52 protein-coding genes, 3 pseudogenes and 1 riboswitch (2 of these 56 only partly in view) are annotated in these 57,025 nt (G+C 67.9%); of the genes and pseudogenes, 28 read left to right on the top strand and 27 right to left on the bottom strand.

Going from position 1 to position 57,025, the window contains the following annotated elements; translation table 11 throughout:
- The 3 genes from NFL01S_RS14805 to NFL01S_RS14795 all read left to right on the top strand — a co-directional run.
- Positions 1-802: the 3' portion of a thiolase family protein gene (locus NFL01S_RS14805; protein ID WP_062975511.1), read on the top strand. Its footprint begins 362 nt before the window's first position; 802 of the gene's 1,164 nt are visible here — the last part of the coding sequence; its start codon lies off the left edge, out of view; it ends in the stop codon at positions 800-802.
- 8 nt (positions 803-810) lie between these two features.
- A complete protein-coding gene (locus tag NFL01S_RS14800; protein ID WP_062975509.1) occupies positions 811-1,959 on the top strand; it encodes an acyl-CoA dehydrogenase family protein in 1,149 nt (382 codons plus the stop codon).
- A gap of 94 nt (positions 1,960-2,053) precedes the next feature.
- Positions 2,054-2,677, top strand: coding sequence for a hypothetical protein (locus NFL01S_RS14795; protein WP_084492684.1), 624 nt, complete (start codon positions 2,054-2,056; stop codon positions 2,675-2,677).
- A 182-nt stretch (positions 2,678-2,859) separates the two neighbouring features.
- On the opposite strand, the gene NFL01S_RS37600 is transcribed toward NFL01S_RS14795, so the two are convergent.
- Both NFL01S_RS37600 and poxB read right to left on the bottom strand, forming a co-directional pair.
- Positions 2,860-3,183: an LLM class flavin-dependent oxidoreductase gene (locus NFL01S_RS37600; RefSeq protein ID WP_210744788.1), complete on the bottom strand. Its 324-nt coding sequence runs from the start codon at positions 3,181-3,183 to the stop codon at positions 2,860-2,862.
- 103 nt (positions 3,184-3,286) lie between these two features.
- A complete protein-coding gene (gene poxB / locus NFL01S_RS14785) occupies positions 3,287-5,026 on the bottom strand; it encodes a ubiquinone-dependent pyruvate dehydrogenase (protein WP_062975505.1) in 1,740 nt (579 codons plus the stop codon).
- A 321-nt stretch (positions 5,027-5,347) separates the two neighbouring features.
- Between poxB and NFL01S_RS14780 the strand changes: the two genes are divergently transcribed.
- Complete coding sequence (locus tag NFL01S_RS14780; RefSeq protein WP_062975503.1) at positions 5,348-6,922, top strand: adenylate/guanylate cyclase domain-containing protein; 1,575 nt, start codon at positions 5,348-5,350, stop codon at positions 6,920-6,922.
- Here NFL01S_RS14780 and NFL01S_RS14775 read toward each other — a convergent pair.
- Positions 6,895-7,344 (bottom strand): 6,7-dimethyl-8-ribityllumazine synthase, encoded by a 450-nt coding sequence (locus NFL01S_RS14775; RefSeq protein WP_062975498.1) that lies wholly within the window; start codon positions 7,342-7,344, stop codon positions 6,895-6,897. The genes NFL01S_RS14780 and NFL01S_RS14775 overlap by 28 nt on opposite strands.
- A 75-nt stretch (positions 7,345-7,419) precedes the next feature.
- A riboswitch (FMN riboswitch) is annotated at positions 7,420-7,578 on the bottom strand.
- Positions 7,579-7,798: 220 nt separating this feature from the next.
- Here NFL01S_RS14775 and NFL01S_RS14770 point away from each other — a divergent pair.
- Both NFL01S_RS14770 and NFL01S_RS14765 read left to right on the top strand, forming a co-directional pair.
- Complete coding sequence (locus tag NFL01S_RS14770; RefSeq protein ID WP_062975496.1) at positions 7,799-8,695, top strand: bile acid:sodium symporter family protein; 897 nt, start codon at positions 7,799-7,801, stop codon at positions 8,693-8,695.
- A 107-nt stretch (positions 8,696-8,802) separates the two neighbouring features.
- Complete coding sequence (locus tag NFL01S_RS14765) at positions 8,803-9,621, top strand: LLM class F420-dependent oxidoreductase (protein ID WP_062975911.1); 819 nt, start codon at positions 8,803-8,805, stop codon at positions 9,619-9,621.
- A 115-nt stretch (positions 9,622-9,736) separates the two neighbouring features.
- On the opposite strand, the gene NFL01S_RS14760 is transcribed toward NFL01S_RS14765, so the two are convergent.
- The 5 genes from NFL01S_RS14760 to NFL01S_RS14740 form a co-directional block, all read right to left on the bottom strand.
- The gene (locus NFL01S_RS14760) at positions 9,737-10,300 is read right to left on the bottom strand and encodes a dihydrofolate reductase family protein (protein WP_062975494.1); all 564 of its coding nucleotides are present in this window, start codon (positions 10,298-10,300) and stop codon (positions 9,737-9,739) included.
- Positions 10,301-10,556: 256 nt separating this feature from the next.
- Entirely contained in the window at positions 10,557-11,543 is a 987-nt protein-coding gene (locus tag NFL01S_RS14755) for an NADPH:quinone oxidoreductase family protein (RefSeq protein ID WP_245670696.1), read from the bottom strand.
- Entirely contained in the window at positions 11,528-12,304 is a 777-nt protein-coding gene (locus NFL01S_RS14750; RefSeq protein WP_062975490.1) for an enoyl-CoA hydratase-related protein, read from the bottom strand. Before NFL01S_RS14750 ends, NFL01S_RS14755 begins: the two co-directional genes overlap by 16 nt.
- Entirely contained in the window at positions 12,301-13,287 is a 987-nt protein-coding gene (locus NFL01S_RS14745) for a phosphotransferase family protein (protein WP_062975488.1), read from the bottom strand. The genes NFL01S_RS14750 and NFL01S_RS14745 overlap by 4 nt, the downstream gene beginning before the upstream one ends.
- Positions 13,288-13,313: 26 nt before the next feature.
- Entirely contained in the window at positions 13,314-14,615 is a 1,302-nt protein-coding gene (locus tag NFL01S_RS14740; protein ID WP_062975486.1) for an acyl-CoA dehydrogenase family protein, read from the bottom strand.
- Between the two features lie 36 nt (positions 14,616-14,651).
- Here NFL01S_RS14740 and NFL01S_RS14735 point away from each other — a divergent pair, with 36 nt between their 5' ends.
- The 6 genes from NFL01S_RS14735 (at position 14,652) to NFL01S_RS14710 (ending at position 21,137) form a co-directional block, all read left to right on the top strand.
- The gene (locus NFL01S_RS14735; RefSeq protein ID WP_245670695.1) at positions 14,652-15,299 is read left to right on the top strand and encodes a TetR/AcrR family transcriptional regulator; all 648 of its coding nucleotides are present in this window, start codon (positions 14,652-14,654) and stop codon (positions 15,297-15,299) included.
- 70 nt (positions 15,300-15,369) lie between these two features.
- A complete protein-coding gene (locus NFL01S_RS14730) occupies positions 15,370-16,590 on the top strand; it encodes an acyl-CoA dehydrogenase family protein (protein ID WP_062975484.1) in 1,221 nt (406 codons plus the stop codon).
- A gap of 501 nt (positions 16,591-17,091) precedes the next feature.
- The gene (locus tag NFL01S_RS14725; protein WP_062975909.1) at positions 17,092-18,036 is read left to right on the top strand and encodes an acyl-CoA dehydrogenase family protein; all 945 of its coding nucleotides are present in this window, start codon (positions 17,092-17,094) and stop codon (positions 18,034-18,036) included.
- Positions 18,037-18,041: 5 nt separating this feature from the next.
- Positions 18,042-18,821 carry an enoyl-CoA hydratase/isomerase family protein gene (locus tag NFL01S_RS14720; protein WP_062975482.1) on the top strand — a complete coding sequence of 260 codons (780 nt, stop codon included), beginning with the start codon at positions 18,042-18,044 and terminating at the stop codon, positions 18,819-18,821.
- 1 nt (position 18,822) lies between these two features.
- Complete coding sequence (locus NFL01S_RS14715; RefSeq protein ID WP_062975480.1) at positions 18,823-20,028, top strand: acyl-CoA dehydrogenase family protein; 1,206 nt, start codon at positions 18,823-18,825, stop codon at positions 20,026-20,028.
- On the top strand, positions 20,028-21,137 hold the full coding sequence (locus NFL01S_RS14710; protein WP_063915944.1) for an acyl-CoA dehydrogenase family protein: 1,110 nt from the start codon (positions 20,028-20,030) through the stop codon (positions 21,135-21,137). Before NFL01S_RS14715 ends, NFL01S_RS14710 begins: the two co-directional genes overlap by 1 nt.
- A gap of 140 nt (positions 21,138-21,277) precedes the next feature.
- On the opposite strand, the gene NFL01S_RS14705 is transcribed toward NFL01S_RS14710, so the two are convergent.
- The 6 genes from NFL01S_RS14705 to NFL01S_RS14680 all read right to left on the bottom strand — a co-directional run bounded on the left by NFL01S_RS14705 (position 21,278) and on the right by NFL01S_RS14680 (position 29,021).
- The gene (locus NFL01S_RS14705; RefSeq protein ID WP_157116540.1) at positions 21,278-21,994 is read right to left on the bottom strand and encodes a histidine phosphatase family protein; all 717 of its coding nucleotides are present in this window, start codon (positions 21,992-21,994) and stop codon (positions 21,278-21,280) included.
- A gap of 200 nt (positions 21,995-22,194) precedes the next feature.
- A complete protein-coding gene (locus NFL01S_RS14700; RefSeq protein WP_062975474.1) occupies positions 22,195-23,892 on the bottom strand; it encodes a class I adenylate-forming enzyme family protein in 1,698 nt (565 codons plus the stop codon).
- 272 nt (positions 23,893-24,164) lie between these two features.
- On the bottom strand, positions 24,165-25,358 hold the full coding sequence (locus NFL01S_RS14695; protein WP_062975471.1) for a MaoC family dehydratase: 1,194 nt from the start codon (positions 25,356-25,358) through the stop codon (positions 24,165-24,167).
- A gap of 13 nt (positions 25,359-25,371) precedes the next feature.
- Positions 25,372-26,355, bottom strand: coding sequence for an acrylyl-CoA reductase (NADPH) (gene acuI, locus NFL01S_RS14690; RefSeq protein WP_062975469.1), 984 nt, complete (start codon positions 26,353-26,355; stop codon positions 25,372-25,374).
- Between the two features lie 60 nt (positions 26,356-26,415).
- Positions 26,416-27,168 carry an SDR family NAD(P)-dependent oxidoreductase gene (locus NFL01S_RS14685; protein ID WP_062975467.1) on the bottom strand — a complete coding sequence of 251 codons (753 nt, stop codon included), beginning with the start codon at positions 27,166-27,168 and terminating at the stop codon, positions 26,416-26,418.
- Between the two features lie 302 nt (positions 27,169-27,470).
- On the bottom strand, positions 27,471-29,021 hold the full coding sequence (locus NFL01S_RS14680; RefSeq protein ID WP_245670694.1) for a class I adenylate-forming enzyme family protein: 1,551 nt from the start codon (positions 29,019-29,021) through the stop codon (positions 27,471-27,473).
- An 81-nt stretch (positions 29,022-29,102) separates the two neighbouring features.
- On the opposite strand from NFL01S_RS14680, the pseudogene NFL01S_RS14675 reads away from it, so the two are divergent.
- The 4 genes and pseudogenes from NFL01S_RS14675 to NFL01S_RS14660 form a co-directional block, all read left to right on the top strand.
- Positions 29,103-30,245: pseudogene (locus tag NFL01S_RS14675) on the top strand (CaiB/BaiF CoA transferase family protein); the annotation flags it as partial.
- A gap of 491 nt (positions 30,246-30,736) precedes the next feature.
- Positions 30,737-32,005: an acetyl-CoA hydrolase/transferase family protein gene (locus NFL01S_RS14670; protein WP_174555687.1), complete on the top strand. Its 1,269-nt coding sequence runs from the start codon at positions 30,737-30,739 to the stop codon at positions 32,003-32,005.
- Positions 32,006-32,770 (top strand): enoyl-CoA hydratase/isomerase family protein, encoded by a 765-nt coding sequence (locus tag NFL01S_RS14665; protein ID WP_062975463.1) that lies wholly within the window; start codon positions 32,006-32,008, stop codon positions 32,768-32,770.
- Between the two features lie 148 nt (positions 32,771-32,918).
- Positions 32,919-33,353, top strand: a complete 435-nt coding sequence (locus tag NFL01S_RS14660) for a VOC family protein (protein ID WP_062975461.1) — start codon at positions 32,919-32,921, stop codon at positions 33,351-33,353.
- A 3-nt stretch (positions 33,354-33,356) separates the two neighbouring features.
- Here NFL01S_RS14660 and NFL01S_RS14655 read toward each other — a convergent pair whose 3' ends face one another.
- Together NFL01S_RS14655 and NFL01S_RS14650 are read right to left on the bottom strand one after the other, a co-directional pair.
- Positions 33,357-33,764, bottom strand: coding sequence for a hypothetical protein (locus tag NFL01S_RS14655; protein WP_062975459.1), 408 nt, complete (start codon positions 33,762-33,764; stop codon positions 33,357-33,359).
- A gap of 43 nt (positions 33,765-33,807) precedes the next feature.
- Positions 33,808-34,722 carry a LysR family transcriptional regulator gene (locus tag NFL01S_RS14650; RefSeq protein WP_281181529.1) on the bottom strand — a complete coding sequence of 305 codons (915 nt, stop codon included), beginning with the start codon at positions 34,720-34,722 and terminating at the stop codon, positions 33,808-33,810.
- Positions 34,723-34,916: 194 nt separating this feature from the next.
- Between NFL01S_RS14650 and NFL01S_RS14645 the strand changes: the two genes are divergently transcribed.
- The 5 genes from NFL01S_RS14645 to NFL01S_RS14625 all read left to right on the top strand — a co-directional run bounded on the left by NFL01S_RS14645 (position 34,917) and on the right by NFL01S_RS14625 (position 39,579).
- Positions 34,917-35,987 (top strand): LLM class flavin-dependent oxidoreductase, encoded by a 1,071-nt coding sequence (locus tag NFL01S_RS14645; protein ID WP_062975455.1) that lies wholly within the window; start codon positions 34,917-34,919, stop codon positions 35,985-35,987.
- A gap of 85 nt (positions 35,988-36,072) precedes the next feature.
- A complete protein-coding gene (locus tag NFL01S_RS14640) occupies positions 36,073-36,465 on the top strand; it encodes a GNAT family N-acetyltransferase (protein WP_062975453.1) in 393 nt (130 codons plus the stop codon).
- A gap of 126 nt (positions 36,466-36,591) precedes the next feature.
- The gene (locus NFL01S_RS14635; protein WP_062975451.1) at positions 36,592-37,875 is read left to right on the top strand and encodes a glutaminase; all 1,284 of its coding nucleotides are present in this window, start codon (positions 36,592-36,594) and stop codon (positions 37,873-37,875) included.
- Positions 37,876-38,113: 238 nt separating this feature from the next.
- A complete protein-coding gene (locus NFL01S_RS14630; RefSeq protein WP_062975449.1) occupies positions 38,114-38,587 on the top strand; it encodes a carboxymuconolactone decarboxylase family protein in 474 nt (157 codons plus the stop codon).
- Positions 38,584-39,579: a pirin family protein gene (locus NFL01S_RS14625; protein WP_062975447.1), complete on the top strand. Its 996-nt coding sequence runs from the start codon at positions 38,584-38,586 to the stop codon at positions 39,577-39,579. Before NFL01S_RS14630 ends, NFL01S_RS14625 begins: the two co-directional genes overlap by 4 nt.
- Before the next feature lie 1,562 nt (positions 39,580-41,141).
- On the opposite strand, the pseudogene NFL01S_RS36950 reads toward NFL01S_RS14625, so the two are convergent.
- From NFL01S_RS36950 to NFL01S_RS14605, 5 genes and pseudogenes are all read right to left on the bottom strand, one after another.
- Positions 41,142-42,020, bottom strand: a pseudogene (locus NFL01S_RS36950) (Hsp70 family protein); the annotation flags it as partial.
- A 266-nt stretch (positions 42,021-42,286) separates the two neighbouring features.
- Positions 42,287-42,712, bottom strand: coding sequence for a hypothetical protein (locus NFL01S_RS14620; protein WP_062975445.1), 426 nt, complete (start codon positions 42,710-42,712; stop codon positions 42,287-42,289).
- Between the two features lie 18 nt (positions 42,713-42,730).
- Positions 42,731-45,163: a hypothetical protein gene (locus NFL01S_RS14615; RefSeq protein WP_062975443.1), complete on the bottom strand. Its 2,433-nt coding sequence runs from the start codon at positions 45,161-45,163 to the stop codon at positions 42,731-42,733.
- 147 nt (positions 45,164-45,310) lie between these two features.
- Positions 45,311-45,508: a ferredoxin gene (locus NFL01S_RS14610; protein WP_062975441.1), complete on the bottom strand. Its 198-nt coding sequence runs from the start codon at positions 45,506-45,508 to the stop codon at positions 45,311-45,313.
- A gap of 4 nt (positions 45,509-45,512) precedes the next feature.
- Positions 45,513-46,802, bottom strand: a complete 1,290-nt coding sequence (locus NFL01S_RS14605; protein WP_062975439.1) for a cytochrome P450 — start codon at positions 46,800-46,802, stop codon at positions 45,513-45,515.
- Between the two features lie 142 nt (positions 46,803-46,944).
- On the opposite strand from NFL01S_RS14605, the gene NFL01S_RS14600 reads away from it, so the two are divergent.
- From NFL01S_RS14600 to NFL01S_RS14585, 4 genes are read left to right on the top strand one after another with little or no spacing between them, the layout of a single operon-like run.
- Complete coding sequence (locus tag NFL01S_RS14600) at positions 46,945-48,093, top strand: acyl-CoA dehydrogenase family protein (RefSeq protein WP_062975437.1); 1,149 nt, start codon at positions 46,945-46,947, stop codon at positions 48,091-48,093.
- A gap of 30 nt (positions 48,094-48,123) precedes the next feature.
- On the top strand, positions 48,124-49,353 hold the full coding sequence (locus NFL01S_RS14595) for an acyl-CoA dehydrogenase family protein (protein ID WP_062975435.1): 1,230 nt from the start codon (positions 48,124-48,126) through the stop codon (positions 49,351-49,353).
- 32 nt (positions 49,354-49,385) lie between these two features.
- Positions 49,386-50,306: an LLM class F420-dependent oxidoreductase gene (locus NFL01S_RS14590; protein WP_062975433.1), complete on the top strand. Its 921-nt coding sequence runs from the start codon at positions 49,386-49,388 to the stop codon at positions 50,304-50,306.
- Between the two features lie 9 nt (positions 50,307-50,315).
- A complete protein-coding gene (locus NFL01S_RS14585) occupies positions 50,316-51,221 on the top strand; it encodes an SDR family NAD(P)-dependent oxidoreductase (RefSeq protein WP_062975431.1) in 906 nt (301 codons plus the stop codon).
- A gap of 168 nt (positions 51,222-51,389) precedes the next feature.
- On the opposite strand, the gene NFL01S_RS14580 is transcribed toward NFL01S_RS14585, so the two are convergent.
- Positions 51,390-51,848, bottom strand: coding sequence for a MarR family winged helix-turn-helix transcriptional regulator (locus tag NFL01S_RS14580; RefSeq protein ID WP_062975429.1), 459 nt, complete (start codon positions 51,846-51,848; stop codon positions 51,390-51,392).
- A 130-nt stretch (positions 51,849-51,978) separates the two neighbouring features.
- On the opposite strand from NFL01S_RS14580, the gene NFL01S_RS14575 reads away from it, so the two are divergent.
- On the top strand, positions 51,979-52,584 hold the full coding sequence (locus NFL01S_RS14575; RefSeq protein ID WP_062975427.1) for a TIGR03086 family metal-binding protein: 606 nt from the start codon (positions 51,979-51,981) through the stop codon (positions 52,582-52,584).
- 93 nt (positions 52,585-52,677) lie between these two features.
- Here NFL01S_RS14575 and NFL01S_RS36945 read toward each other — a convergent pair.
- Positions 52,678-52,842 (bottom strand): annotated as a pseudogene (locus NFL01S_RS36945) (helix-turn-helix domain-containing protein); the annotation flags it as partial.
- Here NFL01S_RS36945 and NFL01S_RS36940 point away from each other — a divergent pair.
- Positions 52,831-53,175, top strand: a complete 345-nt coding sequence (locus tag NFL01S_RS36940; RefSeq protein WP_210744834.1) for an MFS transporter — start codon at positions 52,831-52,833, stop codon at positions 53,173-53,175. The pseudogene NFL01S_RS36945 and the gene NFL01S_RS36940 overlap by 12 nt on opposite strands.
- A gap of 27 nt (positions 53,176-53,202) precedes the next feature.
- Here the strand turns inward: NFL01S_RS36940 and NFL01S_RS14565 are convergent, their stop codons facing one another.
- Positions 53,203-54,051, bottom strand: coding sequence for a helix-turn-helix transcriptional regulator (locus tag NFL01S_RS14565; RefSeq protein ID WP_062975423.1), 849 nt, complete (start codon positions 54,049-54,051; stop codon positions 53,203-53,205).
- Between the two features lie 138 nt (positions 54,052-54,189).
- Between NFL01S_RS14565 and NFL01S_RS14560 the strand changes: the two genes are divergently transcribed.
- Complete coding sequence (locus tag NFL01S_RS14560) at positions 54,190-54,969, top strand: NAD(P)H-dependent oxidoreductase (protein WP_062975421.1); 780 nt, start codon at positions 54,190-54,192, stop codon at positions 54,967-54,969.
- 113 nt (positions 54,970-55,082) lie between these two features.
- Here NFL01S_RS14560 and NFL01S_RS14555 read toward each other — a convergent pair whose 3' ends face one another.
- From NFL01S_RS14555 to NFL01S_RS14545, 3 genes are all read right to left on the bottom strand, one after another.
- Positions 55,083-55,877, bottom strand: a complete 795-nt coding sequence (locus NFL01S_RS14555) for an NAD(P)-dependent oxidoreductase (protein ID WP_062975419.1) — start codon at positions 55,875-55,877, stop codon at positions 55,083-55,085.
- A 179-nt stretch (positions 55,878-56,056) separates the two neighbouring features.
- Entirely contained in the window at positions 56,057-56,896 is an 840-nt protein-coding gene (locus NFL01S_RS14550) for an NAD(P)-dependent oxidoreductase (protein ID WP_062975417.1), read from the bottom strand.
- Between the two features lie 20 nt (positions 56,897-56,916).
- Positions 56,917-57,025, bottom strand: partial view of a DoxX family protein gene (locus tag NFL01S_RS14545; protein ID WP_062975415.1) — the 3' end only. The gene runs 413 nt beyond the window's last position; the window shows 109 of its 522 coding nt (coding positions 414-522); its start codon lies beyond the right edge, outside the window; the stop codon is at positions 56,917-56,919.

Here is a 57,025-nt window from a genome sequence, read left to right as displayed (position 1 = left end):
GGTGCCGCTGGGTGCCGCGCGGGCCACCGGACAGCCGTACGGCCCGGCCGTGCTGGCGCGGTACGACGATTTCTCCTTCAACCAGGGATTATCCGCCGAACTCATCTCCGCGAAATGGGGTTTCGGCCGTTCGATTCTCGACGAATATTCGGCGCGGTCGCATGAACTGGCCGCCGCGGCGCAGGATCGTGGGGCGTTCGGGGAGCAGATCGTCGAGGTCACCGCTGCGGCCGGCGAATTCACCGAGGGGGGTGTGGTCACCGCCGATGAAGGGATCCGGCGCGGCACCAGCGCGGAGAAACTGGCGAACCTGACACCGGCGTTCCAGGACGACGGTGTCATCCACGCCGGTAACTCCTCCCAGATCTCCGACGGCGCCGCCGCCCTGCTGATCACCACGGCCGATCTGGCGGCCCAGCTGGGCCTGCGCCCGCTGGCCCGCTATCGGGCCGGCGCGGTGGCCGGCGCCGACCCGGTACTCATGCTCACCGGCCCGATTCCGGCCACCGAGAAGGTACTGCGCAAGGCCGGCCTATCGCTCGCCGATATCGGGACTTTCGAAGTGAACGAGGCATTCGCTCCCGTTCCGCTGGCCTGGCTCGCCGAAACGGGGGCCGATCCGAACCTGGTCAATCCGCTCGGTGGTGCGATCGCGCTGGGCCATCCGCTCGGCGCCTCCGGTGCCGTGCTGATGACCCGGATGTTGCACCACATGCGCGACAACGGAATTCGCTACGGACTGCAAACCATGTGTGAGGGCGGCGGTACGGCCAATGCCACCGTCGTGGAACTTATTACCTAGGAAGAATTATGCGCCGCGATCTGTTCAGCCCCGACCACGAGGCCTTCCGGGACCTTGCGCGGGAGTTCATCGAAAAGGAAGTCGTCCCGAACTATCCCGCATGGGAGAAGCAGGGGCAGATGCCGCGTGAGGTGTTCCGCCGGCTCGGCGGACTCGGATTGCTCGGTACCGCCATACCCGAGGAATACGGCGGTATGGGCACCCGCGACTACCGCTACAACGTGGTGTTGCAGGAGGAGGCGCAACGCGCGCTGGTCACGCTCGGTACGGTTCGTACCCAGCTGGATGTGATCCTGCCGTATTTCCTCGAGTATGCCGACCGTGATCAGCGGACCCGGTGGTTCCCCGGCCTGGCCGACGGCAGCCTGCTGACCGCGATCGCCATGACGGAACCGGGCACCGGCTCCGATCTGGCCGGTATCCGCACCACCGCGGTCCGCGAGGGCGATCACTACGTCCTCAACGGTGCGAAAACCTTCATCACCGGTGGATTGCTCGCCGATCTGGTGATCGTGGTCGCGCGAACCACTACCGATCCCGCGAACCGGCGCGCCGGGCTCACCCTGCTGGTCGTCGAGGACGGGATGCCCGGCTTCGAACGCGGCCGGGTGCTGGACAAGATGGGCTGCAAGGTGCAGGACACGGTCGAGTTGTCGTTCACCGATGTACGGGTGCCGGTGGCCAACCGGCTGGGAGAGGAAGGCGTCGCTTTCGGCTATCTAGGCCACAATCTGCCGCAGGAACGGATGACGGTGGCCGTGGGCTCGGTGGCGCAGGCCCGGGCCGCGGTAGCCGCGACCATCGAATATGTGCGGGAACGCAAGGCTTTCGGGACACCCGTGGCGTCGTTCCAGAACACCAAATTCGAGCTCGCCGCCATGTCCGCGGAGGTCGAGGCCGCGCAGACCATGGCGGACCGGGCGGTGCTGGATCTGGTGGACGGGCAACTCTCGGGCGCGGACGCCGCCCGGGTGAAACTGTTCGCCACCGAAATGCAGGCCCGTATCGTGGACCGCTGCCTGCAATTGTTCGGCGGTTACGGCTACATGATGGAGTACCCGATCGCCCGGCTCTACACCGATGCCCGGGTGGCCCGCATCTACGCGGGTACCAGCGAGGTGATGAAAGTTATCATTGCCAAAGACCTTGGTTTGTGATGTATAGCACACTGAATATTTCAGTGAGATCCACATCACAGGCGTGCGTTCGACTCTACTGTTTCAGCAGTTGGTTTATCGAACGGAGTACCCGGTGATCGGTCCACGGGATAAGCAGGTTGATTGCCTCGTCGACACCGAGTGCGGAATTCGCGCGGGGCTACATCCGGTCGACCTCGTACGTGCGCACGCCCGGCGCCACCCCCTGCGGCACCGGCTCGCGATCGTCGCCCCGAACACCGTGGACGCGGTGCAGTATGCGGGTGGTTTCATCTTCGACCGGATGATGGGCGGCTGGGAAGTGGTCGCCGTGCTCACCGAGCACGACGACGTCCGCCCCTTGGAGATCCTCGGCGCCACCGTCCTGGACCTGACCACTGCACTCGCCTCCCCGGTGCACGCCACGTGGCCGGAGAGCGTGCTGCTGGCCCCCGATGTGTTCGTCAGCAACGAATGGGTCCGCCGAGGGGCTATCGGCTGCCTGGACAAGGGACTGTCCGAACTGGCCGTCTGGGGTGACGACCTGCCCGACGAACTGGCCTGCCGGGTTTCCTCGGCGCACCACCGGTTGAGTACCGCGGCCCGGGCGTTCAAACGCTGTGCGCTCGGCGCGGCGGGGATCGCCGAGCGCGCGGACGAGGACCTCGAGATCTTCCACAGCGGCGAGGTTCTGCTGGCGGACCTGCGGGGCCGCCAGGCGCTGGTCCGCGCGGTCTGACCCGCGGATCGCCGAGCCGTCCACTGGCGGACCGAGCGCCTTCCGGGCCGGCCCGGCAAGCTTCGTATCGGCTCGATCGACGGCGCGGTTACCGCCGGCTCACCGGTGTGCGCCCGGGAACCGTTCGGGGAACTGCGACAGTTCATCGCGCTTTTCCTCCGGGACCGCGGAACCGGCGCTCATCACCACCCGTCCACGCCCTGCGCAGTGAAAGCCGCGAGTCGCTCGCCGGTCATATCGAATCCGCTCCAACGGGTGTACTCGAGCCGGTCCGGATCCCGGCCTGCTTCGGTGGCGGCCGCCCGCGCCGGCTCCCATTGGGCGGCGCGTTCGTCCGGGAGCAACGCACCGCCGGCGAAGTATCCGTCCCCGCGCTGTCCGGGGCGGCGGGCAGCCGGCGTGCTCGAGCCCCCGACATGAACCGGCAGCGTGGTATCTGCGATAGGGCTTCGGGAACTGGACGAGATCTCCGGTCGGGCCGGTCGGTCCGCGTGTGCACGGCGCACAACCGACGGAGTGAACCGGGTGTCCGCGCAGAAATTCCCGGCGGCACACCGCAACCGGCCCAGGCGTACGCCTGCGCCGTATGCCGCTGCGCTCGCGCGCCGCCTAGTCGAGGATGCGCCGGGCGACGTTGGTGGTGACCAGGTCGAGCAGTTCGTCGCCCCGGCCGGCGAGGATGGTGCGGATGGCGTAGAGGGTGAAACCTTTGGCCTGCTCCGCCGAGACGGCCGGCGGGATCGTCAGTTCCTGCCGTGCCACGACGATATCGACGAGCGCGGGTCCGTCGTGGGCCAGCGCCTCCGCGATCGCCGGCTCCAGATCGCCGGGTTGCTCGACCCGGCGCCCCCATATTCCCATCGCGCGGGCCACGGCACCGAAGTCGGGATTGTCCAGGCCGGTACCGAAGTTCACCACCCCGGCGGCCTTCATCTCCAACTCCACGAAGTTCAGTGACGAGTTGTTGAACACGATCACCTTGACCGGTAGGTCGTTCTGTACCAGCGTGAGCAGCTCGCCGAACAGCATCGTCACTCCGCCGTCCCCGGCCAGGGCGATCACCTGGCGTCCGGGGTAGGCGGTCTGCGCGCCGATGGCATGCGGTAGCGCGCAGGCCATCGTGCCGTGGGTGAACGAACCGGTCAGGCGCCGCCGGCCGTTCATGGTCAGGTACCGCGCCGCCCACGTCGTCGGCGACCCCACATCGAAGGTGAACACCGCGTCGTCGGCCGCCGACCGGTTCACCGCACCGGCAACGTATTCCGGCCGGATGGGGATGCGGCCCCGATCGTCGACCGCGAGTTCGTCCAGCGATCTACGGGTCCGCCGATAATGTTGCAACGACCGGTCCAGGTGGGCCCGATCGGTTTTCCGGGCGAGCAGCGGTAGCAGCGCCTCGGCGGTGTCCCGCACAGTGCCCACCATGCCCACGTCGACCGGAGTGCGCCGCCCGAGATGGCTGCCGCGGATATCGACCTGGATGACCGCGGCGTCTTCGGGATAGAACTGCGTATACGGGAAGTCGGTACCCAGCATCAGCAGTACATCGGCTTCTTTGATCGCCTTGTATCCCGAGGCGTATCCGAGCAGTCCGGTCATTCCCACGTCGTACGGGTTGTCGTACTCCAGGTATTCCTTGCCGCGGAATGCGTGCACGACCGGAGACTGCAGTGTTGCGGCCAGCGCCATGACCTCGTCGTGGGCGCCCGCGGTCCCGGCTCCGCCGAGAATCGTCACCCGCGACCCGGTGTTCAGGACGTCCGCCGCCCGGCGCAGTGTGGTGTCGTCGGGCCGGACCACCGACCGGGACGGCAGTACCGGTCTGGTGCTCCAGCGATCGCCGGGCAGCCGGCTCTGGAACACCTCTCCGGGGATCACCACGACGGCGACCCCGCGTTCTTCCACGGCCGCCCGCATCGCCATCTCCACGATCCGTGGGGCCGATTGTGGGCTGCTGACCAGCTCGCAGTAGACGCTGCACTCGCGGAACAACTCTTCCGGGTGGGTTTCCTGGAAATAGCCGGATCCGATCTCGGCGACCGGGATATGCGCGGCGACGGCCAGTACCGGAACCCTGGTGCGCTGCGCGTCGTAGAGCCCGTTGATCAGATGGAGATTGCCGGGGCCGCAACTTCCGGCGCAGACGGCGAGCCGGCCGGTCAGCGCGGCTTCTGCTGTCGCGGCGAACGCGGCGGCCTCCTCGTGCCGGACGTGCTCCCAGGTGATGGTGCCGTCCGATCGCCGTATCGCGTCGGTGAATCCGTTCAAGCTGTCACCGGGCAACCCGTACACGCGGCTGACCCCGCTGACCTGCAGTGCAGAGATCATATGTTGAGCAACAGTCGCCATGGCGCGACCCTACGCGCGACAAGCGCGATCGTCGGTGAGGTCGCCGCCTCGCACCGGAAAACAGGCAGCCCGGTTCCCCGCACCGGAGGATCTGCACACGCGAAAGGCCGGGCTGCTGTCCGGCGGCGCCACGACATAGCGCCTTCGCCCGGGCTCCGAGCCGAAACCGTTCCCGCTCGAACCGGTCAATCCTGCGGAGCACAGAAATCGCTACGCCGGAAGATCGTAAGGAGCGCGGAGGGCGTGGTATGCCTGAGGCCGGGTGCTGTACCGGTCTACCCGGCACTCGGTACGCGTGGATCCGGAAAGGGCGGGCAGAACATGCCGCGGAGCAACGACCCACTCGCGGCGGCACCATGGGGGTCGCGACTACTCGGGCGTGAGGAGGAGGCTGCGGGAATCCGGCGGCTTCGTATCCAATTGCTGTTGACGGTGCCGATCGTGCTGGCCAACCTGGCCGGTGTCTTCGTATCGATCACGCTGATCGGTTTCGTACTACCCGGACCTTCCGTGTTCACGGAGAAGATGATCCTGATCGATGCGGTCGCGGCTCCGGTGTACGCGGCAGTCGCCGTCCTGATCGGTGTGTGGTGGGGCACCGCCCGCGGGTTGGGCGCACTGGGCTGGGCCCTCCATCCCGATACGGTGCCCACCGAGGAACAGCAGGCCGCGGCCGCAGCGGTGCCGCGGCGGCTGGTGCGTATGCAGGCGTTGCTGTGGTTCGGGGGAGTGGTCGTGCTCACGCTGCTGGCCGGAATTGCCGACCCACGGTTGATCCCCAAGGTGGCGTTCGGCATCACCTTCAGCGCGATCGTGGTGTGTGCCAGTACCTATCTGATCATCGAGTTCGCGTTGCGGCCGGTGACCTCGCGTGTGCTGTCGGCGAGAACCTCTCGCGCCCGCAGCGGTATCGGTGTCTTCGGGCGATCGCTGTTGATGTGGCTGGTCGGCTCGGGTCTTCCCGTGGCGGGTCTGATGGTGGTGGCGGTGGTCGCGCTGACCACCGGCGAGGTGACCACCACACGGCTGGCGGTATGCGTACTGTCACTCGGCGGTGCGGCCCTCGTCATCGGCTCCCTGTTGATGATCCAGACATTGGCTGCGACCGTTGCCCCGATCAGTGGTGTGCGCCGGGCCATGCGCGAAGTGGAGAAGGGCGAATTCGATCTCACGCTCGCGGTGTACGACGGCACCGAACTGGGTGAACTGCAGAGCGGCTTCAACAATATGGTCGGCGGGCTCCGCGAACGCGAGGAGATCCGGGACCTGTTCGGCAGGCATGTCGGGCACGAGGTCGCCAAGGCAGCACTGGCCGGTAAGCCGGTGCTCGGCGGCGCCGAGGTCGAGGCCGCGGCACTGTTCATCGATATCGTCGGCTCCACCACCATGGCCGCGACTCTGAGCGCACCCGAAATGGTCGCGATCCTCAACCGGTTCTTCGACGTGGTGGTGGACGAGGTGGAAAAACACGGCGGCCTGCTCAACAAGTTCGAAGGCGACGCGGCGCTGGCCGTGTTCGGCACCCCCGCGCAACTGTCCGACGCCGCAGGCGCGGCATTGGCATGTGGCCGCGCGATCCGCGCCAGGCTCGATACCGGCGGCACGGAATTCGACGCGGCGATCGGTATCGCCGAGGGCCGGGTCGTCGCGGGTAATGTCGGCGCCCGGCAACGCTACGAATTCACGGTGATCGGTGACGCCGTCAATGAAGCGGCCCGGCTCTGCGAACTGGCGAAGCAGGATTGCCTGCTGCTCACCTCGGGTAAAACGGTCACCGCGGCCGCAGTCACCGAAGCCGGGCACTGGCAGCTCGGCGAATCGGTGACGCTGCGCGGCCGGCTCACCCCGACCCGGCTCGCCCGGCCGGTTCAGCGGGCTTCGACGGTATCGCGCTGAACGGTGGCCGCGATGGCGGCGGCCAGCTCCGCACCCTTGGTCTCGAAATGCCGCGTGAAATACGTCAGATGCTCACTGTGCTCGTGGAAGTGATGCGGGGTGAGGACCGCCGAGAACACCGGGACATCGGCCTCGAGCTGGATTCGCATGAGCGCATCCACCACGGTCGAGGCGACGAAATCGTGCCGGTAGATACCGCCGTCGACGACCAGGGCACAGCCGGCGAGTGCGGCGTAGCGGCCGGTCGCGGCCAGCCGTTTGATACGCAGCGGGATCTCGAATGCCCCGGGTACGTCGATCACGTCGACCTCGGTGAACCCGTGCCCGGCGAGCCCGGACCGGCAGGATTGCACCGCGCGGTCGACGATATCGGCGTGCCAGCGCGCGGCGACCAGAGCGATGCGGTTCGAGGTGGGCGACATAATTACTCCTCTTCGCTATGTCACCCAGGGCATGGCAACGCGAACAGGAGCGGCCCGTGCCCGGGCACTCCGCTGCCGCGTTCTCTTTCATCCGGACTGTGACCGTCGGCTCCGGGATCGCACCGGAATCTGCTCGACCCACCACGGAGGGTGGCGCTCGCGGGCTCGTGCCTCCGGATCGGCCCGGATGCCATTACCGCCGGTGGGGAATTCCACCCCGTCCTGAGAACGTGTACAGCGCGGACTCTAACAATGCCCCGCGGTTGCTGCTACGGCACCCCGGCGATTGCCTGCCCACCCCCGAAGTTCGCCGGGTTGCGCCGGGCACGCCTATCGACAAGATATGAGGCGACCGTATCGATGACCGCTTCAGCACCGGGTACCGTTCCCGGTGCGAGCCCCAGGTCGATGCTGCCCGCGGCCCGGGTATGCCTCGGCCGCCGGAAGGACGCATATGGGTTCCACCATTTTCGCGGTGGCGTTGCCGCTCGCGCTCGGGATCGTGATGTTCGGCCTGGGACTGACCTTGACGACCGACGACTTCACCCGCGTCGTGAAGTACCCGAAAACCGCAGTGATCGCGCTGCTCTGCCAGCTCGTTGTCCTGCCGCTGATCTGTTTCGGTCTGGTGCACCTGTTCGGTCTGGACGGAGTGCTCGCGGTGGGCATGATGCTGCTCGTTGCGTCACCCGGCGGTACCTCGGCGAACCTGTTCAGCCATATCGCCGGCGGTAACGTCGCACTGAACATCACGCTGACGGCGATCAATTCCGTGCTGGCCGTGGTCACGCTGCCCGTCGTGGTCGCCGTCTCCTATGCGGTGTTCCTGGACGACAGCGCGGCGATCGTCTTGCATCCCGCGAAGTTCGTTCAGGTCTTCGCCCTGGTTCTGATTCCGGTGGCGGTGGGTATGTGGGTGCGCCGGCGCTATCCGGACTGGTCCGGCCGCAGGCAGTCCACGGTGAAGTTCGCCGCCGCCGGTGTCCTCGTGTTCGTGGTCGCCGCCGCCCTGTTCTCGGAATTCGACACTGTCACCGGTCATCTCGGCGACCTGGGCCCGGTCGCTCTGCTGCTCTGTATCTGCAGCCTGCTCGTCGGCTATCTGGTGCCACGAGCCTTCGGGGTGGAACCCGCCGATGCCGTTGCCGCCGGGATGGAGATCGGGGTGCACAACGCCGCGCTGGCCATCACCATTGCGACCACCGTGCTCGGCAACGAGACGATGGCCGTGCCGGCCGGCCTGTACGGGTTTCTCATGAACATTCCCGCGTCGATTGCTGCCGTCCTGTTCGCCAGGTCCCACCGTGCCCGCCGTCCCTCGGTGCCGGCTGGGGTCGTGCCTCCCCGATAGGCTCGTATCCGAGTTCACGGCGCCCGAGGGCGCCGGACGAACCGAACTCGGCAGACTGGATATCCGGTGCCGGGGCGAGAGCCTCGGCACCGGTGGAGGAGGTGGTCGTGGACTACGGCGTTTCGACTTTCGTCACCGATGACGGCATCGGCCCGGCGGTGCTCGGCCGCGCATTGGAGGAGCGCGGTTTGGGTTCGCTGTTCCTGGCCGAGCATTCGCATATCCCGGTGGAGCGGACCTCGCCGTGGCCCGGCGGCGACGAACTGCCCCGCCACTACTACCGGACCTTCGATCCCTTCGTCGCACTGTCCGCGGCCGCGGCGGTCACCGAGCGACTGCGCGTCGGTACCGGTATCGCGCTCGTCGTGCAACGCGACCCGATCCATCTGGCCAAAGAAGTCGCCACCCTCGACCGGGTATCGAACGGGCGCGCCGTCCTCGGGGTGGGTGCCGGCTGGAACCGCGAGGAGATGCGCAACCACGGCACGGACCCGAAAACCCGGATGCGGCTGCTGCGCGAACGCGTGCTGGCGATCAAGGCCCTCTGGACCCAGGACGAGGCGGAGTTCCACGGTGAGTTCGTCGATTTCGGCCCCGTGTTCTCCTACCCCAAACCGGTCCGCACACCCCATCCACCGGTCCTGGTCGGCGGTGCCGGGCCGACCACCTTCGACCGCGTCCTGGACTTCGGCGACGGCTGGATGCCCCTGTACGGCCGCGGCACAGACAACCTGCCGGCCCGGATCACCGAATTACGTGAACGCGCGAACCGGCCCATGCAGGTCACCATGTTCGGTGTCCCGCCCGAACCCGAAATCGTCGCCGAACTGGCCGCGGCCGGCGTCGACGAGGCACTGTTCAACCTACCGACTCAACCCGAAGCCGAAAGCCTGCGCCGCCTCGACCGGTTTGCCGAACTGATCTGATCCCGCGGATACGCGGGCGGCGAGTTCAGGGACGGCCGGTCGTCCACAGCGGCCACCTGTACGGAGCCGGGGAACGCCCACCGAGCCGTCCGCCGCGGCGGTTCGACGCTGCGGCTCAGCGCTTCTTCGGGCGGTAGGCGCGGCCGAAGCTGCGCGGGCTGTGGTCGTAGATCTCGATCAGTTCCCAGTCGATCCGCCGCCCGCCGGGCACGTCGAAGATCCGTATGCCGTCGCCGAGGAAGACCGGGGCGACGAAAACCTGCAACTCGTCGATGAGGTCGTGTTCGAGGGCCTGGCGGGCGATATCGGCGCTGATGATCTGGATATCCCGGTCACCGGCAATTTCCTGCGCGCGGCGCACGGCCTCGCGGATATCGCAGTTCAGCGCGACCACGGACCGATCATCGGCCAGTTCTTCCGGGCGGTGCGTGAGGATGATTTCCGTACCCGACCATGCACCGCCGTAGGCCGCGGAGGTCAGCTCGTCGCGTTCATCGCGCTGGGCGATTGCGGCGTCGTAGCCGGCCCGCCCCGAGATGATCACGCCGACCTCCGCGGCCAGTTGTGCGGTGGTATCCGGAGCGGACGGCTCCGTAGCCGAAAGCCAGCTCATATCGTGCCCCGGTCCAGCAATGAACCCGTCGATCGAACAGGTGAATCCCCAGGCGACCTTGCCCATCTGTACTCCGGCGCCCCGTATCGGCAGGCCGGTGCGCGTCGAGGCCCCGCGCGGCCGGCTCGGAAGGGTAGCCCTCCGTTCGTTCAGACGACGCGGCGGAGCCGAACTCATCGGTCACCGTGCGTGCCGGTACTGGGCCCGAGCCGCCGGTCGGTCGTGAGTGACCGCTCGAAGAAGGCGAGCGCGTCCGGTACGGTTTCCGCCTCGGTCCCGAGTTCCGGGATGCGATATTCGGCAACTACGAGCAAACGTGAGGTCAGGCGGCCGGGTCGAGGAGGATCTTGCCGACCGCTCGCCCGGCCGCGACCTCGCCGAGGGCCACGGCCGCCTGTTCGAGGGGGAACACGGCGCCGATATGGGGGGATATGCGGCCGGAGGCCAGCAGGTCGGTGAGTTCCTGCTCGTTGCGGGCGAATTCGGCGGGCTCGATGTCCTGGAACTGGAATCCCAGGATATGTAACCCTTTGACCAGCACCAGGTTCAGTGGGATGCGAGGTACGGTCCCGGAGGCGTAGCCGATGGTGACGAAACGTCCGCCCCGGCCCAGTGAACGCAGGGCGGGTTCGGACAGGTCGCCTCCGACCGGATCGAGGACCGCGGCGGCACCGTCGGGGACGGCCGTACGGAGTTGTTCGCGAAGCGTGCCATCACGGTGATCGATCAGGCGGGTCGCGCCGTAGGAGTGGGCGGTGGCCAGTTTGGCGGCCGAGGAGGCCACCGCGACCACTTCCGCACCGAGCGCGACCGCCAGTTGCACGGCCGCCAGCCCCACACCACCGCCGGCACCGAGCACGATCACGATATCGCCCGGGCCTATCCGGGCCACCGACCGCAAGCAGTGGTAGGCGGTACGGTAGGCGACACCGAACGCGGCCGCCGTGTGATCGTCCACGCCGTCCGGAACGGGCGTGAGATTCTCGGCGGGAGAGACGATCTGGTCGGCGAAAGCGCCGTAGAGCCCGGTGCCGGTGACACGATCCCCGACCGACCGGCCCGCGCACCCAGGACCCAGCTCGACGATCTCCCCGGCGAATTCACTCCCGGGCACGAACGGGGGCGGCACGGCGATCTGATACTTGCCGCCGATCAACAGCACATCCGGGAAGTTCACCGCCGCGGCGCGCACTCGCACCCGTACCTGCCCCGCTCCGGGCACGGGTACGGGCCGCTGCTCGATTCGCAGGACGTCCGGTGTCCCGTATTCGGGACAGACCACCGCCCGGACGGTCACTTCCCCTGCCACACCGGCTCTCGCTTCTCCATGAACGCCATGGCGCCCTCCTTGGCATCGGCACTGGCGAAGACCACCCCTTGCCAGTGCCGCAACCGTTCGGTTGCGTTGCCGGGGTCGGTGACCGACAACCGCACGAGTTCCTTACACGCCGCGACGCCCAACGGTCCGTTGGCGGCGATCCGTTCGGCGAACGCGATTGCGGTGCCGAGTACCTGGTCCGCGGGTGTCACCGCATTGAACAGGCCGATCTCGTAACCGCGGGCCGCGGTGATGTAGTCGCCGGTCAACGTGAGTTGCAGGGCGAGGCCGAGGGGTATCCGCTCGGCGATATAGGTGCCGCCGCCACCGGGGAACAGTCCGCGTTGCACCTCGGGCAGCCCGAATTTCGCGGTCTCCGCGGCGACGATCAGATCACAGCCCAGCAATAATTCCAGGCCGCCGCCCACCGCGGTGCCGTTGGCTGCGCCGATCACCGGAACCTCCACCTTGCCGCGGGTGAGGCGCTGGAACGCGCGGTTCTCCGGGGTATCGCTGAACCCCACGTCTTCACCACCCGAGAATGCTCGCAGATCCATACCCGAGCAGAACGCCTTCTCCCCGGCCGCGGTGAGTACCAGCGCCCGGATCTCGGGATTCTTCTCGGCTGCCAGCACGGTGGCGCCGATACCGGCGATGAGGTTCCCGTTCAGCGCATTACGGGCTTGCGGCCGGTTCAGGGTGAGGACGGTGACCGCACCGCGTGATTCGACCAGGAATTCGTCAGTACTCACGAGCGGTACTCCGTTGTTTCGGCGAGTTCGGCGGCCGACCGCATGAGTTCGGGGACGATCGGGCCGAAGGATTGCAGCTTCACATCATCGCCCGCGCGCTGGAAACCCTGTTCCAGCACGATGGCGAGTTTCCATTTGGCGAGCACCAGGTAGTAGTCGAGATCATCGACCTGGCGTCCGGACACCTCCGCATAATGCGCCACCACCTGATCACGCGAGGGCATATCGCGCATATCCACATACCCGGAGTCGTCCGGTGCGGAGGTATCGGCGGGCCAGCCCTGCACCATCCACGCCAGATCCAGCTTCGGATCGCCGACGGTACCCATCTCCCAGTCCACGATCGCCGCCAGCCGGGCGGGTGCGCCGTCGCGGTACATGACATTGGCGAACTGGTAGTCGCCGTGCATGAGGCCAGGGCGGTAATCCAGCGGACGGTGTTCGCGCAGCCAGCGGGTCGCGGTGTCCATGCCGTCGAGTTCGCGGCCTTTGATCCGGTCGAAGAAGCCGGTCCACCGGGCGACCTGACGTTCGTGGAAGCCGTCCGGCCGGCCCAGATCGTGCAGGCCCCGGTCGCGCCAATCCACGGTGGACAGCAGGGCGATCCCCTCGGCGAGTTGATAGGCCAGGCCGGCGCGGGCGGCGGGGTCGGTATCGAAGGGTGCCGGCCAGACCCGGCGATGATCCATCGGCGACCAGCCGTCCACGAACCCCATCAGGTAGAAGGTGCGGCCGAGCACGGCGGTATCGGTGCATACGGCCACGGCGGGAGTATGCGGGACATCGGTGCCGTCCAGGGCCTCGATTATCCGCCATTCCCGCAGGATGCCCTTGTCCCGGTCGGCGGGGGCGTGGACGGGCGGAATGCGCAGTACGCACCGATGCTCGCCGCGGGTGATCTCGTAGATTTCGTTCTGGGTACCGCCGGACAGCAACCGGGTCTGCAACGGTTCGCCCTTGCCCGGAAGGCCGGATTCGTCCATCCAATTCGCCAATGGCGCAAAGTCGATCACAGGTTCTCCGCCTCTGTGTCCAGGTATTCGGCGTACTTGGCGCGGGCTGCCGCGAGCCGCCGGGGAATCCATTCGGTCGGCCAGTCGTCGTCGCTGGGCCGGTAGTCGCGTAGCACCTGTTTGGCGACGGTCATCTTGTGGACCTCGGTGGGCCCGTCGGCCAGCCCCATCACCCCGGCGCCGTGGATCATGGTGAAGAACGGCATCTCGTTGGTGGTGCCGAGGGCGCCGTGGATCTGCATGGCCCGCCAGGCGATATCGTGCAGGACGGTCGGCATCACGACCTTCACCGCGGCGATATCCTTGCGGACCTTCTTGTAATCGTTGTATTTGTCGATTTCCCAGGCCGTGTGCAGGACCAGCAGCCGGAACTGTTTCAGCTGGGCGTAGGAATCGGCGATATAGCCTTGGACGAACTGTTTGTCCGAGAGCCGGCTGCCCGCGGTTTCCCGGCTCAATGCGCGTTCGCACATCATGTCGACGGCCTTCTGCGCGAGTCCGATCGTGCGCATGGCGTGGTGGATCCGGCCGCCGCCGAGCCGGGTCTGTGCGATGACGAACGCCTGGCCCTCGCCGCCGAGCAACGATTCGGCGGGTACCCGGACATTGTCGTAGTGGATGAGTGCGTGCGAGCCGTCGTTCAGTGGTTCACCGGCGAGTCCGATATTGCGTTCGATCTCGATACCGGGGGTGTCGGCGGGGACCAGGAACATCGACATCCCCTGGTAGGGGCTCACGCCGGGATTCGTCACCGCCATGACTATCAGGAAGGATGCGGTACGGGCATTGGAGGAGAAGAATTTCCGGCCGTTGATCACCCAGTCGGCGCCGTCGCGCTCGGCGCGGGTACGGAACAGAGTGGGGTCCGCGCCGGCGTGCGGTTCGGTCATCGAATAGCAGGAGAACAGCTCGCCGTCGAGGAGCGGCTGCAGATACTGCTGCTTCTGCGCTTCGGTGCCGTAGTGGGCGATGATCTCGGCGTTACCGGTATCGGGGGCCTGACAGCCGAACACGATAGGCGCCCAGGAACTGCGGCCCAGGATTTCGTTGAGCAGTGCCAATTTCAGCTGCCCGTACCCCTGACCGCCCAGTTCCGGGCCGAGGTGGGTCGCCCATAGATCTTGTTCCCGCACCCGCTGTTTGAGCGGATCTATCGCCGCTCTACGGGCGCCCTCGAGGGGAACGAATTGTTCATGCGGCCACACCAGATCCAGGGGTTCGACCTCGTCCCGGACAAAGGTGTCGGCCCAGTCCAGCTTCGCCTGGAAGTCGGGTTCGGTCTCGAAATCCCATGCCATTTGCGACTCCTCTCGTTCGGTGAGAATATCCTTCTTGTGGACAAGAATGCAATTCTTCCAGAGTTGGGGCTGGTCGGACGGATCGCTCGGAAGGCGGTGGCCGAACGGGAGGCCGAATACGCCGGCGAGATCCGCCGGCTGCTCGATGCCGCGCTCGATCAGGTGCGGCGGGCTGGTCCGAAAGCCCGCCCGCGGGTCGCCGATATCGTGGCGGCCGCCGGGTTGTCCAACGATGCCTTCTATCGGCATTTCCGGTCGAAGGATGCGCTGATGGCGGCCGTGCTGGCGGATGGTGTGGAGCGGCTCGCGGACTATGTCACGCATCGGATGTCGAAGGAATCGGGGCCGGAGGGACGAGTGCGGAGCTGGGTGGCGGCGATCCTGGCCCAGGCCGAACCGGCGAGCGCGGCCGATACCCGGGCGGTGCTGTGCCAGACCGGTGCGCTCGGCGCGGACCTGGTGTCGGGGCAGGCCGGTTCGGCGCCGCAACGACTGGCGGTCCTGCTCTACGAGCCGTTCGAGGGGCTCGGAGTGCGGGAGCCGGAGTCCTGTGCGGGCTTGGTTGCCTACGCGATCGTCGGCAAGCTGTCGGAGTATCTGTGGTCGAACACGGAACCGGCGCCGGAGGATGTCGACCGATTGGCCCGATTCTGTCTCTCTGTAGCTGCTGCTCAGGCGCAATAGGGCTGTCGATGCGGGCCCTTGCGGCCGGTTATCATTGCAATCCTTGTTAAGATTGACGTAATGTACGCCCATGGACTTCACCATGGGCGCGGCCGCCGGGGAGCTCCGCGGCGAGCTACGCCGGTTGATCGCCGCCGAGGTCCCTTCCGGCTATTTGGGTGCCTTCACCGATGATCCCGCGGATCTCGCCGTCGCTCAGCGCTTCTGCGCGACGCTGGCCGAACGTGGTTTGCTCTGCCTGGCCTGGCCGCACGAGTTCGGCGGGCGCGGTGCCTCGATCTGGGAGCAGACCGTGGTACGTGAGGAGATGTGGGCGCAGCACGAACCGCGCGGTGCGCAATACATGGGTGTGAACTGGGTCGGGCCGACGATCATGCGGCACGGAACGGCCGAACAGCAGCGCGAACATCTGCCGCCGATCGCCCGCGGGGAGGCCATCTGGTGTCAGGGATTCAGTGAGCCCGAGGCCGGATCCGATCTGGCGTCGCTGCGGACCACCGCCCGGCGCGACGGTGACGGCTGGACCATCTCCGGGCAGAAGATCTGGACCTCCTACGCCACCATGGCGCAATGGTGTTTCCTGTTGGCCCGGACGTCGAACGAAGGACGTAAACAACAGGGACTCACCGTGTTCCTGCTGTCGATGTCCGATCCCGGGATAACCGTCCGGCCCATCGATGCAATGCTCGGACCGCACCACCTCAACGAGGTGTTCTTCGACGGAGTCCGGGCGACCGAGGCCGATGTGCTGGGCGAAGTGGACGACGGCTGGTCGGTGGTCCAAGAGGTGCTGGCCTTCGAACGGGTCGGTATCGCCCGCTACGCCCGCTGTGAGCGGCTGCTGCACACCGCGCCCGAAATTCTCGGCCGATACTGGGACGAGATTCCGGAGACTCTGCGTGGCCGCTGGGCGCGCATGCTGATGCGCTGCCGCCGGGCCCGGCTGCTGGCCTACCAGGTGATCTCGCTGCAGAATTCAGGCACGGTCGTGCCGGGGGATGCCGCGGCCTATCGGATCGCGGTGACCCGGCTGGATCAGGAAAGCGCCGAAGTGCTGGTGGAACTGGCCGCGACCGTCCCCGGTGATACGGACGACAGGCGGCGGTTCCAGCGTGCCGTGCACGATCACTGGCGCTACGCGAATGCCGCCACCGTGGCGTCCGGCAGTATCGAGGTGCAGCGCATCCTGCTGGCGCGGGAACTGCTCGCCGCCCCGGCGAGGGGTGCCGCCGCGGGAAGGACCGGTCGCGCGAACAATCCCGGCCCGGTCACCGGACAGGTCCGGTCGTGAGCGGTTCGCCTGCCGCGGCAGCCGAAATTGTGGCGCGGACGCCGGCCTGCGCGGAGCCGGCTCGCGGGCCCCGGCTGTCGACGCGTACAGCCATTCCGGCGTCTGCCGCGGGGCCGTCTCGGTGCACCGAAGACCGTCAGCCGCATTCTCCTCCGGCGCAGCCCGGGAGGAGACCCGCCGACCCAGGAACGGAAACATCACGACCGGTGGCGTCGGATGTACACGATGCGGTGGCCGGTCGAGACCCGGGATCTGTCTCCGGGCGACCGAATCGGCACCGGGTCCGGGTTCGTGGTGCGGCGGACGATCGTCGCGAACCGAGCCGGTGCGGACAACGCAGGAGGACGCGCGAGCTGCCCACAACCGGCAGGGGTACCGCGTCCGGCGGAGGAGGACAGCGTGACTACACCCAGTCGACGGGAAACGCGCTCCGGCGACTCCGGGCCTGGGGCCGCGACGGTCGCGGACAGCGGCTACACCTCGGCGCGCGCGGACCATGAACTGCATATCGAATTGACCGCGGAAGCAGAGGCTTTCGGTCGCGAAGTGGTGCGGGCGCTCGGCGCCGCAGGCGGCGACGAACTCGTGCAGCGGGCGGAACGGGCGCCCGGCAGCCGCGGCGAGATGGTGGAACCGGTGCTCGGCGAACTCGGTGTCTGGGAGCTGGCACCGCGGCACGATCCGGTGGAGCTCGAGGCGGCCGCGGCGGTATGCCGGGCCGCCGGGTACTGGGCGACTCCGTACCCGGTGGCGGATCGGCTGGCGCGGCCGGAGGAGCCGGATCACGACGGGTTGATCGTGGTGTCCGGGCCCGAACCCGCGGGTCCGGTGCTGGGTACCGACCTCCGTTGGGCGACCGTGACCATGGCGGGGGAGCGCGGGGCGGCGACCCCGTCCGGAAACGCGCAGTCCGCGCGGGAGTCGGCGTTCGTCGTCCCGCTGACCATCCTTCCCGTGGAAGGGGACGGCAGCGCGGACCTCGCGCTCGCGCTGACGCTTCCTTGCTGGACTCTGCTGGGCATGCTGGACCGGGCCCTCGAACTCACCCGGGCGCATGTGCGGATCCGGGAACAGTTCGGGCGCCCACTGGCCGAATTCCAGGGCGTGCAATTCCAGCTCACCGATGCCGAGGTCGAGCGGCGGGGAGTCGACCTGCTCGCCCGGTACGCCCTGTGGAGCATCCAATCCGGTCGTCCCGAAGCGATCGACGACGCCCTCGCCTTGCGCCTGGCCGCGATCGAGGCGGCCGATATCGTGTTCCGGGTGGCCCATCAGCTGCACGGTGCGGCCGGGTTCTGCGATGAGACCACGCTGTCCTGGCTGTCCCGCTATAGTCTCCCGCTGCGGCGCCTGCCGTTCGGCGCCATCGGCACCGAGCAGGCGTTGACCGGCCGGATCGGCCGCCGCGGGCTGGCGGGCCTGTTCTCCGGCCCGACGGGAGTATGAGACCGATGCGATACGACCTGCCGGAGGTCCTCACCGTCAGCGGTGCCGGACCGATCCGCACCGTCACCATCAACCGGCCGGACGAGCTGAACGCAGTGAACGCGGACCTACATCGGGCGCTGGCGCAGGTGTGGCGGCAACTGGCAGCCGATACCGCGGCGCGCGTGGTGATCTTGACCGGTGCGGGCCGGGCGTTCAGCGCCGGCGGCGATCTGGACTGGATCACCTCGTTCCTCGACGATCCGGTGGCACGCGACGAGAGCATCCGCGAAGGCGCGGAGATCATCGAGGAACTGCTGCGCTGCCCGCTGCCCGTGATCGCTGCGGTCAACGGCCCGGCCGTCGGACTGGGGGCCAGTATTGCCATACTCTGCGATATCGTCCTCATCTCCGACCGCGCCCATCTCGCCGACCCGCATGTGGCGGTCGGTCTGGTGGCCGGCGACGGCGGCGCCGCGTTCTGGCCGCTGCTGACCCCGATTCTGCGCACCCGCGAATACCTCTACACCGGTGACCGGATCGACGCTCCCACAGCGGTGGAACTCGGGCTGGCCAGCCGGAGGGTGCCCGCCGACGATCTGCTCTCGGCCGCGCACCGTCTCGCCGAGCGGTTGGCGGCACAACCGCAGAACGCCCTGAGCAGTACCAAACGGGTGGTGAACATGTATCTCTCGCAGGCCCTGGCCGGTCCGCTGCAAGCCGGATTCGCGGCCGAAGTGGTCACCATGCAATCCCCGGAACACCGGGAACGCCTCGAAGCACTACGCGAACGGGCACGGCGGTAACGTGGGCGCCGACACCGCCACCGATCTCGCGGACTTCCGTGCCACCGTGCGGGATTGGTGCCGCACACATGTTCCCGCGGAGTGGCGCGCCACCCAGACCGGCGCCACCGACGCCGAATTCGTGAACTTTCAGCGGAACTGGTTCCAGGAACTGCGCACTGCCGACTATGCCGTCCCGCACTGGCCACGCGAATACGGCGGCGGTATGCCGATCTCCGAACAGATCGTGCTGTATCAGGAACTCGCCGCGCACGACGCTCCACGACTGGTGCTGGCGTTCGTTGCCATCCACCACGCGGCCGCTACCCTGCTGGCCGGCGGGACCGTGGAGCAGCGGCAGCGGCATCTGCCCGCGATCCTCGACGGCGAATTGTGGGTGCAGGGATTCTCCGAGCCGGGTGCGGGTTCCGATCTGGCCGCGCTGCGCACCGCTGCCCGCCGCGACGGCGACGACTACCTGGTCACCGGCCAGAAAGTATGGGCCAGCGGCGCCCAATACGCCGACTGGTGCCTGCTGCTGGCCCGCACCGGCCCGGAAGCGCCCAAACGCAGAGGCATCTCCTATTTCCTGATGGATATGCGCAGCCCCGGTATCGAGGTCCGGCCCCTCCGGCAGGCCACCGGTGAATCGCATTTCTGCGAGATCTTCCTCGACGAAGTGCGGATCCCCGCCGCGAATCTGCTCGGCGCCGAGAACCGCGGCTGGCAACTGGCGCAACAGACCCTCGGTGCCGAACGTGGCCTCACCATGCTCGAACTCGCGGAACGTCTCGGTAACGCCGGGTTCCGCTGGTTGGTCGAGGAATGCCGCAAACCCGGCGCCTTCGGCCGGCCCGCCCTCGACGATCCCTCGACAACCGATCGGCTGGCCCGGCTGGAAACCGAGCTGACCGGTCTCCGCGTCCTGTGCCGCGATCTGGTCGAACGCCACGATGCGGGCACCGCCGGGCCTGCGGACGCCTCCATCGTCAAGCTGTACTACAGCGAACTCCTGCAGCGGATGACCGATTTCGGTGCCGAAATCAGTGGACTTCCCGGCCAGACCATTGTGCGCAAACCGATGTCGGGCGGTTGGGAATCCGGCGCCTGGGTCCTGGATTTCGTCGGCTCCTGGGAATGGACGATCCCTGGTGGCAGCAGCGAAATCCAGCGCACGATCATCGGTGAACGCGGGCTGGGCCTGCCCAGAGAACCGGCGGGAGCATGATGAGCGACGATTTCGCCGAATTCCACGACGAACTGCGCACCGTGGCACGAGAACTGCTCGGGAAGACCGGCGACGCGGCGGTGGAATGGTCTGCCTTGGCCGGCGCCGGGTGGACGGGGCTCGAGATACCGGACGACTTCGACGGAACCGCAGCGACGTTCACCGAAACGGCGATTCTGCTCGAGGAGATCGGCCGGGTCGCGGCCCGCACCCCGTATCCCGCCGTCGCCGCGGCGGGTATCGGCGCCCTGTGCTTACTGGAACCGACTACCCGCCGCGACGTCGTACTGCGCGAAACCGTCGCGGGAACTGCGCGGCCCGTGGCGGTACTCGCTGGAAACATGGTGCCGGCGGCCGGCGGCGAAACGGCTTGTGCCGGCACCGGAGGCATAGTACCCACCTTCGAATTGGTCCAAACCGGTAAGGCGACCCTGCTGTCGGGATCAGCGGATTTCGTCCTCGATGCCCCCGCAGCCACGGTCTTGCTGATCCCCGTCCACGCCCCCGGCGGTGCCCCCGGTATCGCCCTGGTCGACCCCGGTGCCGCGGGGCTGCAGATCACCGCACAGCCGGTGGTCGACGAGACCCGCTCACTCGGCAAGGTCACTGCCCTGGATGTGGTCTCGGCCCCGCAGTCGTTCGTCCCGTTCGCTCCCGGCGCGGCGCGTCCGCTGCGGGATCTCTACGACCGCGCCGCCCTTGCGGTGGCCTGCGACAGCCTGGGCCTCGCAGCTGCCATGCTGGAGGCGACCGTCGACTACACCCGGGTCCGTGAACAGTTCGGCCGCCCCGTCGGTTCCTTCCAAGCCGTAAAACACGCCTGTGCCGACATGCTGGTGGAGTCGACCGTCGCCCGGCAACTGGTGACCGCCGCTCTGACGGCCATGGCCACCGGCGCTCCGGACAGCAGCCGGTCGGTGAGTATGGCGAAAGCGTTCACCGGCGAAGCCGCGGTCCGGATCGCCGGTGACGCGATGCAGTTGCACGGCGGGATCGGCTACACCTGGGAGAGCGGAATCCACCGGTACCTCAAACGCGCTACCCTCAACCGTTCCCTGTACGGCTCACCCGCTGACCACCGCCGCGGGCTCGCCGCTCGTTATCGGTGATGCAGCCGGACACAACAGCACCGGGTGCCGAAGACAGCCTGCCCACTGGATCCGGTTCGCCGCGCGTCGGTGGCACCCGGACCACCGGCGATGTCCCCCGGCCGCCCGCGCGCGGAGGGTCGGGGAACACCCTGTCCGGTTCAGCCGACCGGGGTGCCATCCCATGACACGAGCCGCCAGCCCTTGTCCGGGGTGCCCTTCACAACCACCCGGCCGGTGTTCTGCAACGGGTCGTTCTGCAGCTTGCTCATGTCCGGGTCGGAGACGGAGAGCATCGTCCAGATCATGATGGCGCCGCCGTGCGAGAAGATCATCGGACGCTTGCTGCCGCGGTTCCGGATGTCCCGGATCGAGTCGTCCATCCGCTTCTCGAACTCGTGACCGTTGATCGAGCCGGGGATGCGGGCGTCCAGATTGCCCTGGATCCACTGGATCGGTGCTTCGAAGTAGCCCTGGCCGGCCTCGTGCTCCGGGCGGCCCTCGTAAATCCCTGCCTCGATCTCGTGGATACCCGGCTCCACGGTTACCGGGCGCTGACACCGATCGGAGGTCGGCATCGCGGTCTGCTGGGTCCGGATCATCGTCGACGCGAAGATTCCGTCGAATTGGCAATCGGCCAGGTAGCCCGCCACCGCGGTGGCTTGGGCCCAGCCCTTGTCGGTCAGCTCGGGGCCAGGGGTGGAGGTATCGATCAGACCGGAAGCATTGCCGGCCGATTCGCCGTGGCGGATGAAGGTGAGGAACATTTCACCGGTGTGCGGCGCGGCGACCGCGCTGCCGCTTCCGGCTGCGATGATCGCCATCGCCGCGATGATCGCACCGATCATCGCGGACAGTCGGTTTTTGAGCAGAGACACAGAGACTCCTCCTGGATAGCCGCGGGCGGCGCTGGAAGGCCGGCGTGCCCGGAACCGGCACGCTAAGGCAGCGCGAGAGCACCCCGAGAACCTTTTTCCCGCTGAATGGCACATTCGATGCTCGAGGCGGCCGCAGAGGGCTACCCGCACCGTCCTGCACAGCATCCCGGGGCGATCGCCGAGCGCAAGGTGTAGCCGGTCTACTCGCCGCCGAGTCGCCGAGCCGCCAGTAGCTTCAGATCACTGGATTTGATCTTGGCGCTCGAGCTGAGCGCGAGGTCGGCCTCGGTGAAGAACAGGATTTCGCGGGGGACCTTGTAGCTGGCGAGCTGTGCGCGCAGGTGGTCGCGGATGGCGGCGGCATCGAGAGACAGGCCGGTGTGCGGGACGACGCAGGCCACGACCATCTCGCCCAGAGTTTCGTGGGAGACGCCCACCGTGCGGCCGATTTTCACACCGGGATATCCGGCGAGTACCTCGTCCACTTCCAGCGGGGAGACATTGGCGCCACCGGTTTTGATGATGTCGGTGAGCCGGCCTTTCCAGTAGAGACGGCCGTCGTCGTCGAGGTATCCGCCGTCGCCGGTGTGGAAATAGCCGTCCTCGTCGAGGGTTTCGTCGAGGGGTGTGCCCACGTAGCCGAGCATGAGAGTAGGGCCTTTGACGCAGATCTCGCCGTGTGCGCCGCGGTTCAGGATCGAGCCGGTGAGCGGGTCGGTGATCTTCACCGTCACCCCGGGCAACGGCACACCGCTGCTGCCGGCGATCGTCTCCTCGGGCGTGCAGGCCGGGAAACAGGTCGTGATGGTGAAGGTTTCGGTATTGCCGTAGGCGTGGCCGGGTTCGGTCCAGTCGGTGTCGATGGTGGGGTGGGTGGCCAGCGGGAGGTCGCGGTCGACGAAGCGCAGGCTGCTCAGGTCCACGGTGTCCCAGTTGGGGGCGCCTTGGAGCTGGGCATGCTGGTGCGGCCAGGAGACCGGGAAGGTGACCCGCTGCGTGTGCATCAGTTCGAGAGCCTCCTCGGCATCGAACATCGACTGCAGGACCAGGGTGCCGCCGGCGGCGAGGGTGGCGCCCAGCGCTTGGCCGAAATTACCGGACCAGAAGAAGCCGTTGGCGGTCCAGCAGCGCACCTCGTCGTCCGGACCGAAACCGAACATCCGGCGAAACCGCCACAGCTGGATCGTGACTCCGCGGTGCGCGCTGCGGATACCTTTCGGTTTGCTGGTGGTGCCGGAGGAGAAGAACAGGACGGCGGTATCGCTGGGCTGCACTGTCGCGGCCGTCGCGACGATCAGTGCGGGATCGGTGTCCGCGCCGCGTGCCAGGAACTCGCCCCAACTCTCGATCGCTGTCGCCGGCACCGGTTCGCCGACCGCGGCGAGATGGCGGAGGAAGGGATACTCCGTCGAGGCGACCGCACCGGGGCCGGCGGTACCGAGCTGCGGTGCCAGCCCGGTGAGTACCTCGCCGAAATCTGTTGTCGCGACCCGGCGTTCGAACAGCAGCACCGATACCCCGGAGGTCCGGAGCAGGTGATCGAGTTCGGGTGCCGTGGAGAACGTACTCAGCGCCACCGCGACGCCGCCCGCCAGCGAGGTACCGAAAACCGCCGCGAGCCATTCGGCGCGGTTGGTCATGAGCACACCGACGCGGCTGTCCTTCCCGACCCCGCACGCCCGCAGCGCTCGCGCGACCTCGTTGGCCCGGTCCCACAGGTCGGCGTAGGTCCACTCGACGCCGTCGGCGGGGAAGACCAGCGCGGTGCGATCGCCATAAGAGCCGGTGACTTCCCGTAGGAACCCCGGGAGAGTGAGCGTGCCCAGCCCGGGTTCTTCCGCGAGGGGCGGCCCCGCGACGATCGCCGGGGCAGGAGTGTGCTGGGTCCCGGTACTCATCCGGTGTCCTCTCTGATGGTGCTCCGCACGCGGCGCACGGAGGGTGCTGGGAGGACCGCCGCCCGGATCACGGCGGCCCGTCGTTCTGGTGTCCGGCGGTGCGCGGTCGCCGCGCTTCCGTACGTGATCTGTTGCGCGATGATGCGCCGTTGCGGGGCCGGCGGGATACGGGCCGTGGTCCGGTGTGGTTCGTACCGCGCCCGGCGTTGCCGTCGTATGTGGTTGTATTTCCGCGGAGCGCGCTGAGACGGGCGCACCCCGCGGTAGCGGCGTTACAGCGGGAGCTCGACCTCGGCGGTGCAGGAGACCAGCACACCGCCGTCCTGGTTGGTGAGTTTCAACTTCACCTGGACCAGGGGCACACCCCAGCTGGATTCCGGAGTCTTGTCCACGATCTCGGCGTCGAAACAGGTGATATCGCCTTCGAACGCCGGGCCCCGGAAATCGGCCTTGGTGTGCCGGACCATGCCGTCGTTACCCGCCCAATAGGCCAGGTAGTCGGTGCACCAGGCCCCCATGGTGGCCCCGTAACCGTAGGCGCGTGCCATCCCCACCTCACCGGCCTTGCCGGCGTCGATATGGCCGCGCGAGGGCCCGACGTAAAGCCCGTCACGCAACCGCGGATCGATTTTCGCGCCTTCTTCGTCGAACCCGAAACCTTCGGTCCAGCCGGGATCTTGGTAGACCCACGGATCCTCGATACCCTCGGGCGCCGTCCACCGGAAGGTGCCCCAGATGTTGAACAGGAAGGCCCGGTACTCGGTGGTGAAGCTGGCGATACTGTGCGGGCCGATCACCCGGCGCGGGAGTTTGTCGCCGACCTTCACCTCGTCGAAATGCGGTGAGACACCGAGCCGGTTCGACATGAGCCATTCGGTGCGCAGCGTATCGACCTCGGCGAGTTCGGCGGCCGTCCATTTCTTGATCTCGCCGAGCTGGTTTTCGTACATTCCGCGTTTGTTCGCTTCCTCGGCGAGATAGCGGATCGCGGTCGACCGCTCCTTGGCGACGAGCACCCCGTGCTGGTTGCGGTGGACGGTATCGCCGCGGGAGAACATGGTGGGCCCGGCGAATTTCGTTTCCGCCACCTTGTAATCGTGGAATCGCCGCTCCTGGAACAGCTGGTCACCGGGCCGCACGGGGCAACCGTAGAACCACCACTCCTCGCCGCCGAAGATGAGGTGGCTGTTCGGTATACGCCCCACGCAGGCCGGTGCCGCGCCGTGACCGTAATCGAGGGCGACCGCGATCGACTGCGGCGCGACGAGCCCGCCGTAACGGGATTCGCGGGCGAACTCCTGATCCCAGTGCAGCGGGTTCGGGTAATCCATCGCCATCACCCAGCGGCGGATATCGGAGGTGCTGCACGGATCCCACAGCTGGCCGCCACCGATGGGTTTGCCGACACGGTGGCCGACATCGCTCAGGTCGAGTTCGACGGTCGGTTCGGTCGCGTTCTCGGTCACGAGTAACTCCTGTTCAGCGGTTCACATCGACGACTGTGCGGCCGCGGACGGTACCCGCGATGAATCCACCTGCCGCCTCGATCGCCTCGCCGACGGAGATCTCCCGGGCAATCGAATCGAGGACGGCGGGGTCCATATCGCGGGCCAGGCGGCCCCAGGCGTCGAGTCGTTTCTGGAGGGGCGCCATCACACTGTCCACACCCAGCAGCGAGACGCCGCGCAGGATGAATGGGGCAACGGACGCCGGGAAATCCATGCCCTGGGCGAGGCCGCAGGCGGCCACCGCGCCGCCATAGCGGGTTTGCGCGGCGGCATTGGCGAGGGTGTGACTGCCGGCGGTGTCGACGACACCGGCCCAGCGTTCCTTCTGCAGCGGTTTGCCCTTCTCGGCGAGCTCGGCGCGGTCCACCACCGTGGTCGCGCCGAGTTGCTTCAGGTAGGCATGCTCATCGGCCTTGCCGGTGGCGGCCGCGACGGTGAAGCCGGCCTTGGTCAGCAGGGCGATCGCCACACTGCCGACCCCGCCGGTCGCGCCGGTCACCAGAACTTCACCGGCGTCCGGGGTGAGACCGTGGGACAGCAGCGTGTCCACGCACAGCGCCGCGGTGTAGCCCGCGGTGCCGATCGCCATGGCCTGGCGCTCGGTGAATTCGCCGGGCAGCGGAATCAGCCAGTCGCCGTTGAGCCGGGCCCGCTGGGCGAGGCCACCCCAATGGGTTTCGCCGACGCCCCAGCCGTTCAGGACGACCTTGTCACCGGCGGTCCAGCGGGAGTGGCTGCTCGCCGTCACCGTGCCGGCGAGATCGATACCGGGAATCATCGGGAACTTGCGCACCACGGGGGAGGCGCCGGTGATCGCGAGGGCGTCCTTGTAGTTGAGGGTGGAGTAGGCCACCTGGATGTCGACGTCGCCCTCGGGCAACCGGTCCTCGTCCACGCCGGTGAGTTCGGCCCGGGGGCCGGCTTCGCCCTTGTTGATGACAATTGCGGAGAACATCGGTGATGTGGTCCTTCCTCGATCCGTTCGGGATATGTGCCGTTCCAGCATTTCGGGTGGCTAGTGCGCCGTCCACCCGCCGTCGACGACGACGGTCTGGCCGGTGACATAACGACCCGCATCGCCGGCGAGCCAGACGATCGCGCCGATCATGTCCTCGGCGGTCCCTTCGGTGGGCAACGGAATATTGCGCCGCAGATATTCGGCACCCCGGTCGCTGTCGTACAGGCTGCCGGTGATCTCGCTGCGGAAGAACCCGGGCGCCACCGTGTTCACTCGGATCGAATGCCGGGCCCATTGAACCGCTAGTTCCGTGGTGAGCCCGGACAATCCCGCTTTGCTCGCGGCATAGGACGCCTGCGGAATACCCGGCACACCCACTCGCCCGCTGATCGAGGAGATATTGACGATCGATCCGCGGCCGAGTTCACGCATATACGGGAAAACCTGCTGAGCCAGCAGTAGCGGCGCCACCAGGTTGAGGTCGAGGGTGCGCCGGATATCGTCGAGTGGTTCGGATTCCGCGCGTTCGGCGCCGAACCGGTTTCCCGCGGCATTGATCAGGATTTCGGGTGGTCCCAGTCGCCCGGCGATATCCGGGATGATCTCCGCGATCGCCGCCGGTTCCGAAAGGTCACCGGCGGCGGCGATTCCCCCGATCTCCCCGGCCAGCGCATCGAGCCGATCGCGCCGGCGCGCCACCACCGCGACCTGCGCGCCGAGCCCTGCCAGCGCCCGGCTCACCGCCGCGCCGAGCCCGGACGACGCGCCCGTCACGATAGCGACCCGCCCACTCAGCTCGAACGATGGCAACGCGGCCGTATACGCGTCGACAGCAGTGTGTTCACCGGGTGCCGGAACGCGCCTGGTCCGGCCGCCCGGCCCTGCTGTTTCCGGGCCCGGCTTCGGCTGCCCCTGTACTCCGGGCCTGTGTGAGGGCCGTGCCTCGCGCCGCCGCCCTGTCGTCGCTCGATCTGCTTCGCTCATTGCGGCTGTGCCGGAGTCCGGCGTAGGCGCTGCCGAACTCCGCGGCGCTGCTCGGGCCGGTTCGTTCATGCCGGGTTGCTGCGGCCCTGTGCGATGAGACTGCGCTGTCGCCGCCGGCTCCGTCCCGCTCATGCCGTATCCGCGCGGAAGATCAGATCGGGCAGCCGCGTGCGCACGACCTTGCCCATGGCGTTGGTGGGTAGTGCCTCGACCACGGCCCATACCTCGGGCACCTTGTAACCGGCGAGTTCGCGTCGGCAGTGTTCGGCGAGTTCGGTGAAATCCACGGCCGCTCCATTCGTCTGGATCACCGCCGCGACCTGCTGGCCGAGTCGTTCGTGCGGTACCCCGCAGACCGCGGATCTGCCGACCGCGGGATGGGTGTCCAGCACCCGTTCCACCTCGAGCGGATAGATATTCGCACTCCCGCGGATGATCACCATCTTCTTCCGGTCCAGCAGGGTGAGCCGGCCCTCCGGATCGACCGTACCGATATCGCCGGTGACGACCGGCCCCGCGGGCGGTGGTTCGATTCCGTCGCCGGTCCAGTGCCCGAGCAGCGGGCGCCACAGGTTCGCCCACGGACCGTCGATCCGGCCCGACAGCCCGAGTTCGCCGATCTCGCCCGGCGGAAGCCGGTTTCCGTGGTCGTCGTAGGCCGCGACGTCATAGTGCGGCAGCACCGTACCGCTCGTTCGGGGAGTCCAGTCCGCCCCGGGCGGGTCGATCGAGACCACGGCCGGCGCCTCGGTGAGCCCGTAGGTCACCCGCGGGACCAGCCCGTGTGCGGCGGCGAATGCCTCGCGGAGTCGATCCGGGGTGTCGCTGCCGCCGCTCCACACCTCGCGCAGCGAGCTCAGGTCCAGTTCCGGGTGGGCGGCCAGATCGTGCAGCTGGGCGGGTGCCCCGTTCCAGACAGTCACTTTCCGGGTCGCGATCCACTCCGCAACCCCAGCGGGATCCCGGCGATCCATGATCACCGCGCAGCCGCCCGCCTGGGCGGTGAGCAGCGTCGACAATACGATCATGTTGAGAATGGTCAGCGGGAAACTGTCGCCTTTGCGCAGATCCGGGCCCCATTCGCGGGTCGCGACGAGAACTGCGCCGGGCAGCAGCATATTGCGCTGACTGTGCACCACCGCCTTCGGCCGCCCGGATGTTCCGCTGGTGAAAGCGATACCGGCGGGTGCGTCGAGCGCGGTGTCGATGGCGGGCGCGGCCGGTGCGCGCCGAGCCGCCGTCCACTGGGCGGCGTCGACCCGGGCCGGTGTGTCGAGCAGGCAACGCCGACCGGCCAGGACGACCTTCGGTTCGATCAGGTCGTGCAGGTACTGCTGTTCGGCCGCCGCCATCGCCTCGCCGATACCCGCCCAGATCGCGCCGATCCGCTGGGTGCCGTGGAAGGCGGCGACGATATCGAGGTCGTTGGGCAGGCACGCCGCCACCCGATCGCCGGGGCGCACGCCGAGCGACCACAGCGCGGCCGCGGCGGCATCGGCCTGTTGGTCGAGTTCACGGTAGGTCCAGCTGCCCGAGGCCGCCTCGATTGCGGAGGCGTCGGGCGTCGCGGCACGAGCCGGTCGTAGCACCGCCGCGATGGACGCGGGGAGCGAGACCACGTCGCGGGTCGCGGTACCTCCGTGACCGGAAACGTTGTTCTCGCCATTGAAAATGGGCACATATACTTGATATCACTATCCTTGCAAAGATTCATCAGATAGCCGTCGAATTTTTCGCGCGGCCCGGTGAAGGTAGGGCGTATGCAGCACACAGGGCCGCTGGCGGGGGTCCGGGTCATCGATCTGACCGCGATGGTGATGGGTCCCTACTGCACCCAGATCATGGCCGATATGGGTGCCGATGTGATCAAAGTGGAACCTCCGGCCGGAGACAACACCCGCTATATCTCGGTGGGCCCCGCGGAGGGGATGGGCGGGGTCTTCGTGAACGTGAACCGCGGTAAACGCAGCGTGGTCCTCGACCTGCGCGCGGAATCGAACAAGGCGGCGTTGCGCGAACTGATCGCCGAAGCCGACGTTTTCATCCACTCCATGCGCGGAAAAGCCGTCACCGCACTGGGCTTCGGCTACGAGCGGGTCGCGGAAATGAACCCGGCCATCGTCTACACCAACTGCTATGGCTACGGCCGCCGCGGCCCCGACGCCGACCGCACCGCCTACGACGACACCATCCAGGCCGAATGCGGACTGCCGTACGTGCAGCAGCTGCTCACCGGGGAACCCGGGTACGTCGGCACGATCATGGCCGACAAGGTCGCCGGAATGACCGCCCTCTACGCCACGATGATGGCACTGTTCCACCGCGAACGCACCGGCGAGGGACAAGAGGTCGAAGTGGCCATGTTCGAGACCATGGCCGCGTTCATGCTGGTGGAACACGCAGGCGGCGCCCTGTTCGACCCGCCGCTCGGCACTGCCGCCTACCCGCGCGCGGTCACGAGCGAGCGCACCCCGTACCGCACCGCCGACGGCTACCTCTCGGCGCTGGTCTACAACGACAAACAGTGGAACGCGTTCATCGCCGCGGTCGATCCGCCCTGGGCGGGCCCGGAATTCGCGACCCTCGCGCAGCGCGCGGCCCGGATCGGCACCGTGTACGCGCATCTCCGCGAAACCTTCCGGGGCCGCACCACCGCACAATGGCTGGAACTGCTGAATTCGCTCGATATCCCGGCCGCTCCCGTGAACACCCTCGACGAACTACTCGACAACCCGCAACTGACCGCCACCGGCTTCTTCCAGACAGTCGAAACGCCCACCGGCCCGGTGCGTTTCCCGGGTCCACCCGCCTGGTTCTCCCGCACCCCGGGCCGGGTTGCGGGGCCCGCGCCCCGGCTCGGTGAGCACACTCCGGAGGTTATGGGCGGCGGTGCCGGGGCTCCGGTATCGGCCGAATCGGTGCGTGCTGCATGGTCCGCACGAGCCGACGGATCCGGCCCCTGTCCGCGATCCGGCAGCGCAGTGGGTCCGGGGCAAGCCGCTGGATCTACGCGTGACACCGGAAGGCCGGGACCAGCGCGGTCCGCCCGGGCGGCGGGATCACCGGGAGCGACGGATTCAGCGGGTGCCGAGGGTGCTGGAGGTAACGCCCGCCCGGCGGGGATTGCCGCCCCGGCGGGGGCCATGCCGGCTGCGGGGCGGCTTCCCGGGCGGGCGGCCGCAACCGATGCCGCCGGACCTGAGGAGCTGGCGGGGACGCCTGGTCCGGCGCGGGCCCGGGTTTCTTCGGGACCGGCGGGTTCCGGTGATCCCGATGGGGTCGTGGTGTCCGGCTCCGGGGGCTCGTCGCGGTTTCCTGCGGGAGATGAAGAAAGCGAGGGCGCCGACGGGTCGGCCGGTGAGCAGTCCGTCCCCACGGACCGAGAGGAGCGCGGGTGACCACGGTCGCGGCCGACGAGCTGGACCTGCGCCGATACCTGCGGCCGGGCGACCGGATCGTCATCGGTCAGGCCTGCGGGGAACCGAGCACGCTGATCGAAGCGCTGACCGCGCAGGGCCGGGCGATCGGGGACCTGTCCGTCTTCGTCGCCACCAGTTTCTCCGGCATCCTCACCCCCGAATCCACCGAATCGTTCGCCCTGTCGAGTATGGGGGCCATCGGTTCACTGCGTACCCTCACCAAGGCGCACCGGCTCGGCATCATCCCGTGCCATGTCGGCCGGGTGGGCCCGATGATCGAGGCCGGAACCCTGGGCTGCGATGTGGCTTTCGTGCAGGTCAGCCCCGCCGACGAGAACGGCCGGCACAGCTTCGGACTGATCGGCGACCATACCCGGGCCGCGGTGGACCGGGCGCGGGTGGTGATCGCCGAGGTCAACGAGCAGGTGCCGTACACGCTCGGCGAAGGGCTGCGGGCCGAGGAGATCGATTGCGCGGTCCGGGTTTCGCGCAGCCCGGTACAGGTCCCGCCCGCCGCGATCGGCCCCACCGACGAAAAGATCGCGAAATACGTAGCCTCCTACATCGAGGACGGTGCCGTACTCCAGGTGGGCGTCGGCGCCGTACCCGACGCCGTCCTGCGCCTGCTGGGGGATCGCCGGGACCTGGGGGTCCATTCCGGAATGATCGGTGACGGTGTGGTCGACCTGATCGAGGCCGGTGCCGTCACCAACGCGCGCAAGCCGATCGACCCGGGGGTGACGGTTACCGGCGCCCTCATCGGCACCGATCGGCTGTACCGATTCGCCGACCGCAATCCCGGGCTGCGGTTGTGTCCCACCTCCTACACCCACGACCCGGCGATTCTCGCCCGGCTCGACGGCCTGGTCACCCTCAACTCCGCGATGGAAGTCGATCTCACCGGTCAGGTGAATGCCGAGCAGAGTGGGCCGGCTTACCTCGGCGGCACCGGCGGCCAGGTCGATTTCGTCCGCGCCGGAGCCCGCTCCCGCGGTGGGCACGCCGTCATCGCGCTGCCGGCCACCGCGAATGGTGGCACGGTCAGCCGGATCACCGGCCGGCTGTCGGGTCCGGTGACCACCGCGCGCAGCGAGGTGGATGTGATCGTCACCGAATTCGGTGCCGCCGAACTCGCGGGCTGCCCGCTACCCGAACGCACCCGCCGGCTGATCGCCATCGCCCATCCGGATTGCCGGGAAGACCTCGACCGGGCCGCTTTCGAGATCCAGCGCAGAGGATTCTGAATGTCCGATGCCGTACTGTTCGACGCCCGGCCCGACGGTATCGCGGTCATCACCCTCAACCGTCCGGACCGCCGCAACTGCCTCGGCAAAGATATCCGGGCCGGCCTGTTCGACGCCTGGGACCGCTTCGAACACGACCCGTCTCTGCGGATCGCGATCCTCACCGGCGCGGGCCGGAAAGCCTTCTGCGCGGGCGGGGATCTCGCGGAGATGGTGGAGACCCGGATGGGTGAACCACCCCGCGATATGTTCCCGCTGCCCTACGACACCGTCGAACTGTCCAAACCGACCATCGCCGCGGTCAACGGCGCCGCCTTCGCAGGCGGCTGGATGATCGCCCAGGCCTGCGATCTGTGCGTGGCCAGCACCACCGCCACCTTCGCGGTCACCGAGGTGAAGGTGGGCCGCAGCTCGCCCTGGGCGGCCCCGCTGATCCATATGATCCCGCAGCGGATCATGATGGAAATCCTGCTCACCGGCGACCCGATCACCGCCCAGCGTGCCTACGAGATCGGGCTGGTCAACCGGCTCGCCGAACCCGGCGATCTACTGGATACGGCCCTCGCCCTGGCCCACCGGATCCTGGCCGGGGCGCCACTGTCGGTGCGCGCGGCCCGCGAAACCGTCATGCTGGCGACCGAGATGGGCCGCTCGGCAGCTTCGGCGGCGGCGCGCCACGCAGCTTCCCGTGCCTACCGCAGCGCCGATGCTCAGGAAGGCCCCGCTGCGTTCGCGGAGAAACGGAAGCCGCGCTGGACGGGGTGATGAACTGCCGCAGCGGGTGCGACGGATGTGATGACGCTCGATCAACGCCACTTCCGCACGCTGAAGCCACTGTGGGGCGTTACCCGTTTCACGCTGCTGCCCTACGACGCCTGAACTGATTGCGCTCGGGCGCATGTACTCTGGGGACATGTCCGATCTCCCGGCCCGTATGACCGTGGTGACGCTCGGTACTCGAAATCTGCCCGCACTCCGCCGTTTCTATCGGGCCCTCGGCTGGGAGGAAGTGCCGGGTGGGGACGATCAGTGGACCGGCTTTCTGCTCGGCGGTGTCCTGCTCGCGCTCTACCCCGATACCGAACTCGCCGCGGAAGCAGCCGGCGGTGTCGCCGCGGGCTGGTCAGGGATAACCCTCGCCTGCAATGTCGACAGTCCCGAGCAGGTGGACCGGGCATTCGCCGCCGCGGTGCGGGCCGGTGCCGCGGTCGTCGCCGAACCGGTGGACCGCGCATGGGGCGGGCGTTCCGGCTATATCGCGGACCCGGAAGGGAACCGGTGGGAGATCGCGTGGGCGCCGGGCGCACGCTTCGACGAGCGCGGGGCGCTGACCGGGTTCAGCGGCTGAGAATCAGAAAATTTCGGCCGTGAAGCCGTCGGGGTCGTGGACCCGGAAAATATCGTGCAGCACGGTGGTGAGGACGTACAGGATCTGCTCGTGGTCGAGTCCGGCCTCGTCCGGGCGCAATTCGCAGGCCACGTCGCCCGCGACGAACCCCGGTTCGGCCGGCAGGGCACGTTCCCGCTCGGTGAACCCGGCCGGCCCGGCGGGGCGACGACGGCGCAACCGCTGGTACAGCGTCCGGCGCACCGGCCCGGCGGGATCGACGACTTCGATATCGAACACACCGCGGGACTCGGCGAGCCATTGGACGGTACCGGGACCGGCGCTGATCACCACCGTGCCGTGTCCCGTGCTGCCACCGATCTCGATCGAACGATCCATCAGTTCCCGGATTGCCGTGCGTACCGAATGCATGGTCCGAGTATGGATCGCCGCGACGAAACGCGAATCGGGAAAACTACTCGAGTACAGGGTGGGGCAACCATCCATTGCGTTCGGCGCAGCGCCGGGCGGTGGCCAGGACACCGGCAACGGCAGGGGAGGGATCGTTCGCGGGCCACAGGACCGAAAGTGCTGCCCGGATCGGTGGATCGACGACGTCGCGAAGGACGATACCGGCCCTGGCGTTCGCGGCGTGCTCGGCGAACGACGCCGGCGCCAAGCCGATTTCGCGTCCGCCGGCGAGCCGGGCGAGCATGGCGTGCACCGGCGGTTCGTCGAACGCGCAGATCTCGGGTGTGAAGCCCGCTTCCCGGCAGGCGGCGACGATACCGTCGTAGTACACCGGGGCGAGGCGGCGCGGGAACAGCAGCAACGTTTCGTCGCGGAGGGCCGCCACCGGGAGCGGTGTTCCGGCCGCGAGGCGGTGGCAGATGCTGAGGAGCGCGGACACGGGCTCTTCGCGGAGGAGTTCGGCACTCACCCCGTCGGCGGGCTGCGGTGACAGGGCGAGACCGATGTCCAGATCGCCGGCACACAGACGTTCGGGGATCTCGGCGCTGAAGATCTCCCGGGCGTCGACCGTGAGACCGGGATGGTCCTTGTGGAGAGCATCCAGCAATGTCGTGAGCGTATCGAAACCTGTCACCGGGGTGTAGCCGAGCCGGATCGTCGTCGTGATCCCGGACCCGGCCAGCCGGGTGAGCTGGACGGCGTTCTCCAGCGCGGCCAGTGCTATCGGCGCCTCGCGAACCAGTGCGCGGCCCGCGGCGGTGAGCTGCACCCGGCGGTTCGAACGCACGAACAGTGAAGTTCCGAGGATCTCCTCGAGTTTGCGGATCTGATGGCTCAGGGAGGGCTGGGCGATGTAGAGACGCGTGGCTGCGCGGCCGAAGTGGAGTTCCTCGGCCACGGCCAGGAAGTAACGGAGCAGGCGGGGATTGATATCGATAGACGAATTCTATCGTTTCGTGGACGAACAAGTCTTGGACGCCCGCCCGGCGACCGCCGTACGGTCGTTCTCACGGCCGCGGGATAGTTCCGGGCGGCCTGGTGGAACGCATGCGAAACATGGCCACCCACGGGTCACATATCGGCGCAACGAAGACCTCGAAGGAATCACACAGGATGGATGTTTCGCAGCTCGAGTTCGGTATCGACAGCTTCGGCGACCGGCCCCGCAACGACCGAGGCGAGATCGTCTCGCATGCGCAGGCGATCCGCGCCGCGGTGACCGAGGCGGTTCTGGCCGATCAGGCCGGCATAGACGTGATCGCGCTGGGTGAACACCATCGGCCGGAGTACGCGATCTCCAGCCCGGAGACGGTGCTGGCCGGTATCGCCACCGCCACGGAACGCATCCGGCTCGCCTCGGGCGTCACGGTGCTGTCCTCCGACGACCCGGTGCGGGTGTTCCAACGGTTCGCCACCGTGGACGCGCTCTCCGGCGGCCGGGCCGAGGTGATCCTCGGGCGGGGTTCGTTCACCGAGTCGTTCCCGCTGTTCGGGTACGACCTGAAAGATTACGAGGTGCTGTTCGAGGAGAAGATCGACCTGTTCCACCGACTCCTGGACGAGACGCCGGTGACGTGGGAGGGCACCACTCGCGCCGCCCTGCACGATGCGGAGGTGTACCCGAAAACCGAATCGGGGCGTCTCGCTACCTGGGTCGGGGTCGGCGGGACACCCGAGTCGGTGCTCCGCACCGCTCGCTACGGGTTCGGGCTCATGCTCGCCGTGATCGGTGGCGCCCCGGGGCGCTTCGCGCCCTTCGTGGAGTTGTACCGGCGGGCGAGCGCGGAGTTCGGTACGACGGCGCGGCCGGTCGGGATGCATTCGCCCGGTTTCGTCGCCGCGACCGACGACGAGGCCAAAGAGCTGTTCTACCCCGGGTACCGGGAAAACCACGACCGCATCGGCGCGCTGCGCGGCTGGTCACCGCTGCGCCGGGAACAATTCGACGCCGAGGTGGCGAGCGGGTCGCTGTATGTCGGTTCGGTGGAGACGGTCGCGGCCAAGATTGCCGGGGCGATCCGGGCGCTGGATGTGGGCCGGTTCGACATGATCTACTCCGCCGCCGGCACCGTTTCCGCCACCGCCCGGTTACGGTCGGTCGAGCTGTACGGCACCGCGGTCATCCCCCGGGTCCGCGAGATTCTGGCCGAACAGCCCACCGCCACAGTGGGGACGAACCGATGACCGGTCCAGGCTTGCCACACGGCGGTTCGGCACCGGTGCACCTCGCCGTCCGAGCCGCGACCCCCGTTGACGAAAGGATATCCAGATGGCCGAAGTGTTGACCGACAACACCGGTGCGTCCGTGACGGTCGAACTCGTTGCCGCCGATCCGATCAGCTCCTACATCCTGAACCTCGCCGACGGCTCGTCCGCCGGCAGGGCCGATTTCGTCGACTCACCCGGTGCAGACGCCGAACGGATCTTTTTCCACACCGAAGTGGACCAGGAATTCGGCGGACGAGGTCTGGCCGGGATACTCGTGCGGGCAGCGCTGGCCGACTCCGTTCGCAACAACCTGACCGTCGTCCCGGTATGCCCGCTGTTCGCTCGCCACCTGCGGACGCACGGCGATGAATTCGGCGCGAACGGCGGTGTTTTCCGCCGGCCGGCTCCGGCCGATATCGACCTGGTAGTGCGTGCCACCCAGAGCGGGTCGTGAGAACTGCCCGGTGACACATCCACCTCGCCATTGGCGGCGGCGTCGGTACATGCCGGCCCGACACACCACGACGTCGACGCCGCCGTCACAGCGCATAAGGTTGCGGGTCTGCAGTGAGGAGCACGAATGCGATCGGTTGTTCCCGACTACCTGACCGAGGTACTCGGAGATGTCGAACCGGATACCTCCGGGGAGCCGGCGGACTATATCCCGGAGCTCGCGGCAGCGGACCCCGACCGCCTCGGTGCGGTCTTCGCCACCGTCGACGGGATGGTCTACGGCGCCGGCGATATCGATACCGAGTTCACGATCCAATCGATCTCCAAGCCGTTCACCTACGCGCTGGCACTGGCGGATCACGGTTTCGATCCGGTGCTTGCCAAAGTCGGGGTCGAGCCATCGGGAGAGGCGTTCAACCAGATCTCCCTCGAAAGCGATACCGGTCGTCCCTACAATCCGATGATCAACGCCGGTGCGATCACCGCGCATTCGCTGGCAGGTTCGGCAGAACTGACCCCGCCGGAGCGCGTGCAGCGGGTGGTCGACGGCCTGTCGGCGTTTGCCGGCCGTCCGCTGACGATGGACGAGACGGTGTGTGCGTCGGAAATGGAACACGCGCACCGCAACCTCGCCATCGCGCATATGCTCCGTAGCCACGACATCCTCACCGAGGATCCGCGGGCCGTCGTCGACGGCTACATCCGTCAGTGCTCTGTGCTCGTCACCACGCGAGACCTGGCCGTGATGGCCGCGACGCTGGCCAACCGCGGGATCAATCCGCTCTCGGAGGAACGAGTGATACCCGAGCCGGTGGTGCGCCAGGTGCTGAGCGTCATGTCCACCTGCGGTATGTACGACGCGGCCGGTGATTGGGCGACGCAGGTCGGGATTCCGGCGAAGAGCGGGGTGGCCGGTGGCCTGATCGGTGCGCTGCCCGGTCAGATCGGTATCGCGACGTTCTCGCCGCGACTGGACCGCCACGGAAACAGCGTTCGCGGGGTGTCGTTGTTCGAGCGGTTCTCTGCCGATATGGGGTTGCATGTGATGGAGGTTCCGGCCACCGGGCGCGCGGTGGTGCGATCCAACGAGGTCGTCGGCCGTGGACCCGACGCGCTGCGAGTGCTGCGCCTGCAAGGCGGGATCGGTTTTGCCGCCGCCGAGCGAGTAGTTCGAGAGGTAGTGGACACCGCGCCCGCAGAATACGCGGTGGCCTTGGACCTCACGATGGTCTATTCGATCGACGACGTAGGGCGGCGCATGCTGCTGGAGGTCGTGCGCCGGCTCACGCTGGATGGTCACGAGGTCTACCTGGTCGACCCGGAAGAGATCATCCCTGAACCCGATCCCGGCGACGGTGGCCGGGTCACGGTGGTGGGACACATTGACCGAGCGATACATTCGCGAACATAGCCGGGCGGTCCGCTGCCACGCCGGACAACAGGGCTGCGCTCGACAGGGCCAACCCGGTCGACGCCACCGGCCGCCGCTTCCACACAGGCCGAGTACGGCGAGAACGAAGGCGCCCCACACGGTCTGCTCCGGGCCCACGCCGAACGATGTGAGCGCCGCACCGAACACCTCCCGGGTGAGTTCACCCGGAAACGACGAGCGCCCGCCCGAGTGAGCGCGGAAATGGAGACAAAACACCATGCGTCCGTCCCTGGACAAGGTCATGCCCGAGGCATGGGAGGCTGCCGAAGCGTTTTCCTCGGCGATTCGGTCGGCGGTTCTGCGGCGTGGCCTCTCGGCCCAGGAGACCGAATTCATCAAGCTGCGGGCGTCGCAGCTCAACGCGTGCGCGTTCTGCGTGGAGCTGCATTCGCGCGAGGCGAGACGAGCCGGGATAGCGCAGCAGCAGCTCGACGTGCTGCCGGCATGGCGGGAGACGGGGTTGTTCGACGAGCGCCAGCGGGCAGTGCTCGCGGTGGCCGAGGCCGCCACCGTGCTGCCCACGACCGACGAGTCGGAGGCCGATCTCGTGGGGGCCCGCCGGGTTCTCGGCGAGGAAGCGTTCGTTGCCGCCGAATGGGTGGCGGTCACGATCAATGCGTTCAACCGGATCTCGATCCTCAGCCGGCATACGGTGCGTCCCCGCGATACCGAAGGGAAGATCATTCGATGACCAACCTCGACTCACGCCCCGATCTGGAAGTCCTGGATCCGGGGCAGCCGTGCACGGCGACAGAGATCCTCGAGCCGCGCGCGGTGCCCCTCGGCGGTGTGCGGGAGATGACCGTGTACCGGACGCTTCCACAGCGGCAGCGGTCTTTGGTGGGGGCATGGTGCTTTCTGGATCACTACGGTCCCGACGATATTTCGCTGACCGGTGGTATGCGGATGCCGCGGCACCCGCACACCGGGCTCGCGACGGTGTCCTGGTTGTTCACCGGACGCGTCGAGCATCTCGACTCCGGCGGTAACGCGGCCTCCGTCGTGCCGGGCGAGCTCAACCTGATGATCGCGGGCCGCGGCATCACCCACCAGGAGATCAGCGACCCCGGAACGAACATCCTGCACGGGGTGCAGCTCTGGTACGCACTGCCGGACGAAACACGATTCAGTGAAAATGCGTTCGCGCACTACGCGCCGGAGCCGGTGACACTGCCCGGCGTCACGGCGCGCGTGTTCATCGGCGCGTTTCTCGGAGCGGTGTCCCCGGTGGACACGCGAACCCCCGACCTGCTCGGTGCCGAACTGATCCTCGAGCCCGGCGCCTCGGCACAGCTCACTGTGCGGGCCGATTTCGAACATGCGGTTCTCGCCGAGAGTGTCGCGGTCACGGTGAATTCGACCGCCGTCGACCATCGTTCGCTCGCGTACGTACCTCCCGGATCCGACACGTTGGTAATCACCGCAGGCGATACCGGAGCCCGCGTCATCCTGCTGGGCGGCGTCCCGCTGCGGGAGCAGATCGTGATGTGGTGGAACTTCGTCGGCCGCGATCACGACGAGATCGCTGAGTACCGGCGCCGCTACCAGGCCGAACTCGGCTTCGAACAGTCCGACCCGAGAGATGTCGGCAAGCCGGCCCTGTTCGGTGAGTTCCCGGCCGACCAACCGCCGCCACTACCGGCGCCACCGCTGCCGAATTCCAGGCTGCTCCCACGCGAGTAGGACACAGGAGCAGCGCCTTCCGTCCGGCCTGCCACGGCAGGCCTGAAACGATGCACCAGATCGCCGTTCCGCACCCCCGCTACAAGGACTCGCACTGTGCGCCGACAGCACCACGGGTCCCGGCACGTGAAGCTGGCGGCCGGGCGTTGGGTAGCGTTACGGCGTCTGACGCATCCCCGTCTCGCGGCCCCAGCCGGTGACGCGTCGTTCGAGCGGCCACAGCCTGTCGTGCAGAATATTCTGCAATTGCTCAGGGGCGGAGGGCCGTTTCGGGTCGACGCCGTCGACGGCCAGCGAAACGGCCGCCAGGTCGGCGAGGAGGTTATCGCGCTCGGTGGGAAGTTTTCGCCGGTCTTGCGGTTCGACGCGCGGATTGGATTGCAGCTCGGTATATTCGTGCGGATGGCGGTAGCCACCTCCTCGATGCGCTCGCGCAACAGCTCACGCAGTGTGCTCGGTGTCTGCTGCATCATCATGATCTCGTAGATCGACGGGATCTGCATGATCTCCCGGATGAGATCCTCCAGCTTCTCGTGCACACGTGGCCAGGCCACGAAATCACCGACGTCGTAGGCTGTCCGGCCCTCGGTTCGCAGAACGTCGCGGCGCATGCGGAAGACCGGCGCGAGCTCGGGCTCGACCCGCTGGAGATACAGCACCAGATTCTCGAGGTGGTCCAGCTTGCGTTCGAACTCGGTGAGCGGGGGCTCCAGATAGTCTTCCGGACCACGGCTGTCGAGCAGGCCCTGCAGGATGGTCTCGGCTTCCAGTAGCAGGTGATGCGCCTTGGCCTGATCCTGGGTGCGGGCCACCAGCTGTTCCAGCGTGGCCAGGCGTGGTTCGATCTCCGGCATCGCCTTGACCGATTCGGCCCGATGCACCTCGCGGCTGATCTGTTGCCAATCGGCGCGGGCCGCGGAGATGCGGGAGCGCAGGACGTCCCAGGTAGCGACCTCGCGGATCGGGATCTCGATGGCGGCGGTGGCCGACCGGTCCAGATGCGGGAGGCGGACCGACGCGTGAATGGTCCAGCCGACGGCGAATTCGAGGGTGAGCTCTACCGGCGTGCCGAGCTCGAGATTGTCGGGCAGGTCGCGGATCTTCACCGTGCCGATGGGGATCCAGCCTTCGTAGAGCCGTACCGCCAGCGCGGTGCCCCGGGTCGCGGTCTCCAGTCGCTGGTAGACGCGATGCGGAACCTTGGTTCCCGACCTTGCTACTCGGCACAGCCGGCGGTCCAGCAGCTCGACCGAGAAATCGTGCGCGAGTACATCGCCCGCGAGTTCGGTGACGGCCGGGCCGGTTTCGGTATGCGCCCCCAGCCGCTCGGCTGCGATCTCGACGCCGGCGGCGAGTACGGCGACGGTGCACCCGTGTGCGCTGAGCGGTACGTCGACGAACAGGAAGGCACCCTCCGGACCGGTGATCTGCTCGCGAAGCACCTCGCCGCCCTCGATTCGGACCTCCACCACCACCTCGGCGGTATCGAGCGCCGACAGCAGCACGCGACCCGCGATATCGGCCGACTCGCCGACCGGCACGAGGTGTTCCAGTTCCAGCACGGTGCCGCGGGAGGCCAGCCCGCCCGCCTTCAGCGCTGCGCCGACGGCGACGACCAGCTCAGGATGGAAGAGGCGGGGCTGCAGGCCGAAGCGCTCGCGCAGCAGCTCGGATACCAACGGCACCCGGGACGAGCCACCGACCAGCACGATCTCGTCGAGATCAGCGTGAGTGAGGTGGGCGTCGTCCAGTGCCTCGACGCAGCGGTCCACTGTGCCGCGCACGGGGCCTTCGATGAGCCGATCGAATTGGTGGCGGCCCAGCGGTAGATTGATCGTCATGGGCATGCCGGTGCGGTCCTCGAGGTCCTGGGTGACGATCTCGGTCTCGGTCTCCCGTGAGAGCTCGTGCTTGGCGGCCTCGGCCAGCGATATCAGGCGGGCCCGCAACTCCGCGGCAGCCGGGTCACCGGGCTCTGCGCGCAGGTCGTAGGCGGGCAGTTGCGATGCCAGCCACTCCACGATGGCCTGGTCGAAGTCATAACCGCCCAGGTAACGGTCGCCTCCGAAGGATCGGGTGCTGAAACCGTCCGCGGGATCCCAGGACACCACCGAGGTGTCGAAGGTGCCGCCACCGAGGTCGTATACCAGAAAGCGCCGGCGATCGGACTCCGACCAGCCGTTCTCGTGCATATGTGCGAGCGCCGCCGCCACCGGCTCCATGAGCGTCTCGGCCACTTCCAACCCGGCCTCCTGACCCGCCTGCGTAGTCTGGGTCTTCGCGCTGGTCTCGAAATAGGCGGGAACGGTGATGACGACCCGGCCGAGGGGGACACCCAGCGTCGTCTCGGCCGTCTGTGCGAGGTGCCGCAGCAGATATACCGATGCCTGCAATGGGGTGAGCACTGCGTGGCCCGCGGTGACCGGCTGGTCGGTACCCATGTTCCGTTTGAAGAACATCGCCGGTGGTGTACCCGGTCGGCGTGCCCTACGTTTGGCGCGCGCTCCTACCAACGGCCTGCCCTCGGCGGAGATCCAAACCGCCGAGGGGGTTGTCAGCGAAAGGTCCGGATTCGCCACGATGAGCGCGCCTCCCAGTGGCCGCAGCTTACGTGCGTCGATGAGCGCCTGCTTGTCCGGGATGTCGGCATCGGCGGGCACGGCGACGCAGCAGTTCGTGGTGCCGAGATCGATACCGGCGACGATGCTCATGCGGTGGGCTCCTGGTCGATGGGGGGAGGCAGCAGATGGGACAAGACCCGGTAGTCGAGGTGCAGGTCGTGATCCTGCACCGGGGCGGCGCCGGAGTTCGATGCGGCGTCCAGGGCCCGGCTCAGCTCCAGCATTTCGCAGAGGGTGGCGAGATCGTCGCCATCCGGTCCCACTGGATGGGTGAGCAGTTCGGCGGCCAGCCGGCTGCGCGGCGCGGCCAGTTGTTCCTCGGCCGCGTTGACGCGTGCCACCGTGAGTGTCTCACCAAAGAGTGGGAAGCGTCCGGCGTCGTAGGCGATACGCCTGCGGCGGGTGGCGATGCGGGCGCGTACGGTTGCGCGGTCGGCGGTGGGATCGACGTCGAGCACCTGGAATGCGGTCTCGTAGTACGGGTTTCGGTCGTTCCAGGACCATGGGTTCATTCTGCTGCTCCGGTCTCGTCAGAAGAAGCCGATGTCGCCGCCGCCCTGGGCGGCCCGCTCCCATTGCGCGGCGGATACGAGCAGCTCGCGCGTCCGGGAGTAGGGATCGATGGTGGGGACGCCGAGTGTCAGTGCGGTGTTGAAGTGGTGGACGGCAGCGCGAAATCCGGTGCGGTCCGCGTACGGATTGGTCTGCAGGCGGTCGGCGGTGGACACCAGGGTGGCCGCGCCCAGCCAGAATTCGTGACGAGCGAGTTTCGCCGCGAAGGCGAGCCGGTCCGGGTTCTCGGTTTGCGGCAGACCGCGGGTGTTGAGTTGGCGCGCGGTGAGGCTCAGTGTCGACCGTAGCGGTTCGACCAGCGCCGCAATACGCTCCAGGGTCGGCCGGGACCGTGCGGCCCAGTCCGCGCCACGGCTGCGCTCGGTCTCCACCACCTCGATGCCCACATCGAGGGCCTGTTCGGCCAGCGGGACATTGTCCGGATCGATCTCGATCCAGGCCTGTGCCTCGTGCAGTGCGCGGTCGAGCCGGCCCTCCTGGATGAGCCGCCGGATCTGTCCCCCCGCATCGCGGGCCAAACGTCCGCGCGCCCGGGCGATATCAGCGGGTGCGAAGGGTGCGCCGCGGATCAGTTCGAGATGTGCATGCGCCCTGGCCAACTGGCTCCGGCGCAGTTCCTGCACGCGGGTCACATGCGGTTCCAGTAGCTGGGCGGGAAGTTCGCCACGGGCCTCGCCGACGACGCGGGCCACCTCCTCGGGGGTGGTGTCGGCGGCCGCGGCCTGGAGCCGGGAGCGCAACCGTTCCCAGAATCCGTCGTCGGTCCACACCCGCGCCCAGGCGGCGTGAGCTTGCCGCCAAGATTCGAAGGCGCCGTCGTCATCCGCCATTTCGAGTTGATAGGCGCGGGCGTGCTCGGCAATGGCCAGGTGATGCTGGCTGTGCGAATTGTCTCCGCCACAATCCTCGGCGATCAGGTCTCGCCACAGACGCAGCGCGGCATCCGTCCACGGGTGGACCACCCCGTCGGAGCGCAGCAAGGCATAGGCCAGCCGGTCCAGCGGCCGCTCCGGCGCGGCGGGGTCCCGCGGCAGCCGGGGCGCCGCCTCGGCGATATGCGCCGCTGTAGCCCGTAGTTCGTCGGCATCCACGCCGACCGCCCCGGACAGCAGTTCCCGTGCCTGCGCGACGAGCTCGCCCGCTTCCTCGGGCCGTCCGAAGACGGTCGCCCGCGCGGCCATGGCGAGATACTCGCGTGCCGTGTCGATTCGGAGCCGGACCGCTCGGCCGGTCGCATCGTGCCGAATTCCGCTTCCGATCAATTCGGCCACCAGCCCGGTATCCCGCCGCGATACCGCCCGCAGCACCGTCGCCGGCGCCAGCATCGACCGATCCGGCCACCCCACCCCGAACCGGTGCGCCAGCTCCCGTGCCCCGCGCACGATGAACTCTTCTTCCTCCTCCAGTGCCCCCAGAATCAGTTGCAAATTCGCGCGGAGCGCGACATCCTCGTCCAGGTCCGGTGATACGGGCGCGACCGCCAAGAGCTCCCGCAGTTGGGTGCGGGCGGCGTCGCGGTCGCCCGCACGCAGGCGGGCCAATACGGTGAGGAATGTTGCGAGCGGTTGGAGTTCTTTGCCGCCGTGGCGTTTCACCTCGGTGAGGGATGCGGTGGGCGACCGGCCCTCCATCGCGGCGGCGGTGGCCATGGCCAGGTGGCGGTAAGGGTTCGGGGTTCCGGGACCCCTGAGTTCGCCGGAATCCGTCATACCCTGGCGCACACGGTGGTAGGCGGCCAGATCGTGCAGGCGCCGCAGTCGGCTCTGGGCACCGGCGCCCGCGCCGAAGCGATCGGCGAGCTCGTAGCGGCGCGCCGCCTCGGCCTCCTCCCCGCGTTCGGCCGCCCGGTCGCCGAGGAGCAGGAACCAGTCCGGGCGAGTGGACGGACCGAGCGCCGTCATCAGCATCCACACCGGGGAGGTCGCGCCGGCGAATTCGTAGGCCCGGAAGTCGGCGTCGACCAGCTCGACCAGATGGGCACGGGCCAGCGTCGGGAATGCCGGTGCGACACCCACCCCCGCCCGTACGCTGTTCGACAGCCACACCGCGAGATTCTGCGATTCCGCGAGAATCTCGCTCGCCGCGGCCCAGGTTGCGGCGAAGGTCGCCGCCTCGGGGGCGCTCAGCCACGCGGTGAGCGCGAGCTGGGCCCGCTGCTGGTGCAGGCCGAAGAATCCGGCCAGGCGGGGGAACAGCCGTACCGCCGCGTCCGGGGCCAGCCGGGCCACCTCATCAACACGGGCATATATCCGCGCGCGTCCGGCAGTCAACTCGTGGTCCTCGCCGAGGGCCAGGAACTCGTGGATCGCCGCGACGATCCGCCGCGCACGTTCAGCAGGTGCTTCCTCCGCATCGGCCAGTGCGAGTTTCCGCTCGAATTCCCGCAACACCCAGTCTCCCCTCCCGAATCGCGGTTGTTCCCAGATTAATTCAAAAATCCGCGGCGCGCTGTCACAACCCGGGATTACCGAGTCACGCGAAAGGGAAGCTACTCGAGCCGGGGGCGGCATCGCCCCGGCTCGCCCTGCGCGATGCGCCTACGCCTCGTCGACGATCTTTATCGCCCACTCCGGGCAGGCGTCCTTGGCGGTCTGCACCGCTTCGGTGAGGTCCTCGGGGATCTCGGTGTCGACCGCTTCGGCGTATCCGTAATCGTTGAGTGTGAAGACTTCCGCGCACAGGGTGGTGCAGATCCCGTGGCCCTTGCAGGAGTCGGCGTCGACGATGACCTTCATGGATCTATCCTTCCGTGCGGTCGAATTCGAGGTGCAGGGTGGTGATTCCGCGCAGGATGAAGGTCGGCAGGTAGGTGTACTTGCGGTCGTCTGCCGGGCCGTGCACGCTTTCGTCGATCCGGATGTCGGTGGTGCGTTCCAGCAGGCGTTTGATCGCGACCTTGCCCTCGGTCCGGGCCAGAGGTGCGCCCGGGCAGGTGTGGATACCGCGCCCGAACGCGATATGCGACCGCGCATTCGACCGCTGCGGATCGAAGGTGTTCGGATTCTCGAAACGGCGCGGATCGCGGTTGGCGCCACCGTTGGCGAGCATCAGGACGGTTCCGGCCGGCACCTCGACACCGCCCACCGTCGTCGTTACCTTCGCCAGCCGGAAGTCGCCCTTGACCGGGCTTTCCATCCGCAGCATTTCTTCGATGAAGTTGTTGATCCGGTCGTGGTCTTCACGCAGCCAGCGCTGCAGTTCCGGATTTTCGGCGATCATCTTCAGCGCCGAGGACAGCAAACGCACCGTGGTCTCCTGACCCGCGGAGAACAGGTTGGCCGCGACCCGGCACACATCGATCACTTCCGGTTGGCTGCCGTCGGGGAACGTGGCCTGCGCCAGGCTGGTCAGGACATCTCCGCGGGGATTGCGGCGCCTGTCCTCGATATAGGCGGCGAATTTCTCGTAGAGGAATTCGATGGGATTGTGTTCCATCGCCTTTCCGGAGTCGGTGCTGCCGACCGTTCCGGTGCGGTGCGGGTCGCGCTGGAGGGTATTGAGGAACTCTTCCTGGTCGTCGGCGGGGACGCCGAGTAGATCGGCGATGATGTAGAGCGTGAAGGGGCCGGCGAAATCGCGGATCAAATCGCCTCGGCCGGGCACGAGGTACTCGTCGAGCATCTTGTCGGCCATATCCCACATGGCCTCTTCGTTCTCTTTGAGGCGTTTCGGGGTGATCAGCCGCATGAGCAGGCCACGGTGCGCGGTATGGGCCGGCGGGTCGAGGGCGGGGAGCTGATCGCTGAACGGCAGGGAATCGCGGTGTTCGGCGATCAGGGCGTCCGCGTCGGAGTTCTCGTCGATGGGTACCGGGAAGCCGGGGAAGGGGCCGGTCACCGAGATGCAGGAGGAGAAACGTTCGGCGTCGTTGAGTACCTCGAGCGCTTCATCGTAGCCCGTCACCATCATGACGTTGTGGTGCTTCTCCCTGGTTACCGGGCACTGCTCCCGAAGAGCGTCGAAGTACGGGTAGGGATCGGCGATCAGTTCCTCCCCGAGGAAGAAGTCCAGATCCTGGAAGTTTTTCACGTGACGGTTCCCTTCGCTCCGCCGGCTCCCACCGCCACGAGCAGCTCCGCCGGTTGACTTCCGCATTTGAGAATATAACTCTCATCTGTGAGTATGAGATTTCCACACGGTATGCCGTGCGTCAACCGGAGGACCGGAAAATATGACCCTCGATGTCACCGCTGACCAGCGGCTCTTCCAGCAGACCGCCCGGGAATTCCTGGCGGAGACCGTTCCGGTGGCGACAGTACGCGCTCTGGGCGAGGCCGAAACCGGATTCGACCGTGATTGGTGGCGCTCGGCCACCGAACTCGGCTGGACCGCCATGCTGGTCGCCGAGGAGTACGGGGGCGGCTCCATCTCCGGCCGGCCGCTCACCGAATTGACGTCGGTCGCAAGTGAACTGGGTCGTGCCTGCGCGCCGGGTCCGTTCGTCACCACCAACGCGGTGCTGGCCGGGCTGGCGAGTGCCGGGCACGGATTCGGTGACACGATCGCCGGGGTCGCGGCGGGGGATCAGGTCATCGCGTGGGCGGTCTACGAACCGGGCCGCGGTATGGAGGTGATGTACGCGGCGGGCGCGGACTCGGGCGCGCGGGTCACTGCGACGCCCGAAGGCGACGGGTACCGCGTGAACGGGATCAAGGACCGGGTCGAATCCGGTGATCAGGCCGATTTCTTCCTGGTGACCGCGCACGGCCCCGACGGGCCGGTACAGCTACTGGTCCCGGCCGACGCCCCCGGAGTGACCGTGACCCCCACCTGGACTCTGGATCTGGTCCGGCGCACCGCCCGTATCGACTTCGACGGGGTCGTGGTGCCGGACACCGCGGCAACGCATACCGGACCGGCCGCCACCGCCGCGATACGTGCCCAATTGCACACTGCCGCCGTGCTCACGGCGGCAGAAACCGTGGGCGCCACCGAGGTAGCCCTCGAGTCCACTCTCGGCTGGCTGAACGACCGGTTCACCTTCGGCCGGCCGCTCGCCTCGTATCAGGCGCTCAAACATCGCATGGCCGACAACAAGACCTGGCTGGAGGCCTGCCGGGCCACCGCGACCGCCGCGGCCGCGGCCTGTGACGACGATTCGGCTACCGCGGACGAAGCGGTGAGTGTCGCGAAATCGTATGTGGGCGCGAAGGCGCCGGTGATCGGGCAGGACTGTGTACAGCTGCACGGCGGGATCGGGGTCACCTGGGAGCACGATCTGCATCTGTACCTGCGACGGATCGGCCTGGGCCGGGCGCTCTACGGTACGCCCGAGGAGCATCGCCGCCGGATCACCGATCTTCTCGTCGCGGCCGCGTAGCGCGACGGATTTCCTGGAAGGCAGATCACCATGACGACCGATATGGAACCCGTCACCGAATTCCGCGCACGCGCCCGGACGTGGTTGCGCGACAACCTGCCCCCGGCACCGCCCGATACGGGCCCGCCGGACAGTAAAGAGGAGTGGGACCGGGCCCGGGAATTGCAGCGGAAGCTGTACGACGCCGGTTTCGCCGGGATCTGTTTTCCGGAGGAATACGGTGGACTCGGTCTCACCCCGGCGCACCAGGCGGCGTTCACCACGGAGTCCTATCCGTACGAGATGCCGGTCATCCTGAACGTGCCGACACTGTCCATCTGCGCGGCGACGCTGCTCGAACTCGGCACCGAGGAACAGAAACGCGCACATCTGCCCGCCGTGCTGCGCGGTGACGAAGTACTGGTACAGCTGCTGTCCGAACCCAGCGGCGGCTCCGATCTGGCGGGGCTCACCACCCGCGCCGACCGGGACGGCGACCGGTGGATCCTCAACGGGTCCAAGATCTGGAGTTCCGGCGCCTACGCCGCCGACTACGGCCTGTGCCTGGCCCGCACCAATTGGGATGTGCCCAAACATCGTGGTCTCACCATGTTCCTGCTGCCGATCGGGGCACCGGGGGTTACGGTGCAGCGGATCAAACAGGTCACCGGCTCCACCGAGTTCTGCCAGGAATTCTTCGACGATGTCGCGCTCGGTGACGACGCGGTGGTCGGCCAGGTCGACAACGGCTGGGAGGCGGCGTCGCGGCTGCTCCAGCACGAGCGGGCGGCGATCGGCGGGACCTCGCCGTATATGAGCGGCGCCCGCCCGCATATCGGTGGTGAGGATTCCCCGATTCTGGAGATCGCCCGGCGGCTCGACCGGCTCGATGATATGCGGGTCCGCGAGGATATCGGCGAAGCCCACGCGATGATGGTTGTGCGCGATCAGCTGATCGCGCACATCACCCACGGCATCACGGCCGGCGAACTACCGCCGGCGGCCGGGTCGATCACCCGGTTGTTCAGCGCCGAGAACTCGTGGCTGCAAACCGATATGGCGGTGAAGGTCGCGGGCGCGGATGCCGTCACCCACGCGCCGGGCGATCCCGTCGACACCGCCGAGATCGGCACCGACTACCTGTTCCGGGCCGCGTGGAGCCTGGCCGGCGGTAGTACCGAAATGGCGCGCAATGTGATCAGCGAACGTGTTCTCGGTATGCCGCGCGAGTCCGCCGCCGACCGCGACGTGCCGTTCAAAGAGGTGCGACGGGGTCGCTAGAGGCGGCGGTTCCCGACGATACGGAGGCAGCGATGCAGTTCATCTTCCACTATCCGGAAACCGGCGGCGCGGACGGCGATGTCCTCGATGCCGGGCCGCTGGGTGCGGTCGCCGCAGCGGCCGAACAGGCCGGATTCGGCGGATTCTCGTTGAGCGAGCATCCGGCGCCCGGCGCGCGCTGGCTGGGCGCGGGCGGACACCAGACACTGGACCCGTTCGTATCCCTGGGCTATGCCGCCGCGCTGACCGAACGGATCAGGCTGATCACCTACCTGTCCGTGGCGCCCTACCGCAATCCCATGCTGCTCGCGAAAGCGGCCGCGACCCTGGACAAACTGTCCGGTGGCCGGGCGGTCCTGGGAATCGGCACCGGATATCTGAAAGGTGAATTCCATGCCGTCGGGGTCGACTTCGACGAGCGCAACACACTGTTCGACGAAGCGCTCGACGTCCTCCCGCTGCATTGGAAGGGGGAGCCGTTCAGCTACGCGGGCAAACATTTCAGCGCCCGCGATGTACAGGCCCGGCCGACCCCGGTGCAACAGCCGATCCCGATCTGGATCGGCGGCAATTCGGCGTTGAGCCGGCGGCGCGTGGCCCGGGCCGCGCACGGGTGGATTCCGATGTCCGGCGGTGCCGAACTCAGCAGTACCGCCCGGACCCCCGAACTCGGCGGGATCGCGGAACTGTCCCGCAAGATCGCCGGAATACGCGAATCCGCAGCGAGTTCGGGACGTGCCGAACATATCGACCTCGTGTATTCCTACAGCGATCCCGGCCTCACCGGACCCGGCGCCGACCCGAGTCTGCATCGGGAAGCATTCGGTGAACTCGCCCGGGCCGGAGTCGACTGGATCGTGGTCTCCACCCGGGCCGGAGTGCACGAAACCCTCGACCCGGGAGTCACCTTCGATTTCCTGGCCGAGTTCGGCGCGATCTACATCGACGGATAGGACGATCGAATGGGCTGGTTCGAAGAACGTGCCGGTCTCGCGGGCACAGTGGCCGTGGTGACCGGTGGGGCGGGCGGATTGGGCGGTGCGATCGTCTCGGACCTCGCGGACAACGGTGTACGCGTGGCCGTCCTCGATATCGATCGCGCAGCCGCCGCCGAACTACGGGCCACCCTCGCCGACCGCGGTCACGAGGCATTCGTCGAGCACGGTGATGCCCGCGATCCCGCCGAACTCACCGCCCTTTTCGAGGCCGCTCGAACCCGGTGGGGCCGGCTCGACACCCTGGTGAATGTGGTAGGCGGTACCTTCCGTGCCCCGTTCACCGAAACCCGGCCCAAAGGCTGGGATGCGTTGCTGCGCACCAACCTGACCCATGTGCTGCACGCCTGCCACCAGGCGGTCCCGCTGATGCGGGCCGGTGGCCGCGGCGGCAGCATCATCAATATCACCACTATCGAAGCACACCGCGCCGCACCGGGTTTCGCGGTGTACGCGGCGGCCAAGGCTGCGGTGGAACAGTTCGCGCGCACTCTCGCGATCGAGGTGGCGCCGGACGGGATCCGGGTCAACAACATCGCCCCGGATTTCGTCCCCACACCGAACCTGGAACGTATCGGCACCGGTGACAACGCAATGATGGACCCGGACGGGGTGAAGGTCGCCATCCCCATGGGCCGCGCCGGGCGCCTCACCGATATCTCCCACTGCGCGGTCTTCCTGGCCTCCCAGCTCTCGGCGTACCTCACCGGCACCACCCTGCACCCGGACGGCGGCACCTCGGCCTCCGCCGGCTGGTTCAACTGGCCGGTCGAGGGCTGGGCCAACCACGCCCCGCTGCGGGTGCTCCGGGACAGCGGGGATCTCGGCGCCGACGGGGGTCGGCCACCCCTGGGAGCCCACGGACGCGGGTAGCCGAGTTCCGTACGGTCCTTCGGCTTGCTGCCACGACGTTCGGTCTCGGATATCTGGCGGCCACCGCCGGCGTCCGGCACCTCGAACAGGAATTCCGGGCTGTGCGTGTGCGGGACCGGCGACGGCTCGTCCGGCTGATCGGCGGGACGTCCGCTCGGCCGGGCGTGGTCAGTTCGCTGCCGAGTCGTCCTCGTCGAGGCTTCGGGGCAGCTCCGCCAGGGTGTGCAGGGCACTCAGGAATACCTGGCGGTCAGCGGGCGAGAGGTGTTGCAGCACCAGCTGTTCCTCGCGTGACTGGATCTCGGTCCGCGCCTGCGCGACGATCCGGTGTCCCTCGGCGGTGAGTTCCAGTAGCCGGGCCCGCCGGTCGGCAGGGTCGGGGTATCGGTGCAGGAGTCCGCGGTCCTGCAGGTCGTCGAGGACCGCGATGATGCGGGTTTTGTCCGCGCCGATTTCCTGGGCGAGCACACCCTGGCCACGGGCCGGGCCGCGACTGAGCGCCACCAGCACGCTGTAGGCCCACATGGTCAGGCCGTACGACTCGAGGACCGGGCGTTCCATGGCGATCAGCGTGCGGGTCAGCGGTGCGAGCATTGCCGCCAGGTCCGGACGGTCCGTTGATCCCATGGGTCGAATTTACCGGGGCCGGTACCCGTCATCGCGTATCGGCATCCGTGCACGGGTGAGGTGGGGGCGGCGGTGCCCGGCGAAATTAATAGGCATGGACATATGATAGGCGTGTGCGTATTATCTGGATATGACTACAGAAGACCTTCGCGAGCTGGACCGCGCTGCGGTGCTCGCCACCGTGAAAACCGCCGAACTCGTGACCCCGGACCTGCTCGGCCGCCCGACCCCCTGTGCCGCCTGGACCGTCGGTGAGCTGCTGGCCCATATGGCCGCCCAGCATCGCGGCTTCGCCGCCGCGGCACGGGGCGACGGCGCCGACCTCGCCCTGTGGCATCCGCGCCCGCCCGGTCCGCAGACCGGCGAGGAGTACGCCGAATCTGCCGATGCCGTGCTGGCCGCCTTCGCGCCGGACGATGTGCCGCAGCGTCTGTTCGCCATGCCGGAATTCGGTGCCGGTGTCACCGTGCCCGGCCACCAGGCCATCGGATTCCATCTGGTCGACTATGTGGTCCACGGCTGGGATCTCGCGCGGGCCGTCGGGCAGGACTACGAACTGGACCCGGCCTGCGCCGAACCGGTACTGCGGATCGTCGGGCAGATTCCCGACGGGCCGGAGCGCGACAGCCCGGAATCACCCTTCGCGCATGCTCTCCCGGATCCGGGCACCGGTTCCGCGCTCGACCGGATCCTGTGCATGCTCGGCCGCTCCCCGAACTGGCCGGACCGGCACTGAGCTGAGTGGGCTCCGGCGCTTGCTGGGCGACTTTGCTCGTCTTGCGAGAGGGCTGTTGCGGAATCTTGCTTCGCCTGCGAATGCGGTGGCAGCTCAGGTGCTACTCGGCGGCGGGTCCCCGGGATGGGCGCGGGGCGTATGGCCGAACGTCTTGCGGAAGATATCGATGAAAGCGCTGGCCGAGGCCCAGCCGCAGCGGTGCGCCACGGCAGTGAACGGAGTCTTCTCCGCCAGGAGGATCAGGGCGTGGTGCAGGCGATCGCGGGGGTGGTGTGGGCCCCGGGCCCCGGTGTCTACCTGTTCGTGGCAGCGACCTCGGTCGCGCTCTACGTACCGTTTTCCCTGCAGGTGACCCTCGGCCGGGACTATCTGCCCTCGCGGGCCGGCACCGCCGCCGGAGTCACACTCGGGCTCTCCGTCAGCGTGGGAGGGCTGGTGAGTCCCGCCCTCGGCCACCTCGCCGATACCGCGTCCTTACAGGTCGCGTTGTTGCCGCTGATCGCGATGCCGTTGCTCAGCGGGTTGCTGTTCTGCAGTCTGCGCGATCCGGGGATCCCGGGCCGGGACGTACCGTCCGCCGTGAAGGTGTGAATACGAGGCTCGCGGTCCGGGAGGGAACTACTCGCGCGCCGGAGCGGACGCCGTGGAACGCGCGGCGCTGCTGTCCGCGTCCAGGCCGGCGAGCAAACGCAGACCGTCCTCGGTGGGGCTGCCGGGGACAGCGGAGAGAACCAGCAGCTCCAATCCCGATTCGTCCGGTAGGGCGAAGTTCTCCTGGTGCAATTCCAGCAGCCCGACCAGCGGATGCCGGAACGCCTTGCGCCCGTGGGTACGAGCGCGCACATCTGCCCGCGCCCAGAGACGGCGGAAACGTTCGCTGCCCATCGCCAGTTCGCCGATGAGCGAGACCAGACCGGGGTCGTCGGGGTATTTACCCGCGGCCAGGCGCAGATGCCCGACCGCATCCAGGGTGCAGGTCTCCCAGTCCGCGTACAAGCCGCGATCGGCCTCCTCCAGGAAGATGTGCCGGGCGGTGTTGAGCCCGGGAATCGGCCGGCCGTAGAGCAGCCCGGCCAGGCGATTGCCCGCGAGCACGTCCAGGCGGTGGTTCATGATCAGCGCGGGTGCGCCGGCGACGAGGTCCAGCACCCGCAGCACCTCCGGCCGCACCTGCCCGCCCGGTATTTTCGCGCGCCGGCGGCGCTGCCGGGCGAGCCGGCAGAGATGATCCCGTTCGGTTTCGTCGAGACCGAGCACACGGGCGAGCGCATCGAGGACCTGATCGGAAGGCTGGGTGGCGCGCCCCTGCTCGAGGCGCACGTAATAGTCGACACTCACCCCGGACAGGTGTGCCACTTCTTCGCGGCGCAGCCCGTCGACCCGGCGAGGCCTATCGGTGGGGATGCCGACGGTGGCCGGGTCGACCCGGGAGCGCCGGGTCCGCAGGAAGCCCGCGAGATCGTCCATGCCCTCAGTATGGCCGCACCGTCGCCGGCGAAGGTGGCCCTGCCGATACCAGGAAGCCCGGTCCGGTGGAAGAAACGCCCCTGAACGCCGGGCGGCGCGACGCCCAGGATCGATGGCATCCGATCCGAAGGAGTTCCGATGAAGACACTGATCGTCTACGCCCACCCCGAACCGGAGTCGCTCAACGGCGCACTGAAAGACCTCGCGGTGACCACGCTGGAAAAAGCGGGGCACGAAGTACGGGTGAGCGATCTGTACGCCATGGACTGGAAGGCGGTGGTGGATGCCGCGGACTACGGCCCCGCCGCATCGACCCCGCTGCGGGTCGCCCGCGATTCGGGCCGGGCCTTCGATACGGGAGATCTCACCCCGGACGTCCGCGGCGAACAGGAGAAACTGCTGTGGGCGGAGTCGATCATCTTCCAGTTCCCGCTGTGGTGGTACTCGATGCCTGCCATCCTCAAGGGCTGGGTGGACCGCGTATTCACCCAGCATTTCGGGTACGGCGTCGGCGAGCACAGCGACACGAAGTACGGCGAACGTTACGGCGAGGGAACCCTTGCGGGCCGCAGGGCATTGTTGTCGGTGACCATCGGCGGCCAGGAATCGCACTACTCCGCCCGCGGGGTCAACGGCCCGGTCGAGGATCTCCTGTTCCCGATCCACCACGGGATCCTCTACTACCCGGGTATCGAGGTGCTGCCGCCGTTCGTCGCGTACGGTGCCGGCCGGTTGACCGCGGCGGCCTATCGGGATATCGCCAAGGCATGGGAGCAGCGCCTGATCACCCTGGACTCGACCGAACCGATCGCCTTCCGGCCGCAGAACTCCGGTGACTACGAGATTCCGTCGCTCCAGCTGAAGGAAGGCCTCGAACCCGCGGGCCGCACCGGTTTCGGTCTGCATGTACGTGGCTGACCGTGGTCGATGCGACGACCTCGCGAGAAACGCGATGCCCGCACCGGCGGTGCATTTCGAGGGCGGCCGACCTGAACGAGGCACCGGGCGCTGGAGCGAGAGAACCCTCGCGGTCAGGCCGGCCCGACGGCGGCGCGGATTGCGGGGTCGAGCAGGCCGAGGTCGCTGCCGAGGCGGTCGGCGAGGTCGCGGGCGACCGCGACATCTTTGCGGAGGAAGTCGCCGACCGATTCGGCGAAGGCCGCGACCGATCCCTTGGCCGCGACGCTGAGGACAGCGCGGCTCGAACTACTCGCATGGGGGAGCGCCGTGAGCACTTCCGATTCGGCCAGACCCAGCTGCCCGGCGAGCCGGACGGCTTCGGTGACCAAGCCGATCTGGGCGGCGAACAGCGCGTTGTTCACCAGCTTGACCCGCTGGCCGTTGCCGAGTGCGCCGACCGGCAGCACCGGATCTGCGTAGGCCGACAGCACGGGGCGGGCGCGTTCGACCGCTTCCGTATCGCCACCCAGGAAGACGGTGATCGTACCGTCGGCGATATTGTGCGGACCGCCGCTGACCGGGGCATCGACCACACGGCGACCGGTGGCGGCCGCGGCGATCGCTGTCGCGGTGTCGGGGTTGCCGGTGGTGTGCAGGATCAATACCGAGTCGCGCGGCATCGTCTCGAGCAGCCCGCTGCCGAGGCAGACGTCGCGCACCTGCTCGTCGGTGAAGACACAGATGACCACGGCGTCCGCGTCCCGTCCGGCCTCGGCCGCGGAGCCCACCGCCGTCGCGCCGGCGCCACCGATTGCCTCGCGGGCGGCAGGGTTGCGTCCCAGGGCCCGGACGCTGTGCCCGGCCGTGACGAGACGCCGGATCATGGGGGTGCCCATCCGGCCGGCGCCGACGAATCCGATACGCACTCGTTTCTCCTTCGGTTGTGGGGACGGATCTCCGGGGTGCCTCGGCGGTACCCCTGTCGTGCCCAGCCCCGGCGGATCGGTCGACCGGCCCGGCCGGACATGTCATCGGCCGGCGACAGAACCATGTCACCGCCGCGGAATACCGCTGCCCGGACACATCACCGAGGGATCGGACCCGTTCAGCGTGGTTTGCCCATGAGGGCGAGGGTGGCGTCTGCGGTGTCCAGCACCGCTCCGGGGGTGATACCGGCCGCCGCGGCGAGGTCACCGATCAGCCGCACATCCTTGCGTAGCAGGTCCCCGGCATGGGTCGCGATCTGATCCAGCGATCCACCACCCGCCAGGATCCGGCCCAGCGCGAAACTGTTCCCGCTGCCGTTGCCGATCACCTCACCGAGCCGCTGCGGGCTCACTCCGAGTTGTTCGCCGAGTTCCAGGGTGCTCACGGCGGTGGCCATGTGCGCGGTGAAGAGCAGGTTGTTCAGCAATTTGGTGGTCTGGCCGGCGCCGACATCGCCGAGGTGTACCACCGGATTCGCGTAGGTGCCGAACACCGGCAGACAGCGTTGCAGGGTTTCGGCGTCGCCACCGGCCATCACCAGCAACCGCCCCGCCTCGACCGCCGGTGCGCCACCGCTCACCGGCGCGTCGATCAAGGCAATACCTTGTTCGGCTGCCTTTTCGGCGAGGTCACGGCAGGTGTCGGGATGGACGGTGCTGTGGATGGCGATCACGGGCCGCTCCGTGCGTCCCGCCGCCGAGGCGGCGAATCCGGCGAAGATACCGTCCGCGCGTTCCAGCACTTCCCGCACATCCGCGTCACCGACGACGCACAGGCACACCAGGTCGCTGTCGGCGGCCAGGGCGGCCGGGCTTTCGGCGACCTTCGCCGCGGTCTCGGCATACGGTTCGACCGATACCGCGCGGCGCGCCCACAGCGTGGTCGGGTAGCCGCCTTCGACGATCCGGCGGGCCATCGGCCCGCCCTGGCTCCCCAATCCGATGAATCCGACGCGCATATGATTCTCCCTTCGCGCGCTCAGGAATCGGCGCTCGCCGAATCCGGTTGTCCGGCGTTCGGCCGCCAGAACACGGCCAGTAGCGCGGCGGTCCCGAGCACGCCGACGAGGAGCGCGATCAGACCACCG

Source organism: Nocardia flavorosea NBRC 108225, from assembly GCF_001613385.1.
Classification (GTDB): domain Bacteria; phylum Actinomycetota; class Actinomycetes; order Mycobacteriales; family Mycobacteriaceae; genus Nocardia; species Nocardia flavorosea.
This window is presented reverse-complemented; position numbering and strand designations above follow the sequence as displayed.

Excerpts from the sequence above, each read along its gene's own strand:
- NFL01S_RS14800 (WP_062975509.1), top strand. The coding sequence starts at position 811 with ATGCGCCGCGATCTGTTCAGCCCCGACCACGAGGCCTTCCGGGACCTT.
- poxB (WP_062975505.1), bottom strand. The coding sequence starts at position 5,026 with ATGGCGACTGTTGCTCAACATATGATCTCTGCACTGCAGGTCAGCGGG.
- NFL01S_RS14780 (WP_062975503.1), top strand. The coding sequence starts at position 5,348 with ATGCCGCGGAGCAACGACCCACTCGCGGCGGCACCATGGGGGTCGCGA.
- NFL01S_RS14775 (WP_062975498.1), bottom strand. The coding sequence starts at position 7,344 with ATGTCGCCCACCTCGAACCGCATCGCTCTGGTCGCCGCGCGCTGGCAC.
- NFL01S_RS14770 (WP_062975496.1), top strand. The coding sequence starts at position 7,799 with ATGGGTTCCACCATTTTCGCGGTGGCGTTGCCGCTCGCGCTCGGGATC.
- NFL01S_RS14760 (WP_062975494.1), bottom strand. The coding sequence starts at position 10,300 with ATGGGCAAGGTCGCCTGGGGATTCACCTGTTCGATCGACGGGTTCATT.
- NFL01S_RS14745 (WP_062975488.1), bottom strand. The coding sequence starts at position 13,287 with ATGGACGAATCCGGCCTTCCGGGCAAGGGCGAACCGTTGCAGACCCGG.
- NFL01S_RS14740 (WP_062975486.1), bottom strand. The coding sequence starts at position 14,615 with ATGGCATGGGATTTCGAGACCGAACCCGACTTCCAGGCGAAGCTGGAC.
- NFL01S_RS14730 (WP_062975484.1), top strand. The coding sequence starts at position 15,370 with ATGGACTTCACCATGGGCGCGGCCGCCGGGGAGCTCCGCGGCGAGCTA.
- NFL01S_RS14720 (WP_062975482.1), top strand. The coding sequence starts at position 18,042 with ATGCGATACGACCTGCCGGAGGTCCTCACCGTCAGCGGTGCCGGACCG.
- NFL01S_RS14710 (WP_063915944.1), top strand. The coding sequence starts at position 20,028 with ATGAGCGACGATTTCGCCGAATTCCACGACGAACTGCGCACCGTGGCA.
- NFL01S_RS14700 (WP_062975474.1), bottom strand. The coding sequence starts at position 23,892 with ATGAGTACCGGGACCCAGCACACTCCTGCCCCGGCGATCGTCGCGGGG.
- acuI (WP_062975469.1), bottom strand. The coding sequence starts at position 26,355 with ATGTTCTCCGCAATTGTCATCAACAAGGGCGAAGCCGGCCCCCGGGCC.
- NFL01S_RS14665 (WP_062975463.1), top strand. The coding sequence starts at position 32,006 with ATGTCCGATGCCGTACTGTTCGACGCCCGGCCCGACGGTATCGCGGTC.
- NFL01S_RS14660 (WP_062975461.1), top strand. The coding sequence starts at position 32,919 with ATGTCCGATCTCCCGGCCCGTATGACCGTGGTGACGCTCGGTACTCGA.
- NFL01S_RS14655 (WP_062975459.1), bottom strand. The coding sequence starts at position 33,764 with ATGCATTCGGTACGCACGGCAATCCGGGAACTGATGGATCGTTCGATC.
- NFL01S_RS14645 (WP_062975455.1), top strand. The coding sequence starts at position 34,917 with ATGGATGTTTCGCAGCTCGAGTTCGGTATCGACAGCTTCGGCGACCGG.
- NFL01S_RS14640 (WP_062975453.1), top strand. The coding sequence starts at position 36,073 with ATGGCCGAAGTGTTGACCGACAACACCGGTGCGTCCGTGACGGTCGAA.
- NFL01S_RS14635 (WP_062975451.1), top strand. The coding sequence starts at position 36,592 with ATGCGATCGGTTGTTCCCGACTACCTGACCGAGGTACTCGGAGATGTC.
- NFL01S_RS14630 (WP_062975449.1), top strand. The coding sequence starts at position 38,114 with ATGCGTCCGTCCCTGGACAAGGTCATGCCCGAGGCATGGGAGGCTGCC.
- NFL01S_RS14625 (WP_062975447.1), top strand. The coding sequence starts at position 38,584 with ATGACCAACCTCGACTCACGCCCCGATCTGGAAGTCCTGGATCCGGGG.
- NFL01S_RS14620 (WP_062975445.1), bottom strand. The coding sequence starts at position 42,712 with ATGAACCCATGGTCCTGGAACGACCGAAACCCGTACTACGAGACCGCA.
- NFL01S_RS14610 (WP_062975441.1), bottom strand. The coding sequence starts at position 45,508 with ATGAAGGTCATCGTCGACGCCGACTCCTGCAAGGGCCACGGGATCTGC.
- NFL01S_RS14600 (WP_062975437.1), top strand. The coding sequence starts at position 46,945 with ATGACCCTCGATGTCACCGCTGACCAGCGGCTCTTCCAGCAGACCGCC.
- NFL01S_RS14595 (WP_062975435.1), top strand. The coding sequence starts at position 48,124 with ATGACGACCGATATGGAACCCGTCACCGAATTCCGCGCACGCGCCCGG.
- NFL01S_RS14590 (WP_062975433.1), top strand. The coding sequence starts at position 49,386 with ATGCAGTTCATCTTCCACTATCCGGAAACCGGCGGCGCGGACGGCGAT.
- NFL01S_RS14585 (WP_062975431.1), top strand. The coding sequence starts at position 50,316 with ATGGGCTGGTTCGAAGAACGTGCCGGTCTCGCGGGCACAGTGGCCGTG.
- NFL01S_RS14580 (WP_062975429.1), bottom strand. The coding sequence starts at position 51,848 with ATGGGATCAACGGACCGTCCGGACCTGGCGGCAATGCTCGCACCGCTG.
- NFL01S_RS14575 (WP_062975427.1), top strand. The coding sequence starts at position 51,979 with ATGACTACAGAAGACCTTCGCGAGCTGGACCGCGCTGCGGTGCTCGCC.
- NFL01S_RS14565 (WP_062975423.1), bottom strand. The coding sequence starts at position 54,051 with ATGGACGATCTCGCGGGCTTCCTGCGGACCCGGCGCTCCCGGGTCGAC.
- NFL01S_RS14560 (WP_062975421.1), top strand. The coding sequence starts at position 54,190 with ATGAAGACACTGATCGTCTACGCCCACCCCGAACCGGAGTCGCTCAAC.
- NFL01S_RS14550 (WP_062975417.1), bottom strand. The coding sequence starts at position 56,896 with ATGCGCGTCGGATTCATCGGATTGGGGAGCCAGGGCGGGCCGATGGCC.